Origin of the sequence: Glaciibacter superstes DSM 21135 (assembly GCF_000421145.1) — a bacterium.
In the GTDB taxonomy this organism is placed as follows: Bacteria; Actinomycetota; Actinomycetes; order Actinomycetales; family Microbacteriaceae; genus Cryobacterium; species Cryobacterium superstes.
On sequence record NZ_ATWH01000003.1, the window covers coordinates 287,139 to 344,451 of the forward strand.

The window sequence follows — 57,313 nt, forward strand, 5'->3', positions numbered from 1 at the left end:
TTGCCCGTCCTGGTCGCCGCCTGCGGCACCGCGATCGTTCTTCTTGTCGGCCTTGCCCCAACAACCGACCAGGAGCTGAACGTCGTCGGCGCGTCAGTGATCGGAGTTGTCATCGGCGGCGCAGTCGCGCCGGTCGCCCTGGTTCTCCTCACCACGATTCCACGGCTGGCGATGCTCGGCGTGATCGTCGTGGTGACCGTCGGGAGCGTCGCCGTCGTCACCGTCAGCTCGGGGATCGCGGCGAACGCACTCATCCTCACCGTAGTCGGCTGGGCTGCCGCGATTCTCGGCGGCTGGTGGATCGGCCAGAGCGTGCCACGGGTGATGGATCGTATTGCCGCAATCGGTCGCGCCCACCATGCCGAACGGCACGCCAGCGAACTCGAGGCGAGAAGGAGGCAGGACGCCCGGCTGCTGCACGACACGGTGCTGGCAACGCTCACGCTTCTCGCGCACTCTGGGGTCGGCGTGAACCCAGACGCACTCCGCCAGCAGGCCGGCGACGATGCCAGGCTCCTGCGCCAACTGCGTCTGGGCGGGATGCCCACGCCGCGCACCTCCGGTGTCTTCACCCTCCAGCCGGCCAGCGATTCCAGCCTCGGAACCACCCTCGAGTCAGTCAAGCAACGGTTCGGCCGAATGGGTCTCGAGGTCGACTGGCACGGCAGCGGACAGGTGCTCCTGCCCAGCGATGTGCTCGACTCGTTCCTCCTTGCCCTTGCTGAGTGCCTGGAGAATGTGCGCAGGCATTCCGGCGTAAACCGGGCCGACGTCACGATCACGGATGACGAGACCACGATTCGAGCGATGGTGACGGATGCCGGTGTCGGCTTCGATCTCGGCGGCATCAGCTCCGAACGGCTCGGTTTCGCCGAATCTGTGGTCGCACGTCTGCGCGACGTCGGCGGCAATGCCCGGTTGTTCTCCTCCCCTGGCTCGGGAACAACGGTTGTGCTCGAGGTGCCCAAATGAGCAAGCCGAACGTCGAGGAGAACACCCTCGGAATCCGGGTGGGCCGCGAGGGGCGACACCGCCAAGAGCAGCAGCGCCGCGCCCGTCGAAGCGGGTTCCAGCGCCCGGAGCGCACAGTCAAGACCGCCAGGGCGAACCAGAACGGACTCGGCGGTCGCCATCTCGGCATCGGGCTGAGCCTGTGCGGCGGTGTGATCGCGCTCTTCCTGCTCTTTCGCTTCATCGTGCAGTGGGACGATAATCCATCCTCGTTGCTGGTGCTCGCGGCCTGGATCGTGCTCGCAGCGGTGGCGGCGATCGCGCTCACGCTGATGCAGCGTCGGCTCGCCCGAATCCCCCGCTGGGTATTCCCGGTTGTGCTGGTCCTGGCTGCGCTGGTCGTTGTCCTTGATCTCGCCGGGTGCGCGTACGTACGTGGCGATGGCGTCTTCCCCACTGCGGCGCCGGCTGTCGGCGCACTGCTCACGTCGGTCGTGACGGTGCGGGAGACTCGTGAGGTCATGGCCGCCACCGTCGTACTCGGTCTGGTCATGACGACAGGGGCCGTCTTCGCTCTGCGAACGGACCCGCTCACATTCGCCCCCAGCATCCTCACCATTGGCCTTGGCGTTGTGCCTCCCCTGCTCGGGGTTGCCATCGTGCGGTCCTTCCGGCGCATGGTGCAACTCGAACTCGACCTGGTGCTCGTGCAGAGCACGGTGTCGCAACCGCGGTTCGCGGTCGGCATGCTCGCGTCAGAGCAGCTGGCACGCCTCGACCTCGACGCCGAACGACTTCTGGACGACGTCGCGGAGGGGCGCACGGAACTACCGTTGTCGACGGACATGGCCAACACCGCGGCATCCCTCGCCACGCAGTTGAGGCTGCACCTCATCGAAGGTCGCACCGAAACCTGGTTACACCATGCCGTGACCGAGTCGGAGTTTCTCGCCCCATCGGTGACCGTGACGGATCCTTCTGGCCTGGCCGGCCTCCTGGCACCCGAGCAGCGCGATGCGTTACTCCTGACGATCTGGCTCCTCACCGGGGACGCCAGCCGCACGGTGTCGCTCACGCTTGGACCGATCACGGTCGCGCCCGGAATGCGGCCAGATCGAACGATTAGATTTCCGATCGAATTGTCGACAACCGGTGTGCCCCGACGGAAGGTGGACCCGGAAACGTGGCAAGCTATCCGTGTGGTCGGCCGGCATGTCGATTCGAACCGGGGTGGAAGCATCAGGGTCGAAATCGATTGCAGTGTCGATAACCCGGCAGACGCATAGTCGCTCCGGCACCGTTCGGGCGAACAGCCAGCAGGAGGAAAATAGTGACGAGTACAGGTGGACCGATCCGACTGGCGATCGTTGACGATCATCGGATGCTCCTGGGGGCCCTGACCGAATGGATCCGCAATGCCGCGGACGACATCGATATGGTCGCCGCGGTGGCGACCTGGCCGGGTCTCCTCACGCATCCGAAGTTTCCCGTCGACGTCGTCTTGCTCGATCTCGACCTCAAAGACAGCATCCCGGTGTCACTGAAGATCTCGACGCTGAAGACCACCGGGGTGAAGACCGTGCTGATGAGCACCTATTCTGAACCGGCGGTTGTGCGCGAGGCGCTGGCCGCCGGGGCGCTCGGTTACCTGGTCAAGAGTGAAGAGGCGAGCATGATTGCGGAGGCGATCCGTGCCGCGTATGCCGGTGAATCGTTCATCTCGGCCGAACTCGACCTCGCCCTGACCAATGGCGCCGACGGTGGCTCGCCCAGGCTGAGTGCGCAGGAGCGCCGGGTCATGGCGCTCTATGGTGCAGGCGAGCCGGTCAAGGCCGTGGCCTATCAGCTCGGCATCTCGGAAGAGACCGCCAAGTCGTACCTCAAGCGCATCAGGGAGAAGTACCGTCTGGCCGGGCACGACGTCGGAACCAAGGTCGCGCTGCGCAAGCGCGCCATCCACGACGGCATCCTCCTGGAGACCGACTGATCCGTTCGCAGCACGCCTCCCGTCTCAGCGCATCGGCACCGCGATTGTCGCCGTCCCGTAAGGCACCACTCTGCCACTGCGCCGGCGCGACCGGTCGATGCCGAACGTCACGAAGGCCAGCACCAGTCCGAGCACGCTGAGTCCCAGCCCGATCCAGGCAGGGGCCACGTAACCGAGACCGGCGGCGATGGCTGCTCCGCCGAGCAGCGCGCCGAGACTGTTTCCGATATTGAGGGCGGAGTGATTCAGCGCGGCACCGATCGACTGACTGCCGTGCGCGACATCCATCAGTCTGGTCTGAATCGTCGGTGAGAGAGCGGATGCCGCGGCTCCGATCATGAAGAGGCTCGCCAACAGCCCGACCACGAACTGCGCCGTCAGTGCCAGGGCTAATAGCGAGACGATGAGCACGACGAAGAACACATACATGCTGCGGCGAACGCTGCGGTCGGCGAGTGCGCCGCCCACGAAGTTGCCGACGGTCATCCCGAGCCCGACGACGACCAGCACAATCGGTACCAGGCCGGCGCCGAGCCCGGTCACCTCCGTGACCAGTGGCGCAACGTAGGTGTAGACGGCGAACAGCCCGCCGAATCCGATGGCGCCGATGGAGAGGGCGAACCACACCTGTATGCGGCCGAACGCGCGGAGTTCGTTGCGCATGGTTGCGGCGGGGTCTCCGGCCTGAAGTGGCACGGCGAGGGCTACCGCTACGAAAGTGACGACGAAGATGAGCGCGACGGCCAGATAGGCCGTACGCCAGCCGGCCGCCTGACCCAGCCAGGTGATGGCCGGCACGCCGACGACGTTGGCGATGGTGAGGCCGGAGAGCACGAGTGCCACTCCCCTGGCTCGTTTCCCAGGACCCATCAGGTCAGCGGCGACCAGCGAGGCGATTCCGAAGTAGGCGCCGTGCGGGAGCGCCGCGACGAAGCGTGCGCCGAGCACCAGGTCGAATGTCGGCAGGAGGGCTGAGGCGATGGTGCCGAGCGTGAAGGCGGTGAGGAGAACCAGCAGGAGTTGTTTGCGCGGCCACCGGGCGGCGGCCGCCGCAATGGTCGGCGCTCCGACGACGACGCCCAGCGCATACGCGGAGATCAGCCAGCCCGCCTGCGCGTTGGCGCTTGCCGGTGACACGGCGTAGAGGTTCGGAAGCAGGTCCTCTGCGAGGTTCGGCAGCAGCCCCATGGCCACGAACTCGGTCGAGCCGATGCCGAAGCCGCCCATGGCGAGCGCCAGAAGGGCAAGACGAATACGGGCCGGCGACAACTGCGTCGGCCCGTCGATGGTGGAGGGCATGCCTCCAGCCTAAGCGCCGTTTCAGCGGGTCGCGTGCAACGCGAGCTTGTGCCGCAGGCCGCTCTTCACCGCCGGCCATTCAGATTCGATGATCGAGAACACCACGGTGTCGCGCAGCGTGCCGTCCGGCATCCGCCTGTGGTTGCGCAGGATGCCGTCTTGCTTGGCGCCGAGCCGTGCGATGGCAGCGCGCGACTGCTGGTTCAGCCAGTGCGTACAGAAATCGACAGCAGCGCATCCCAGCACCTCAAACGCGTGCGTAAGCAGCAGGAGCTTGTTCTCGGTATTGATTCCGGTGCACTGGGCGCTCGCGGCGGTCCAGGTCGACCCGATCTCCAGGTGTGGAGTGACCGGGTCTATGTGCATGAAGGTCGTCATGCCACAGACCTGACCGGTGTCGTTCCTGCGCACAGTGAAGGGCAACATGGCTCCCGCCGACTGCAGTGTGAGCCGCCGCTCGATCTCGTCTCGCATTCCCTCCGGCGTGGGCACCGAGGTATACCACAGCTCCCACAACCGACCGTCCTGCACGGCTTCGACCAACCCATCGTGATGGTCTTCCTCGAGCGGTTCGAGTGTGACGAGTTCTCCGGTCAGGGTCACCGGTTTGGCAAAAGTTTCCACCAGACAACGCTACTGTGTGGCGCGGTTCTCCTGTGCATCGAGCGCGGCCTCGAGGCGTTCGACCTTGCCGTCGAGTTCACCGGTGCGTCCGGGGCGGATGTCTGCTTTCAGTACCAGCGAAACCCGCGGACCGAAGGCGCCCACCGCATCCGTCGCCCGCTTGACGACGTCGAAGACCTCATCCCATTCGCCTTCGATCGTGGTGAACATCGAATCGGTATGGTTGGGGAGCCCCGACTCGCGCACCACGCGCACAGCGGCCGCTACGGCATCGTGCACGGATCCTTCGTCGTCACTCGCGCCGGACGGCGCCACCGAGAATGCGACCAGCATGGTTACTCCTTCAGGGTTCGGTTCGAAAGTTCGGGATTCAGGGCCGGGGACTTCATTGTCCACAGTTCGATCACGGCCCAGGCCAGTATGACGAACTCGAGCAGGTTGCGCAGGCTGAGCACCACCAGCATCGTCGGATCGGTGGCCAGCAGCCAGTTGTACAGGTATGGGTAGATGATCTGGGTGAGCCCGGCCGCCACCGCGACCAGCAGCGCCGGGGCCCGCCACGCTGGGCCGCGCATCACCAGTCCGAGAATCACCGGCGCCGCCAGCCAGCCGATGAACTGCGGCGACCCGACCTTGTTGAATGCGATGAACGTCACCACGAGCGCCAGCACCAGGGGCGGGAACAGTGCGGAGAACGACGCTCCGGCCCGAGCCGCGCGCCAGCCGAGCAGCACCACGGCGAGCGCGGCGAGCACCAGCAGCGGTGTCATCACTGCGGCTGCCACGTCGACCCCGGCGCCGGTGACCTGGTAGGTGAGGATCTGCTTGTCGTAGTACACGAATGCGCCGTCGACGCCGACGGCAGCCTGCCACAGCCAGAGGAGACTCACCGGGGACTCGATCTGGATACCGCGCCCCGTCTGCTCGGTGACGAAGCTGAACACGTTCCAACCGCTGCCGAGGATGAGGGCGAGCGCCACGATCAGCGCGCTCGTGCCTGCGGCGGCCGCCAGCATCTGCCACCGGTGTTTCGACGCAACGAACAGCGCCGCGATGATGGCGGCGGGCCACACCTTGACCCAGGTCGCGACAGTCAGAAGGGCGGTACCCCAGAGCGGCCTCGTGCGCAGCCACAGCAGGGCCATGATGACGAGCGGAACCGTCACCGAGTCGATCCTGGCCAGTGCGATCGGGCCGAGCAGGAGCAGGAACCCCAGCCACCACCAGGCCGCCAGCACCCGGCGCAGGGAATCGCGGCGACCAACCAGGCAGGCGAACGCCGCGGCATCCAGCACCGTGACCAGGCCGAGCCAGGCGAGCGGGTACCAGACCGGGCCGAATGCGAGCGGGAGCACAACCGGGATGAACGCGACAATCGGGTACACGAACTCGGTATCGATCCCGACCCGGTACGCGCCGGATTCGGCGGCAACGGCCCAGCTCCGATACACCGTTTCGACGTCGCCGAGCGGCCAGCCCGGCCCGAATATGCACAGCAGAGCCACGAAGACGTGCACAAACGCGAAGACGCCCCAGAGGGCGAACGGATGCCGCACCAGCCAGTCCCACCGCGCCAGCCAGGCGCGCGCCCTGTTGTGCTCGTTGCTGTGCTCACCGCTGTGCTCGTCATGGCGTCGGCCGCGCCGTTTCGCGGCCCGGGGCGCCCGTGACGTCCCCGCGTTAACCATGGCGCAATGCTACCGGCCCGGCGCCGTCCACCCGCTCCGCACACCGCCGCCCCAGCCGCCCACCCCTCACCAAGCGCCGCACACCCACCCTCGCGACCATTCGACGGAGATTTTGAACAAATCAGGCCGATTCGCGTCGATATCGGGGTCGCGAGGCAAAATCTCCGTCGAACGGTAGTGGACGGTGCGCCAGATGGGCGACCTGGTTTGTCATAAACCGTTGTGAACGCACCACTCCTACCCGCCGTGCGGCAAGCTGGAACACCACGTTTCCAGAGGAGTTCGCCGTGTCCAGACATTCCCAGCTCAGCCGCCACCAGCTCAGACGATCCCAGCTCAGTGCGCGCAAGACCAGTACCATCGTCGCCCTGGCCGCCGCGAGCGTCCTCCTGCTGAGCGCTTGTGCGAGCGGCACACCAGCCGATTCGGACAGCGAGAAATCAGCGAGCGGCTACGTCACAGACGGCAAGCTGACGATCGGAACCAGTGAGCCGGCGTACTTCCCCTGGGTGCAGGACGACGCGCCGGAGAGCGGCGAGGGTTTCGAGGCCGCCGTCGCCTACGCCGTCGCAGAACAACTCGGGTTTGCCGAGGACGACGTCGTCTGGGTGCGCAGCACATTCGACGAGGCGATTGCGCCGGGCCCGAAGGACTTCGACTTCAATCTCCAGCAGTTCTCGATAACCGAGGAGCGTGCAGAGCAGGTCGACTTCTCCTCCCCGTACTATGAGACGACGCAGGCGGTGATCACGATCGACGGCTCCCCCGCGGCTTCCGCTGCCTCGATCGCCGACCTGAAAGGCCTGCTGATCGGCGCCCAGACCGGCACGACGAGCTTCCAGGATGCCGAGAGCCAGATCGCACCCAGCGGTGGGGTGCAGGCGTTCAACTCCAACGACGACGCGAAGTTAGCCCTGCAGAACGGCACGGTCGACGCGATCGTCGTCGACCTGCCGACTGCTTTCTACCTCACCGGCGTCGAACTCGACGGCGGCAAGATCATCGGGCAACTGCCGAAGACCGGTGATGCAGCCGACCAGTTCGGGCTTGTCTTGGCCAAAGACAGCGCACTCACCGCGGATGTCACGGCGGCCGTCGATGCCCTGCGCGAGGACGGAACGCTTGACGCGCTGGCCGAGGAGTGGCTCGCCGGCAATGCCGACGCCCCCATCCTCAAGTAGTTTGAGGGCGTGACCACCACAGCAGCCCTGACGCCCCCGGCCCGCCTGCCGAGCACCGTCGAACTCGAACGACGAGCCTTTCGTCGCAGGCAGACCGGTCGGTCGGTGCTGCTCGGTTTCGCGAGCACCCTGGTCTTCGCCGTGCTCGTGTGGATGTTTGTCGTTAACACCCCGGGATGGACGCAGGTACAGCAGACCTTCTTCGATCCGGCCGTCGCGCTGAAGGCATGGCCACGCGTCTTTGACGGGCTGCTGCTGAACATCCGTGTGCTGCTTTTCTCGGCAGTCGGGGTTCTTATCGTGAGCCTCCTAATCGCCACCCTCCGTACTCTTCGTGGGCCGGTGTTTTTCCCGCTGCGTGCGCTCGCCACCGGTTACACCGACCTGTTCCGCGGCATGCCGCTGATCATCGTGCTGTACTTGGTCGGCTTCGGCCTGCCGGGCCTCGATGTGTTTCCCAAGGTGCCGTCGGCGGTATGGGGCACCGTTGCGCTCATTCTCACCTACTCGGCGTATGTCGCCGAAGTCTGGCGCGCGGGCATCGAGGCCGTGCACCCGTCGCAAGTGCTCGCGGCGCGCTCCCTCGGCCTCAGCCACGGCAAGACGATGGTGAAGATCGTGCTTCCGCAGGCGCTCCGCAAGGTCACCCCAGCACTCATGAACGACTTTGTCGCCATGCAGAAAGACGTCGGCCTGATCTCCATTCTCGGCGCGGTTGACGCGGTGAGGGCGGCGCAGATCGAAACGGCGGCCACCTTCAACTTCACCCCGTATGTGCTCGCGGGCCTGCTCTTCGTGCTACTCGCGCTGCCGATGATCCGCCTGACTGACTGGGTCACCGCACGGATGCGCCGGCGCGAGCAGATCGGCGGCGTCGTATGAGCGGGTCGCCTGCTGCCGTGCCGGTGTTGAGATTGGAGGGCGTCTACAAGTCGTTCCAGCAGACGGATGTGTTGCGAGGCATCGATCTGACCGTGAACGAGCACGAGGTGGTGGCCTTGATCGGGGCCAGCGGTTCTGGCAAATCGACGCTGCTGCGCGTGATCAACCTGCTCGAGCGTGTCGACGACGGGCGGGTCTGGCTGCAGGGCGAGGACATCAGCGATCCGCGCACCAAGATCGACGCCGTGCGGGCCCGCATCGGAGTGGTATTCCAGCATTACAACCTGTTTCCGCACTTGAGCGTGCTCGACAACGTGACGCTCGCGAGCCGGTCGGTACATGGCATCCCGCGCCGTGCCGCTGAAAAGCGGGCACTCGAACTGCTTGACGCCATCGGGTTGGCTGACAAGGCGCGCGACTATCCCGATCGTCTCTCCGGTGGGCAACAGCAGCGCGCGGCCATTGTGCGCGCCATCGCCACGGACCCTGAATTACTGTTGCTCGATGAGGTCACGAGCGCCCTCGATCCGGAGCTCGTCGGTGAGGTGCTCGACCTCGTGCGCCAACTCAAGAAGACCGGAACGACAATCGTGATGGCAACACACGAGATGAGCTTTGCGCGCGATGTGGCCGACAGGGTGGCGTTTCTCGATCAGGGGTCTGTGCTGGAACTCGGCACGCCCGCCGAGGTGTTCGGGTCGCCACGCGAGGAGCGCACCCGAGAGTTCCTCGCCCGCATCCCCCGCTGAGGTTTCGCTCCCCACCGGCACGGTGGGCCGTTCTCCGGATCGCCCGGAACCGGCAGAGTGAGCCCCGAATAAAGAGTGAGCCCCGATTAACCAGAGCCGGCGAGCAGCTCGATAATCACGGCAGGCACCGCTTCCGCCACATCGAGGGCCGCAAGCGGGCCGCCGGCAGATGCCCTCTCACCCGCCAGGCCGTGCACAAACGCCGCCGTCGCCGCGAGCGCTGCCAGCGCACCGGCATCCGTCATCGCTTTCTCCGAATGCGTGGCCACCAGGGCGCCCAGGATGCCGCCGAGCACGTCTCCGGTGCCGGCCGTCGCCAGCCATGCTGTGGCGTTCGAAACCGTCAGCCGCTCACCGGACGGCGACGCGATGTGAGTCACTGTGCCCTTGAGCAGCACCGTCACATCGAACTGTTCCGCCGCGCGAATGGCCCACTCGCCGGGGTTCGATGCAATCTGCTCCGCCGTCACCGGGTGCTCGCCGTTTGCCAACAGGCCCGCGAGTTCCCGGTAGTGCGGCGTGATCACCCGCGGCCCGTGGTCGAGCGGTGCGAAGTCGAGCGCACCGGCGTCGAGCACTGTCGGCACCCCCTGGCTGATGGCGTCGCCCAGCGCTGCGGTGGTTGCAGGGTCGCGGTCAATTGCGCTCATTCCCGAGCCGAGCAGCCACGCCTGCACGCGACCGTCGACGGTCACCACCTCCGGACGGCGTGCGAGCACAAGCGCGCTAGGTCGCTCTGGGCCCAGATAACGAATCATCCCGAGACCGGTGCGAATCGCCGCTTCGACGCCGAGCACCGCCGCGCCGGGAAATGCGTCCGATCCGGTGCGCACGCCGAGCACGCCGCGGGAATACTTGTCGTCAGAGCTTCGCGGTACCGCGATCCAGGCGCGGGCATCCGCGGCACGCCATTCCACCCAGTCCCGCGTTTCCGCCATGACCCCACGATAGATTAGTCAGTCGCACAAACTCGAGTAAATTCACCAACGATCGGAATCCGAAAGCCGTATGGCCAACGTCGCACTCTTCGAGCCCCTCACGCTGCGCTCACTCACCGTTCGCAATCGCATCTGGGTCGCCCCCATGTGCCAGTACGCCATCACGAAGAAGGATGGCGTGCCTGAGGATTGGCATTTGGTGCACCTCGGCTCGATGGCGTCGGGGGGTGCAGGTCTTGTTGTCGCTGAAGCGACCGCAGTGAACGCGGCGGGCCGGATCTCCGACGCGGACACCGGCATCTGGAATGACGAACAGGCCGCGGCCTGGCAGCGGATCACGACTTTCATCCATGCCAGAGGCGCCCACGCCGGTATTCAGCTCGCGCACGCTGGCCGCAAGGCGTCGGTCTGGCCAGAGTGGGGCCACGACAGGAACGGCTCGATGTTGCCAGAGGACGGCGGCTGGCAGACGGTCTCGGCATCCCCTGTGCCGTTCATCGGGCTGGAGCCTCCCATCGCGCTGGACGCTGACGGAATCGCGCAGTTGGTCGGTGACTTCGCTGCCGCAGCGCGCCGCGCGGTTGACGCCGGCTTCGACGTGGTGGAGATTCATGCGGCACACGGATACCTGTTGCACCAGTTCCTGTCGCCGCTCAGCAATCTGCGCGATGACGAGTACGGCGGAGATCTCGCCGGCCGGGCCAGGCTCCTGCTCGAGGTGACCACCGCCATCCGCGCAGAAATCGGCGACACAATGCCCCTTCTCGTTCGCTTTTCCGCCACCGATTACGCTCCGGGCGGGTGGGACGAGCAGCAGACCGCGATTGTCGCCAGCTGGGCGCGAGCAGCGGGCGCTGACTTCTTCGACATCTCGAGCGGCGGCAACGTCGCCGGGGTGCGCATCCCCATCGGCCCCGGATACCAGGTTCCGTTCGCACGGTTCGTCAAGGAACAGGCGAATGTCGGCGTCAGCGCCGTCGGGCTCATCACGACCCCGGCTCAGGCTGAGGAGATCGTGGCTTCCGGCAGCGCCGACGCCGTCATGCTGGGGCGGGAAATGATGCGCGACCCGCATTTCGCCTTGCGGGCAGCCCATGAACTGGGCGCGCTCATCGACTATTGGCCGTCACCGTACCTGCGGTCACGCTGGCCGAACTAGACATGCGCTGAGCCTAAAGCCGCTGTAACAGGCAGAGGATGTTGCCTTCAGAGTCGACGAACCAGGCGCTGCGCTCGTTCTCCATTTTTGCGACGCCGTTCTCCGTCTTCAGCCCTGGGAAGTCGAACTCCTCGAACGTGACTCCACGCTGACGTAGCTCGGCCATCTCGGCGTCGAGGTCGGTGGTGTCGAAACACATCGCCGTGTTCTTCGCCGAGCCGGCATTCGCCGTTTCGTAGAGGAGCATCAACGAGCCGCCCGGCATTCGATACATCAACCCGGCTCCGGTCTCCTCTGCGGGTTTCATACCAAGGGTATCCAGGTAAAACGCCCGCGCTCGAGGCAGGTCCGCTGCCGGGAGCACCGTGAATACTTCCTGTTCAGATAACATGAGTTTTCCTCCGATCGCCCCGATCGAAGCTTACGCCCCGCGCGCTCCTCGCGCCCGAATCACTGCGCGAATCACGGCCCGAATCACGGCATGTTCCGCATGCGGTCGCACGGTCAGAGGCGGCGGGTGGCGTCCTGCACTTCTCCGACCAGTTCTTCGATGATGTCCTCGAGGAACAGCACCCCCGTGGTCTCACCTTGGTGATTGAATGCGCGCGCGAGGTGGGCACCAGAGCGACGCATCGTCGCCAGGGCATCTTCGAGATCAGTGTCCTCGAAGATGGTCACTAGCTGACGGATGCGCTTGGTCGGCACCGGCTGCCGGCTGCCGACCTCATCCAGGTCGATGACGTCTTTGAGATGAACGTAGCCGGAGGGCTCACCGCTGGCAGACGCGATGACATAACGGGAGAAACCGTACTTGGCGACGGCCTTCTCGACGTCGATCGGGGTCGCCGTTGCCGGAAGGCTGATCAGCGCGTCCAGGCCCACCGCGACATCCCGCACCGTGCGGTTGGTGAACTCAAAGGCTGCGGTGAGCGCCCCCGTGCTGTCCATCAGCACACCTTCTCGGGTCGACTGGCTGACGATCGTCGCCACCTCGTCGAGGGTGAAGGTGCTGTTCGCCTCGTTCTTCGGGGTGATTCTGAACAGCCGCAGGATGCCGTTTGCCGATCCGTTCAGAACAACGATCACCGGTCGGAAGATGCGGCCGAAGAACACCAGCGGCGGCGCGAGGATCAGCACGGCCCGGTCGGGAATCGAGAACGACAGGTTCTTCGGCACCATCTCACCGAACACCACGTGCAGGTACGAGACCAGCACCAGCGCCACGATAAACGCGATCGTCCCGATGACCTCTTCTGGCCAGCCGGTGAGGCCAAGGGGCGCCTCAAGCAGATGGTGGATCGCGGGCTCGGAGACGTTCAGGATCAGCAGCGAGCAGACCGTGATGCCCAGCTGGCTGGTCGCCAGCATGAGGGTCGCGTGTTCCATCGCATAAAGAGCGGTCTTTGCGCTGCGCCTGCCGCTTTCGGCCAGCGGTTCGATCTGCGAACGGCGCGCAGAGATGACGGCGAACTCGGCAGCCACGAAGAAGGCGTTGGCGACGAGCAGCACAACCAGCCACGCGATTCCCGCCCAGTCGTTCATCGCTTGGTCTTCCTGTCGGCATTTCGCTGGGCATTCCGCTGGGCATTCGGCTGGGCTGCCTTCTGCGCAGTGGTCGGTGCGTCGGCAGGGGCACCCGCTACCGGAGTGAACCGCAGCCGGTCGATCCTGCGTCTGTCGAGACGCTCGACTTTCAGCTCACCGTCGACGGTGAGTACGGTGTCGCCGACCACCGGGAGACGGCCGAGTTCACTCATGACGAAGCCAGCTACGGTCTCGTACGGACCGTCTTCCGGCACGTGGATGCCAGTGCGTTCGAGGAGCTCGTCCGGGCGCAGCATCCCTGGAAACGCCAGCGACCCGCTGGAGCGCACCACACCGGCACGCGCGCGATCGTGTTCGTCCGCGACTTCCCCGACAAGCTCTTCGACGAGGTCTTCGAGCGTGGTCACCCCTGCGGTGCCTCCGTATTCGTCCACAACGACCGCCATCTGGTACCCGCGCCCGCGCAACTCCCCGAGCAGGGTGTCGAGCTTCATGGTCTCCGGCACGCGAAGTGTGGCGGACTGCAGGGCAGAAACCGGCACATCCGCTCGCCTGCTTCTGGGCACCGCGACAGCCTGTTTGAGGTGCACGACCCCGACCACGTCGTCGACGCTCTCGTCGATGACCGGGAATCGCGAGTATCCGGTCTGCCTGGCGAGGTCGATCACGGCCAGGGCAGAGTCGGTGCGCTGGATGCTCGCCACCCGCGGGCGCGGTGTCATGACGTCGGATGCGGTGTGTGCAGAGAAAAGCAGGGTGCGGTGTAGCAGCGTGGCGGTGTCCTTCTCGAGGAAGCCTGCGCTGGCAGACCTCCGCACCAGCGATGAGAGCTCCTCAGCGGTGCGCGCACCAGACAGCTCTTCCTTCGGCTCGATCCCCACCGCGCGCAGGAGGCCGTTCGCGCTGTTGTTGAGGAGCACAACAGCCGGCTTGAACACCGTGGTGAACACGGTCTGGAACGGGATGACCAGCTTGGCCGTCTGCATCGGAAGCGCGAGGGCGAGGTTCTTCGGAACCAGCTCGCCGATGATCATCGACACCAGGGTCGCGACCAGGATGCCGATGGTTGCACCGACCGGTCGCAGCGCCGCTTCCGGCACTCCGATGGCCGCGAGCGGTTCGGCCAGAAGCGCGCTGAGCGCCGGCTCCACGGTGTAGCCGGTGAGCAGGGTGGTGAGGGTGATGCCGAGCTGGGCGCTGGAGAGGTGCGTCGAGGTGATCCTGAGCGCGGCGATGGTCATGCCGAGCCGTGTCTCACCGCGCGCCTGGCGCGCCTCAAGCTCGGAGCGGTCGAGGTTCACCAGGGCGAACTCGCTGGCGACGAAGAAGCCCGTGCCGACGGTCAGGATGAGTCCGACGCCGAGCATGATCCACTCATACATGGCGCGTCACCGACCTGGGCACAGGCGAGGTTCTATGGCTGGGCGATTTCGCAGGAGGGGGGTCGTCCATTATCTGACCAACTATACCGGCACCAGCCCGGGAGGATGCTCATCCAGCCGTCGCCGGTTGAGCGGCGATCTCGTCCAGCTGTGGCGTGCACCATCGCTATATACGGGTCGGTGGTGCCCACAGCTGGATGTTATGCACCACCGCGCGGCAGACCACGGCGCAGCGCAGACCACCGCGCAACCGCTACCAGGAGACCGGCAACGCCTTGCCCTCTTCGTATCCGGCGGCTGACTGAATGCCCACCCGAGCCCGCTCGTGGAACTCGGCGACACTTCCGGCTCCCGCATACGTGAACGAACTGCGCACTCCGGAGGTGATCATGTCGAGCAGGTCCTCGATCGACGGCCGAAGCGGGTCGAGGTAGATCTTCGAACTCGAGATCCCCTCGGCGAACAGCGTCTTCCTGGCCAGATCGTAGGCGTCGAGCCGGTCGAAGCGTTCCTGCACTGCCTTGGTCGACGCCATCCCCCAGCTCTCTTTGTACAGCCGGCCAGAGGCATCAGTGTTCAGCGTGCCAGGCGCTTCGATCGTGCCCGCGAACCAGGAACCGATCATGACGGATGCCGCCCCAGCGGCAAGCGCGAGGGCGACGTCGCGTGGGTAGCGCACTCCGCCGTCTGCCCAGACGTGTGCGCCGAGCTCGCGCGCCGCGGCCGACGTCTCGAGCACCGCGGAGAACTGGGGACGTCCGACCGCGGTCATCATCCTGGTCGTGCACATGGCGCCTGGGCCGACGCCGACCTTGATGATGTTCGCTCCGGCCTCGACAAGATCACCCACGCCGTCTGCCGTCACCACGTTGCCGGCCACGATCGGGATTCCGAGCCCAAGATCGGCCACGATCTTCAGCGCCCTGAGCATGCTCTCCTGGTGCCCGTGCGCCGTGTCGACCACAAGAACATCGACACCGGCCGCCGCGAGCGCCCGCGCCTTGGAGGCGACATCGCCATTGACCCCGATGGCTGCGGCCACGCGGAGGCGGCCGTGCGCGTCGAGCGCTGCATCGTAGAGCGTCGACCGCAGGGCGCTGCGACGACTGAGCGTGCCGGCCACCTGCCCATGGTGCAGCACCGGCGCGAAGTCGAGTCCGGCATCCGTCATCAGGTCGAACGCCCCGCGAGCCGTCTCGATGTCGTCGGCGTCGAGCGAGGCCAGCGCCCCGTGCAGAAGATCGCCGAGTCTGGCGTCTGGCAGAGCGGTCGCCAGCCGCGAGGCGACGATGCAGCCGAGGTACTCGCCCTGCTCTGAATGGATCACGATCCCCTGCCCGTCTACGGCGGGAACCTGCGTCAGTGCCTCCGCCACGGTCTGGTGGGGGCGAAAGTCGAGCGGAGTGTCGAAACGAACCGACTGGGCCTTCACCCAGCGGATGGCCGCATCGAGGTCTTGCAGGTGCATGTCCTGCGGCAACACGCCGAGGCCGCCGCGCCGGGCAAGTGCCGCCGCAAGCCGTGGACCGGTCACCGAATTCATGTTCGCGGACACGATCGGGATGGTCGCGCCGGATCCGTCACCCGGAGCGAGCGAGACATCGAGCCTGCTGGTGACGTTTGACCGGCTCGGCACCAGGAAGACATCTGAGTAGGTCAGATCGTGGCGGGGCGCGGTTTCATAGAACTCCATACAAATAACGCTATCCCCCCGCGCCGCGGGCCGCAGCCCACTCGCATTCGAGTTAGGCTTGATGTCAGACAGGCAGCGGCGATTTTCATGTCGTCACAGGGCAGGAATCAACACGGCGTCTAGTAGCGCAGAGAGTGGGCGATCGGCTGTGTCAAGCCAATTGACCGGTAGTGGATCCGACGAAACGATGTCGGGTGAATTCGGAGCCAATGAATGGCTCGTCGATGAGATGTACGAAAGATACCTCACCGACAAGAACTCGGTCGACCAGTCCTGGTGGCCCGTTCTCGAGAGCTACCACCAGACCGCAATAGCAGAGCAGTCGACAGGGCAGGCGACGGATGCCGCGGCACCGCCAGCTCCGCCCGCCCAAGTGCCGACCGAACAAGCCCCGACGGAACAGTCCCCGCCGGAGCAGGCGTCTACCGAGCAGACGTCTACCGAGCAGGCGCCGACAGCACCGGCAAGTGAAGCCGCTCCCCCCACCGATCAGCCTTCAGAGCCCGCACCGGCTGCACCCGCCGCCGCTCCCGCAGCACCGGCGCCCGAGGCCGCCGCCCCCGCAACTCCGGCACCCGCAGCACCGGCCACCGCGCCGATCCCCGTGATCGGCGCGCAGCCGGCCGCCCGCACCACCTCGGTCGCAGCGAAACCGTCACCGGTCCCGGCAGACGCCCCGATCACCAGCCCGCAGAAGGTCGTCGTTGACCCGGATGTGCCGCAGTCGCAGGCCGTCGTCACACCGCTCCGCGGCATGTCGAAGTCTCTCGCCACCAACATGGCGACGAGCCTCACGGTGCCGACCGCGACATCCGTTCGCACCATTCCGGCCAAGCTGCTGATTGACAACCGCATCGTCCTCAACAACCACATGAAGCGTGCGCGCGGCGGCAAGGTGTCGTTCACCCACATCATCGGCTGGGCGCTGGTGCGCGCGCTGAAGATGTTCCCGAGCCAGAACGTCTACTACGACGAGGTCGACGGCAAGCCGTCGGTGATTGCGCCTGCACACGTCGGAATCGGCCTCGCCATCGACATCCCGAAGCCAGACGGCACCCGCGCCCTGCTGGTGCCGTCGATCAAGCGTGCAGACACGATGACGTTCGGCGAATACCTCGCCGCATATGAAGATGTCGTCTCGCGCGCCCGCAAGAACAAGCTGACGGCCGACGATTTCTCCGGCGCCATCGTCTCGCTGACCAACCCCGGCGGCATCGGCACCGTGCACTCCGTGCCGCGACTGATGAAGGGCCAGGGCTGCATCATCGGCGCCGGCGCCCTCGACTACCCCGCCGAGTTCCAGGGTGCGAGCCTGAAGACGCTCACTGCGCTGGCGATCTCGAAGACCATCACCCTCACCAGCACCTACGACCACCGGGTCATCCAGGGTGCAGGGTCCGGCGAGTTCCTGAAGATCGTGCACGAACTCCTAATCGGCGAGCACCACTTCTACGAAGACATCTTTGCTGCCCTCCGCATCCCGTACGACCCGATCCACTGGGCGCCCGACATCAGCGTCGACCTGGCCAGCGCGATCGACAAGACCGCCCGCGTGCAGGAACTGATCAACTCGTTCCGGGTGCGCGGCCACCTGATGGCCGACATTGACCCGCTCGAGTACGTGCAGCGGTCGCACCCCGACCTCGACATCTCCACGCACGGGCTCACCTTCTGGGACCTCGACCGGGAGTTCGTGACCGGCGGATTCGGCGACAAGCGTGCGATGCTGCTCCGCGACATCCTCGGCGTGCTCCGCGACAGCTACTGCCGCACGACCGGCATCGAGTACATGCACATCCAGGATCCGGCCCAGCGCAAGTGGGTGCAGGAGAAGATCGAGAAGGCCTACGTCAAGCCGACGCACGATGAGCAGATGCGCATCCTCGCCAAGCTCAACGAAGCTGAGGCGTTCGAGACCTTCCTGCAGACCAAGTACGTCGGCCAGAAGCGCTTCAGCCTCGAGGGCGGCGAGTCAACCATCGCGCTCCTCGACGCCATACTGCAGGGCGGCGCAGAACAGGGCCTCGACGAGGTCGCCATCGGCATGGCCCACCGCGGCCGACTCAACGTTCTGACCAACATCGCAGGCAAGACCTACGGCCAGATCTTCCGGGAGTTCGAGGGCACCCAAGACCCGCGCACCGTGCAGGGCTCAGGCGACGTGAAGTATCACCTCGGCACCGAGGGCACCTTCCGCGCCATCAACGGCGCCGAGATCCCCGTCTATCTTGCGGCCAACCCCTCGCACCTGGAGGCCGTCGACGGCGTGCTCGAGGGGATCGTGCGCGCCAAGCAGGACCGCAAGCCCATCGGCACCTTCTCGACGCTCCCCGTGCTGATTCACGGCGACGCGGCGATGGCCGGGCAGGGTGTCGTGCTCGAAACCCTGCAGATGTCGCAGCTGCGCGGTTATCGCACCGGTGGCACCATCCACATCGTGGTCAACAACCAGGTCGGCTTCACGACTCCCCCAGGAGAAGGCCGCACCTCGGTGTACTCGACGGATGTCGCCAAGACCATCCAGGCGCCGATCTTCCACGTCAACGGAGATGACCCCGAAGCCGTTGTGCGGGTGGCGGAGCTCGCTTTCGCGTACCGCCAGGAATTCAAGAAAGATGTCGTCATCGACCTCATTTGCTACCGCCGCCGCGGTCACAACGAGGGCGACGACCCGTCGATGACGCAGCCGCTGATGTACAACCTCATTGAAGCGAAGCGTTCGGTGCGAAAGCTGTACACCGAGGCACTCGTCGGTCGTGGCGATATCACCGAGGAAGAATACGAGGGGTCGCACCGCGACTTCCAGGACCGCCTGGAACGCGCGTTCATGGAGACGCACGCGGCACAGACAGAGTCGATGCCGACGATGACCGCAGACGCGATCGAGTCCGCAGAGAATGAACTCGGCAAGCCAGATAACCAGCGTGGCGACGATACCGTGAGGGAGCTCGAAACCACCGGTGTCTCTGAGAACGTCGTCCAGCTCATCGGCGACGCGTTCAACAATCCGCCTGCCGGCTTCACTGTGCACAACAAGCTCCAGCAACTGCTGCAGAAGCGACTGGACATGAGTCGCAAGGGCAGCATCGACTGGAGTTTCGGCGAACTGCTCGCGCTCGGTTCCCTCCTGCTGGAGGGCACCCCCGTGCGCTTTGCCGGCCAGGATGCCCGCCGCGGCACCTTCGTACAGCGCCATGCCGTGCTGCACGACAGGGAGAACGGCCAGGAGTGGCTGCCCTTGGCGAATCTGAGCGACAACCAGGCCAGGTTCTGGATCTACGACTCGCTGCTCAGCGAGTATGCGGCCATGGGCTTCGAGTACGGTTACTCGGTTGAGCGGGCAGACGCACTCGTGCTCTGGGAGGCACAGTTCGGCGACTTCGCCAACGGCGCTCAGACCATCATCGACGAGTTTGTCTCCAGCGCAGAGCAGAAGTGGGGCCAGCGGTCATCCGTCGTCCTGCTGCTGCCGCACGGCTATGAGGGCCAGGGACCAGACCACTCATCGGCTCGAATTGAGCGCTACCTGCAGATGTGCGCGGAGAACAACATGACGGTCGCCCGTCCGTCGACTCCCGCTTCATACTTCCACCTGCTGCGCCGCCAGGCGTATCAGCTGCCCCGTCGTCCGCTCATCGTGTTCACACCGAAGGCGATGCTCAGGCTCCGCGGAGCGACCAGCAGCGTCGCCGATTTCACCAGCGGCAAGTTCGAGCCGGTGATCGACGATGCCAGGATCACCGACAAGGGCGCGGTCAAGCGCGTGCTGTTCATGGCGGGCAAGCTCTACTACGACCTGCTGAACGAGCTCGAGAAGAACCCGAACCCCGAGATCGCCCTGGTGCGAATGGAGCAGTACTATCCGCTCCCTGGCGCTGAGCTGAAGGCCATCGCCGACCAGTATCCGAACGCCGAACTGGCCTGGACGCAGGATGAGCCGGAGAACCAGGGCGCCTGGCCGTTCTTCTACCTCGAGACGAACAAGCTCGGACCGCGCGCGGTGCGACTGTTCTCGCGGGCAGCGTCGGCTTCCCCCGCCGCCGGCTCGGCGAAGCGTCACGCGGCAGAGCAGGCCGACCTGCTGCGCCGCGCGCTCACTATCTAAGAACCAGCAGGTCCCGCCTAGGAACAGCGGGTCTCGACCCTTCGACGGGCTCAGGGCGGCGCACGCTCGATCAACGCATGGCGGGAAGAGCCGCGCAGTGTCGACCCGTTGCATCGAGCGCTTCAGATCACGTAGAGGACCTAGGTCCCCAATCGGGCCGGATTCAACGCGACCCACTCGACGGGCTGTTAGGTTTTGCGAAACCGAAGAAACGGAGTTACTGCGTGACATTCCGCCGCGTGCCCATCCTTTTTGTTTCGCTTGCCGTCACAGTCGCTCTTGTTGCGACCGGATGCTCGTCGGACTCCGACACCGTTTCGACCACCACCACCACCGCGTCACCGCCGGCGGGCTCCGTCGCCGACGTGACGGTGCCGGATGCGTTCACCGCGCTCGCGCTCGACACGATCGGGAATTCGCCGTTGCCGTTCCGTGGAACGGACGGCAAGTACCACGTCGCCTACGACCTGCAACTCACCAACGCCACCAAGGTGCCGGCGAGCCTGGACAAGATCGATGTGGTCGACGGCACAGATCCGACGAGGATCATCGCCAGCTTCTCCGGTACGGCACTGGTTGATCCGACGTGTACCTTCGGCGACTGCAATCGACTGCGCGACCTGCCCGCGGGCTACGTCGACAGCGCTGAGATCCCGCCTCAGGAGAGTCGGGTCCTGTTCATCGACTTCACCTTGGACTCGCTCGACCAGGCCCCGAAGGCCGTGCTGCACCACCTCTACGGGACCGGTGCTGCATCGCCGGCTTTCGGTGCGCCGGGGCCGATCGACTATCTGACAACGCCGGTCGCCTTCTCGACGCAGACCGTGCCGGTCATCTCGCCACCGGTGCGCGGTGACAACTGGATTGCGCTGAACGGTTGCTGCGAACCGGGTTTCCCGCATCGGAGTTCGGTGATGTCCGTCAACGGCAAGCTGAACAACAGCCAGCGCTTCGCGATCGACTGGAAGCGCACCAACGACCAGGGCGAGTTCTACTCTGGCGACAAGACCAGCAATGAGAGTTACGTCGACTACGGGACCGACATCCTCGCCGTCGCCGACGCCACGGTGGTGTCGATCCTCGACGGCATGGAGGCGAATGCTCCGGGTATCCTACCCGCGAGCGACCCGGCACTGGCAGCAAAATTGACTGTCGAGAATGTCGACGGAAATCATGTCGTGCTCGACCTGGGTGGTGGCGTGTACGCAATGTACGCCCACATGATCTCCGGGTCGATCGCTGTCAAACCCGGCGACAAGGTGACCGAAGGTCAGGTGCTCGGAAGGCTCGGAAACACCGGTAACGCCAATGCTTCACACCTGCATTTCCAGTTGATGGACGGACCGAGCCTGCTCGAGGCGGATTCGTTGCCGTATGAACTCAAGAGTTTCGACTACGACGGGCAGGTCGCGCCGCAGCAGATCGCTGATGCAGACAATTACCTGACGGGCACGTTCCTGCAGGGCAAGCTGTCGAAGCCGGAGTCACGAACCAGCGAATTGCCGCTGAACCTGGCGATTGTGAACTTCCCCTAGCCATGGTCGATCTTCCGGCTCAGAGGGTGGCGCCCCGCCACCGGAACGGTTCAGGTCGGCAGCGGCACAGACGGCCCTGGTGAGCCGGTTCTAAGTGAGTCTCAGATCATTGCTGTCAGGACGCCGCCGTCAGCGCGGAGCGCGGCGCCGTTCGTCGCGGATGAAAGCGGACTTGCCAGGTAGAGCGCCAAGTTGGCGATTTCACCGGGTTCGATGAACCGCTGCAATAGGGATGTCACGTTTCCGGCGACGATGGCAGCTTTCAGCTCGTCCGTCGACATCATCTGGGCCTGCGAAATCTGTCCGACGCTGTCGGCGACCCCGTCGGAGTAGGTCGGACCGCCGAGGATCGTGTTCACCGTCACCGCGGTACCACGCGTGAGCTTTGCCAGGCCGTTGCTGAGGGCGAGCATCGCCGCCTTCGTGACGCCGTAGTGCACCATGTCTACAGGGACGTTCACGCCGGACTCGCTGCCGATGAAGATGATGCGGCCCCATTTTTTGGCCAGCATGTTGTTCAATGCGTACCGTGAAAGTCGCACGCCGCTCATGACGTTGACATCAAAGTAACGCTGCCAGTCGTCGTCGGAAATGTCTCCGAATGGTGTGAGCTCGAACAGCCCGACGTTGTTCACCAGGATGTCGAGTTCCCCCAGGGATTCCACCAGTTGCTCTACCTGTTCAGGGTCTTCGAAGTCTGCAACGATTCCCGAGACGACCGCACCCGCAACCTGAACCGTCAGTTCCTGTACCGCGTTCTGGACCTTGTCCTCGCTTCGTCCGTTGATGACAACCGATACTCCTTCGCCAAGAAGGGCCCTCGCGATCGCGTATCCGATTCCTTGTGTCGAACCGCTCACGAATGCCTTCTTGCCCGCCAACTTCAGATCCATGGTTCCTTTCCTCACTTGCTCAGTCAAGTCAAATACTACCATCTTGACTTACCCAGTCAAGTCAGACAGGCAGCAACGGGCTCCCACTTCGCGTAGTCTGCTGGCATGTCGGATCACAGCATTCCCGCAACTCTCAGCGATGAAGACCTTGAAACTTGGGCCTCTCTGGCGACCGTCCTGGAGTGGTTACCTGCCGCACTCGATGGCCAGTTGCTCCGTGACTCCGAGGTGACGCACTTCGAGTACGGGATCTTGTTCGCGCTCGCCAATGCTCCCGATTTCACGCTCCGCATGAGCGTTCTTGCCGGCTATTCGAACAGCTCGCTGTCCAGACTGTCCCGCGCTGCAACGCGTCTACAAACGCGAGGATGGATGCGACGCGCGCCCGATCCCGCAAACGGCCGGTACACCCTGGCCATTCTCACCGAACAGGGGCGAGAGAAGTTCGACCAAGCCACCCCTGGGCATGTGCACACCGTCAATCGCCTGGTTCTCGAGCCCCTGACGTCGTCACAGACTCGGCAACTCCGTGAAATCAGCCGTCGAATACTGCGCGCGATCCGGGATGAAGAGGGCTGGCAACCACCTTCGCGCCCAGACCTTCCAGAGCGTCCAGAGCACCCGGGATAAACACGCGCACGAAGCCCGACCCCGGCTACCCGGGATCCCATCCGAGCCAGACGACGTGCTCGACGGGTCCTCACTCAGCGAGAAGACGAGATGAGTGGCGGGCGCCCGAAAGGCACCGCGTTCTCGTACGCGGCGGCAGCCCGCAGCACCAGCGCATCAGAGTGGCGAGGCCCGACCAGCTGAAGGCCGATCGGCAGGCCGTCGGCTGTGAGCCCGCACGGCACACTGATGGCCGGCTGCTGCGTCAGGTTGAACGGGTAGGTGAACGGCGTCCACTCCGTCCAACGGGTCATCCCGCTCCCCGTCGGCACCTCCTGGCCGACGTCGAATGCGCCGATCGGCAGCGTCGGCGTGGCGAGCAGATCGTACTTCTCGTGGAACGCCCCCATCTTCAGTCCAAGGTCAGCACGCACCTGGTTGGCGGCGAGGTAGTCCATCGCGCTCGTGCCCCTGCCGATGGTGGCGACCTCGAGCAGTGCGGGATCCAGCTCGTTCCACCTGGCCCTGTCGTAACTCTCGATGACCTTGCCAGCTCCGGCGAACCACAGCACGTGGTAGGCCTCGCGCGGGTCGTCGAACCCCGGATCGACCTCCTCCACGATCGCGCCGAGGCTGGCCAAGACATGCACCGCTGCGTCGACGGATGCCGCAACGTCCGGGTCGACGGCCGCATACCCGAGGTCGCGGCTGTAGGCGATCCGAAGGCCCGCGATGGAATCGTGCAGCCCGCTTGTGAACGACTGCGACGGCGGCTTCATGGCAGACCAGTCCCGAGAATCGAACTCTGTCAAAACATCCATCATCAGCGCGGCATCCTCGACGGTCCGCGTCATGGGGCCGGCGTGGGAGAGGGTGCCGAACGGGCTCGTCGGATAGATCGGAATCGCCCCGTAGGTGGGCTTCAAGCCCACGATTCCACTGAATGCGGCGGGTATCCGAACAGAGCCGCCGCCATCCGTTCCCACCGACAACGCGCCCATGCCGAGTGCGACAGCGCTGGCCGATCCGCCACTGGATCCGCCGCTGGTCTTCGTCTCGTTCCATGCATTTCCGGTGTTGCCCGTCAGCGGGTTGTCCGTGACGCCCTTCCAGCCGAACTCCGGGCTGGTGGTTTTGCCGATCAGCACGGCCCCTGCCTCGCGGAGTCTCGCGACCGACGGGGCGTCTTCATCCCACGCCTGGTCAGCATCTGTCAGCCGCGAACCGCGGAGCGTCGGCCAGCCGCGGGTGAGCAGCAAGTCCTTGATGCTGGTCGGCACGCCGTCGAGCACGCCGATCGGCGAGCCGCTCTGCCAGCGATCCTCCGACTTTCGCGCCTCGGCCAGTGCCAGCTCCTCGTCGACCAGGCAGAAGGCGTTGACCGCGTCATCAAGGCGGGCAATTCGCTCCAGGGCCGCCTTCGTCGCCTCCACCGGAGAAACGGTCTTCGCGCGAAAAGCGTCGAGCAGGGCGGTGGCGGACAGGTCAGCGAGATCATCCATTTCCACAGTGTGGGGTCCTGCGGCTCAGATTGTCAACAATGTGCATTGCTTGCTCAGCCTTCACCACATAGAATGTCTTATTGTTGACAATCTGCAACTCGTTTGGCTTCCACTCGCATTGCTCCGATACGCATTGAGGACACTGTAATGACACTGCTCAGCCCGACCGTGAAGTCCGCCTCCTTGAGCCCGCTCCTGAAGCAGGCAACGCCCGTCGTTGTTGACCGTGCGCTCGGCAGCTGGATCTACGGCACAGATGGCGAGAAGTACCTCGACTTCACCACCGGCATTGGAGTGACCAGCACCGGCCACTGCCACCCCAGGGTGGTCGAGGCGGCCAGGGAGCAGACCGGCGTCATCATCCACGCCCAGTACACGACCGTCATGCATAAGCCGCTGATCGCGCTCACCGAGAAGCTCGGCGAGGTACTCCCAGACGGGCTCGACAGCATCTTCTACGCCAATTCAGGGTCGGAAGCGGTTGAGGCTTCCATCCGTCTGGCCAGAATGGCGACCGGTCGACCGAACATCATCGCCTTCCACGGCGGCTTCCACGGGCGCACCGTCGCCGCCGCATCGCTCACCACCGCCGGCACAAAATTCCGCTCCGGCTTCAGCCCGATCATGGGCGGGGTGCACATCGCTCCGTTCCCGTACGCATTCCGCTACGGATGGGACCTGGATACCGCCATCGACTTCGCCCTGAAAGAACTCGACTACCTGCTCCAGACCGTTTCGTCACCCGCTGACACCGCCGGCTTCATCATCGAACCCGTGCTCGGCGACGGCGGCTACCTGCCGACTCCCCCGCGCTTCCTCGAGGGCATCCGCGAGCGCGCAGACGAGCACGGAATCATCCTCATCCTCGATGAGGTGCAGGCCGGCGTCGGACGCACCGGAAAATTCTGGGGCCACCAGCACAGTTCGATCACACCGGATGTCATCATCACCGCCAAGGGGCTGGCGAGCGGATTCCCGATCTCGGCCATCGCAGCATCCACCGAACTGATGACCAAGGCCTGGCCAGGGTCGCAGGGCGGAACCTACGGAGGCAACGCCGTGGCCGCTGCGGCTGCCGTCGCCACCCTCGACGTCGTGCGTGACGAAGGACTGGTCGAGAACGCGCGAGTGCGCGGCGATCAGCTGCAGCGTGGGCTCATCGAGCTGGCGGGTGACAAGCCGCTGCTCGGCGATGTGCGCGGGCTGGGGCTCATGCAGGCGATCGAGTTCGTGACGGATGCCGGCGAGCCGAACGCCACCCTCGCTGCCGCGGTGCAGCAGGCCGCCATCTCCCAGAACCTGCTCCTGCTCACCTGCGGCGCAGCGGGCAACGTCGTGCGCGTTATTCCGGCTCTCAACGTCACCGGCGCCGAGATCGAGACCGGTCTCGAACGCTTCGCCGCCGCCGTGAACGACGCCCTGCACGCCTGACCGGGCTCGCAGAAGACCTTGCAGGACGCCCCGCTCGAAAGACCAGTCAGGAGTGCCGGTAGATCATGACACCAAAGATCATGACAACAAAGATCGTGACGATCACCGCTGATGCCCCGCTCACCGAGCTGAATGGGCTGGGGATCGACCTCGATACATCGACGAGGCGCCTGTCGGAGTACGCGTACGACGCCTCTAACTACCGAATTGAACCGCTCGGCGTGATCTTCCCGCGCACGGCGAAGGAAGTCGCAGACATCGCCCGGATCTGTCACCGCACCGGCACGCCCGTCGTCAGCCGTGGCGGCGGCACCTCGATGGCCGGCGGAGCGATCGGCCCCGGCGTTGTTCTCGACTTCTCGCGACACATGAACGCTGTGCTGAGCGTCGACGAAGAACGACGACAGGCGCAGGCGGAGCCCGGCATCGTGCTCACGACCCTGCAGGGTGAGGTGCAGAGGGTGACGGATGACGCCCTCACGTTCGCTCCTGATCCCTCGAGCAAATCGCGGGCGACACTCGGCGGTGCCATCGCCAACGACGCCTGCGGAAATCACTCGGTGCGTTACGGTCGCACCTCTGACCATGTCATCGCGCTCGATCTGGTGACGGCCGCCGGGGTGCGGCTCACCGCCACCCAGACTGCAGTCGTGGCGACGGATCCAGACGACCACGCCGCCGTGCAGGCAGCGGCAGAGATCACCTCAGACCTGCGCAGCCTCGCCGGCGACAACCTCAGCGACTTCCGCCTCGAGCTCGGACGCATTCCCCGCCAGGTGTCGGGCTTCCACCTCTCCCACCTTCTGCCCGAGAACGGTTTCGACGTCGCCAGGGCACTCGTCGGCAGTGAAGGAACCTGTGCGATCGTCGTCGGTGCGACTGTTCGCCTGGTGCCCACCCCCGCAGCCGCCCTCCTGGTCAGCCTCGGTTATGACGACGTCGTGGCCGCGGCAGAAGACGTCATGACGATCCTCGAGTTCTCCCCCGCCGCCATCGAGGGAATCGACGAGGCCATCGTCGACACCATGCGCCACCTGCGCGGCGACGACTCAGTGCAGGGATTGCCGGCGGGCAAAGCCTGGCTGTACGTCGATCTCGACGGCGACGATGAAGCCGAGGTTGCTGAGAAGGCCGAAGACCTGCTGGAGCGGCTTCGCCAGAACGGCCGGCTGCGGGCAGGCCGGGTGGTCGCAGACCTCACAGAGCGGGCCTCCCTCTGGCGGGTGCGCGAAGACGGCGCCGGCCTTTCTGCGCGCCTACACACCGGTGGCGAGTCGTGGCCAGGGTGGGAAGACTCCGCAGTCGCCCCGGAGAACCTCGCCGCGTACCTCGCCGAGTTCCGCACACTGCTTGCGCGTTTCCAGTTGCACGGCGTCATGTACGGCCACTTCGGTGCGGGCTGCATGCACGTGCGCATCACCTTCGATCTCCGCACCGACACCGGGCGCTCGGTCATGGCGGACTTCATGCGTGCCGCCGCCGAACTTGTCGTCAGGCACGGCGGATCACTCTCTGGCGAGCACGGTGACGGCCGCGCCAGGAGTGAACTTCTGCCGATCATGTATTCACCGGTGATGCTCGATGCCTTCGCCCGGTTCAAGACGATCTGGGATCCGACGGGCATCCTGAACCCCGGCATCCTGGTGAATCCAGACAGTTTCAGTGACAACCTGGCCCTCGCCGGGGTGCCGGAGCGAGAGTGGCGCACCAGCTTCGATCTGACGCCCCACGCCCCGTCACCGCACCAGAAGACGATCGACCCGTTTGTTCACGCCGTACAGGGGTGCGTGGGGATCGGGCGCTGCCGGTCAGATAGCGGCGGAGTCATGTGCCCCAGCTACCGCGCGACAAAAGACGAGAAGGACTCCACCAGAGGGCGCTCGCGGGTGCTGCAGGACATGGTGCGTGGTGCGAACAGCGTCGAAGAGGGCTGGCGATCTGACGACGTGCGCGAGGCACTCGATCTCTGCCTCTCCTGCAAGGCCTGCTCCACCGATTGCCCGGTGGGCGTCGACATGGCCAGCTACAAGTCGGAGTTCTTCGATCACTATTACGAGGGCCGGCTCCGCCCCCTCTCGCACTACTCGCTCGGCTGGCTGCCGACCTGGTTGAAACTGACCAGGCGGATCGCCCCGCTCGTGAACCTGGTGCTTGCCTCGCCACTCGGAAAGGTCGTCGCCGTCCTGGGCGGCCTGACCACCAGGCGCACTCTTCCGCGTTTTGCCAGCGCCACGCAGCTGCGCCGGGCCCTCGGCACCGGAGCTGCACCGGTGATGTCAGGCGCCAACACCGAAGCCGGCGCCGCGAATGCGCCGGACATCGTGCTGGTCATCGACAGCTTCACCAAGGGCTTCCGCCCAGAGGTCGCCGGAGCCGCCCGGAGAGTCCTGAGCAGCGCCGGCAGCGAGGGTGCAGGCAAAACAGTCCAGTGCAACGAAGAAGTCTGCTGCGGCCTCACCCTGATCTCAACCGGCCAGCTCGACAGGGCAAAGAAGACGCTCGCCAGGGCCGCCGAGACCCTTGACGACGGCAGCGACCGCCCGATCGTGGTGATCGAGCCCAGCTGCGCGGCCGCATTCCGCAAAGACCTGCCAGAGCTCATCCAAACGGATGCCGCCCGCCGCGTCTCCCGGCGCATCCGGAGCTTTGCGGGCATGGTGACCGAACTCGTGGCCGACGGCTGGCAGCCGGAGTGGCCGAACGGCCGCGCGCCGGAACGCGTGACCGTGCAGACGCATTGCCACGAGTACTCGGTGTTCGGCGCGAAGGCGCAGACCAGTGCGCTGCGGGCCGTCGGGGTGAGCCAGGTGCGCGAGGCGACCGGCTGCTGCGGAGTCGCCGGAAACTTCGGGTTCGAACCGTCGCACTACGACATCAGCATGCAGGTCGCCGAACAGGCGCTGCTCCCCGCCCTGCGGGACACCGCAGCGAACACCCCGGTTCTCGCAGACGGCTTCAGCTGCCAGATGCAGCTCATGCAGGTCGCACCGGAGCGCACCGGTCTGCACCTCGCCGAACTCCTCGATCCCCAGAACCCCGCAGCCCAGGCCCAGAACCCACCGAACCACGAAGGACGATCATGACCCTCACTGCACCCAGAACCCCAGCCGGGACCGACGCGCGCACGGTCATCGCCAACCTCAAGACCGGTCTCTTCCTGAGCAATGAATGGGTCGATGCCACAGAAGGCAAGACATTCACCGTTGAGAACCCGGCCACCGGAGAGGTGCTGGCCCAGGTCGCAGACGGTTCGGTCGCCGACGCCGAACGCGCCATCCAGGCGGCAGGCGCCGCCCAGCGCGACTGGGCGAAGACCTCACCGCGTGAACGCAGCGAGATCCTTCGCCGCGCGTACGATCTCATCATCGAACGCACAGAGGAGCTCGCGGCGATCATGACGGCCGAAATGGGCAAGCCACTGGCCGAGGCTCGCGGCGAGGTCGCCTATGGAGCCGAGTTTTTCCGCTGGTTCTCCGAAGAAGCCGTGCGTATCAGCGGCGACTACACGACAACGGGCGACGGCAAGAACCGCATCCTCGTCACCCGTGGCCCGGTCGGCCCCTGCGTGCTGGTCACCCCGTGGAACTTCCCTCTCGCCATGGGCACCCGCAAGATCGGCCCTGCCATCGCGGCCGGCTGCACGATGGTGTTCAAGCCGGCTGCGCAGACCCCGCTGACCTCGCTCGCGCTGGTACAGATCCTCAAGGAAGCCGGGCTGCCGGCCGGTGTGTTGAACGTCGTCACCACCTCGAAGGCCTCAGCGGTGGTCGGTAACTGGATGTCGAGCGGCATCGCCCGCAAGGTGAGCTTCACCGGCTCGACGGAGGTCGGCAAGATCCTGCTGACCCAGGCCGCAGAGAACGTGATGCGCTCGTCGATGGAGCTCGGCGGCAACGCCCCGTTCATCGTCTGCGCCGACGCGAACATCGACCGCGCCGTCGACGGGGCCATGATGGCCAAGCTCCGCAACATGGGGGAGGCCTGCACCGCGGCCAACCGGTTCCTGGTGCACCGTTCGGTGGCGGCAGAGTTCACCGAGAAGCTGGCGAAACGGATGTCGGCGCTCACCGTCGGCGACGGCAGCGAAACCGGCACGGACATCGGTCCGCTGGTCGACCAGGCCGGCCTCGACAAGGTGCAGTCGTTCGTCGATGACGCCGTTGAGCGCGGCGCATCCGTTGTCGTCGGCGGCAACAGGCCAGAGCGGCCCGGCTACTTCTATACCCCGACCGTGCTGTCTGATGTGAGCGCCGATTCCGCCCTCATGAGCGCGGAGATCTTCGGACCGGTGGCGCCCGTCATCCCGTTCGACGACGAAGACGAGGCGATCCGGATCGCCAACGACACCGAGTGGGGCCTGGTCGGCTACCTGTTCACTCAGGACATCGACCGCGCGCTCAGACTTGGCGATGAGCTCGAGGTGGGCATGGTCGGGCTCAACACCGGCCTGGTCTCGAACCCGGCAGCGCCGTTCGGCGGAGTGAAGCAGTCCGGGCTCGGACGCGAGGGCGGAAAAGTCGGCATCGACGAGTTCCTCGAGTACAAGTACCTCGCGATTCCGCGCTGATTCCACGCCTGACCCCACGAAACACTATGGTCTGACTAAGGAGGACACGATGGCTGGTGAAGACGGACTGTCGGCCCTGGAGGGCCGGCCGACCTCGGTGTTGATCGCGAACCAGTTGCGCGAGCGCATCATCGACGGTTCGTTCCGCCCCGGCGAGCAGATCAGAGAGGCGGCACTGGTCGAACGCCTCCAGGTTTCCCGCGGCCCTGTACGAGAGGCGCTGCAGCGGCTCAGCCAGGAAGGATTGCTGGTCAGCCATCGAAACCGTGGAGTCTTTGTTCTCGATCTGACCGTGCGCGACATCGCCGAGATCTACGCCGCCCGTGAGGCAATCGAACTCGGCGCGGCAAAAACAATTCTCGCCCAGGATCCGGAGTCCGTCGCCTCCGTCGCCCGCGCCCTGTCGAAGATCATCGCCAAGATGGCAACGCTGGTGAAGGACAGTGACTGGCGGAGGCTCGCGGAACTCGACCTGAGTTTCCACATGGCGTTCGTGAAGGCGGCGAAGAACTCGCGGCTGTCGCGGATCTACTCGACCCTGGCGGCGGAATCGCGCATCTGCATTGTGAATCTCGAGGGTTCGTATCCACGCGTCGATGCCCTGGTCGAAGAGCACCAGCAGCTGATCGACCTCCTGGCCGCCGGAGACGCCGCTGCCCTGCGGAAAGCGATCAGGGCGCATATGAAGTCGGCCGTCGCAGACCTCACCAAGTCAATGCTCGAGGACCTCGCCAACGCGGACGCGGCGAACACGGTCAGCGCGCACGCAGCCCAGGCAAAACCCGCCTGACCGGCCCCACGGCCCGCGCCCGGCGGCTTGCGTCGCTCCCGGTGTGCCAGATATCCTGATTGTCAACAATCTACAAAGAAGTGGCGACAGTACGATGACCAACGTTGTGAACATCCAAGAGAACGAATACCTCGATCGCCTGCTCGGCGTCAGGGCACGAATGAACGCGCAGGGCCTCTCTGCCCTGCTGGTGTCCGACCCGGCCAACCTCTACTACCTGACCGGCTACAACGCCTGGTCGTTCTATACCCCGCAGTTCCTGTTTGTGCCGGCGTCTGGCGACCTTGTGCTGTTCGCGCGGGCAATGGACGCCAATGGCGCCTTCCGCACCGCGTTGCTGCCGCGGAAGAACATCCACGGCTACCCGGAGGAGTTCGTGCACCGGCCCACCGTGCATCCATTCGACTGGGTGGGCGCCAAACTGCGCGAACTCGGTGTTGTCGCCCCAGCGGCCGGTGGTCAGGTCGGGCTTGAACTCGACTCGCACTTCTTCTCGCCGAAGGCCTACCTGTCGCTCGTGAAGGCACTCCCAGAATGGGACTTCGTCGACAGCTTCGAACTGGTGAACTGGGTTCGGGTGGTCAAATCCCCCGCAGAGATCGACCTCATGCGCGCCGCGGCAACGATCTCAACCGCTGCGATGACGGCCGCCATCAACAACATCAGGGTCGGGGCGAGGCAGTGCGATGTCGCTGCCGAGATCAGCAAGGCCCAGATCTCGGGAACTCCAGAGTTCGGCGGCGACTACCCGGCTATCGTCCCGATGATGCCGACCGGCGAAGCCGCCGACACTCCCCACCTGACCTGGAGCGACGATCGTTTCGTCGCAGACGAGGCCGTCGTCGTCGAACTGGCCGGTGCTCACAAGCGCTACCACGTGCCGCTGGCGCGGACCATCATGCTTGGCACCCCGTCCGCCCAGCTGGAGAAAGTGGTCGGCGCAGTCGGAGAGGGGATCAACGCCGTTCTCGAAATGGTCAAGCCCGGGGTGCATGCACGCGACCTGTCAACCGTCTGGGACAAGACCCTGGCCGCGCACGGCCTGGCAAAACCCTCGCGCATCGGCTACTCGATCGGTATCGGCTATCCGCCCGACTGGGGCGAGCGCACCGTCAGCCTCCGAGGTGAAGACGAAACCGTTCTCGCCGAGAACATGACCTTCCATCTGATCTGCGGTATGTGGATGGACAACTATGGCTACGAGCTGTCCGAACCGTTCCGGGTATCGGCAGACGGCGTCGAGACCTTCACCAGCCTGCCGCGCGATCTGATCCGACCGGAGAGTTGAACCATGAGCACCACATTCCTGCCCTATGCGGAGAGAGCCGCACGTCTGACCGGGTCGGTCATTGACTCAAGCACATCGCTGCTCGCCTCCCAGCCGCATGACATCGTGCGCTTCGCCATGGGCTCTCCGGCCGACGAGGCCGTGCCGCTCGATGAGTTCAGGGAGATCTCGGCGGCGACGCTGGACCACAGCAGCTTCACCTACGGCGCGACAGAGGGCGAGCCAGAACTGCTCACAGGGCTCGTCGACTACCTCGTCACGACGTCAGAGCCGACGTCGCGCGACAGGGTGACCATCACATCCGGTGGCATGCAGGGGCTCGACCTGGCCTGCAAGATCTTCGTTGACCCAGGCGACCTGGTGATCGTCGAGAGTCCGACCTACACCAACGGCAGCGCCACGGCCGCGAGCTACCGCGCCGACCTGCTCGAGGCCCCGATGGACGAGAACGGACTCATCGTCGAAGCGCTGCCAGACCTGGTCGAACGAGCCGGGCGCACGCCCAAGGCGATCTACGTCATCCCGAACTTCCAGAACCCGTCTGGAACCACCCTGTCTGCAGCGCGTCGGGAACTCCTCCTCGACCTGGCGCACCGGTGGAACAGCGTCATCATCGACGACGATCCGTACGGCCTCCTGCGCTTCGCAGGAGAAGACCTCCCCAGCTTCCAGAGCCTCAGCCCCTCTGATCCGCTGTTGTTCTCCGTTCGCACGTTCTCGAAGATCCTCGCACCCGGCCTGCGGGTCGGCTGGGTCGACACCGACCCGTCCATCCGCCAGCTGGTGGTCAACGCCAAGCAGTCGATGGATACCTGTGCCAACGTCCCTGCCCAGCAGCTCGTCGCCGAGTTCATCCGCCGTGGCGGGCTCAGCGATCACCTCACCAGGATCAAGGCCCTCTACCTCGAGCGGAAGATCGCCATGGTCGAGAGTCTGAAGCGCAACCTCGGCGACCGCATCACGATGACGGATCCGGAGGGCGGCTTCTTCTTGTGGGTCACGCTGCAGGGTGACGACGCCGCCACCTCGACCACTGCCCTGTTCGAAACCGCCCTCGCCGAGGGCGTCGCGTTCATTCCGGGGCCGGCCCTGTCGCCCAGCGGCAAGTTCGACGACGCCTTGCGGCTGTGTTTCGCCACCTCTGATCCCGACCGGATCGAAGAGGGCGTTCAGCGGCTCACCCGCGCGCTCGATGCGGCACGGGCGCACCGATGACCGATCTTGCAGACTCCGGCGCAGCGTATGTTAACGAGATGACGATCCCGGACCCCGCCCTGACACCCACGGAACAGGCGGTCGTCGACCGCATCGACGTCACCAGGCTGCAGTCCCTCACCTTCGACTTGATCGAGGCCGCCGGCGAGAACCCGGGTGGGTTCGAAGAGGCGACGGTCGCCGTGCTCGCTGACGCCTGCGAGCGGTTTGGTTTCACTCTCGAGCTGATCGACGTCGCACCGGGAAGGACGAATCTGGTTGCGACCCTGCCCGGTGGTTCGGAGCCGGGCCTGATGTTCCTCGGACACTCCGACGTGGTGCCGGCGGGCGAGGGCTGGCGAACGCCCCCGTTCGAACCGTTCATTGATGCGGGTCGCATCTACGGGCGGGGCTCCACCGACATGAAGGGCGGGCTCGCCTCCGTCCTCGTTGCCATGGCGACCATCGCGAGCATGGAACTCTCGCTGCGCGGCCCGCTCCAGCTGGTCTGCACCGTCGACGAGGAAGACCTCGGAATCGGCATCAGGGCGTACGCGCCCACTGCCCAACGCGGGCAGTTTGCGGGCTGCGTCGTCGCAGAGCCGACCGACCTGACCACGGTGATCGGCTGCCGCGGTGACAGCTATCTGAAGCTCACCGTCAACGGGATGGCAGCGCATTCCGGCCGACCGGATGACGGTCGAAATGCGATCGCCGCCGCGGCCAGGGTGCTCGAGCTGATCCGAGCAGATCACGATGCCCGAAGGGCAGCGCCAGATCCTCTGCTCGGTTCAGGAACCTGGAGCATCGGCTCGATTCTTGGTGGCACAGGCACCTCCATCGTCGCCGCGGAATGTGTCGTCAGCATTGACCGGCGTCTGATGCCAGACGAAGACGCCGGAGCGATCACGCGTGACCTGCTGCGCCTTGTTCATGACGCCGGCATCGACGGCGATGGCATCGTCATCACGATGGATATCGAGATGGAGATGCCGGGATTCCGGACCGACCCGGCGCATCCGCTGGTCACCAGCGCAGTCGATGCCATCAGGGATGCCGGCGGCGGCACCAGTGAGGTCGGCGGCTGGACCGCTGCCTGCGATGGCGGCTTCATCGCCAGGGATGTCGGCGTGCCCTGCATCGTCCTCGGCCCAGGTGGTCTCAACGACCAGGCGCATCAGGCCAACGAATCGGTGGGGCTCGACGAACTGATCGTGGCCGCGCGAGCATATGCTCTACTGGCAATACGAATGGTTGGGCAGGTATGAGCGCCACAAAACCGGTCCTGGTTGTACTCCATAAGGACGACCTGCCCGACTGCATCCCCTTCATCGAGGAACGGGCAGAAGTCAGGTACACGCGTGTCGACGGACTCGCCGAGGCGATCAGGGGCGCAGAGATCCTGCTCCTCTGGGACTACTTCTCCCCCGCTGTGAAAGAAGTCTGGGCGCACGCGGAATCCCTGAAGTGGATCCACGTCGCGGCGGCAGGAGTCGACAAACTGCTCTTCGACGGACTCGTCGAGTCTGGGGTTGTCGTGACCAACTCCCGTGGCATCTTCGACCGCCCGATCGCGGAATTCGTCCTGGCGAGCATCCTCGCCATGGCCAAGGACATCCCCGGCTCCCTGCGCAGGCAGCAGCGCAGCCAGTGGGAACACCGTGAGACCGAGCGCATCGACGGCGCCGGTGCGCTGATCGTCGGCACGGGATCGATCGGCCGGGAGACCGCGCGACTGCTCACCGCGGTCGGGATGCACGTCGAGGGCGTCGGGCGCACCGCTCGAACGGGGGATGCGGACTTCGGCACCATCCACGCCTCGGGTGATCTCGCATCCGTCGTCGGTGATCATGACTTCGTCGTACTGATCGCACCGCTCACGGCCAGCACGCGCGAGATGGTCGATGGGCGCGTGCTCGGCTCAATGAAGCCGACGGCCCGGCTGATCAACGTCGGCAGGGGCGAACTGGTGAACGACGCCGCGCTGGAGGAGGCACTGGCAGCAGGATCGATCGCCGGGGCCGCGCTCGACGTGTTCAGCACGGAGCCGTTGCCGGCCGAGAGCCCCCTGTGGGCGCTCGAGAACGTGCTGATCTCCTCCCACCTCAGCGGCGACGCCGTCGGCTGGCTGCACCGGCTCTCCGTGCTGTTCGCCGAGAACCTCGACCGTTACGTGCACGGCACACAGCTGGAGAACGTCGTCGACAAGAAGCTCGGTTTCGTCACGTCGCCCTGACCTGCTAGCGAAACAGGGTTCCGAGCCCGTCCAGCCTGAGCGGGCGCCCGGCAATGCGAAGCCCTTCCCACACCGTGACCTGGTTGGCCGTCAGCACGATCTTGCCCGCTGCCCTCTCCAGGTCGTCGATCCACCGCAGCGAGTGCATCGCCGTGTCCGGGATCAGGATCGCCTTGGCGTCCGGATGGTCGGCGTCCAGTGCCATCGCGATCACCTCGTCCTTGCCGAGCAGGCCGACTTCGCCCGCGGTCGCGATGTCATTGCTATGGAACGACACCACCTCCACTCCTGCGTCCCCCAGGAAGCGCTTGAAGTGCTGGGCGAGGTCGTCTGGGTAGCTGGCTGCAACAGCCACGGTTCCGACGCCAAGCGCCCGACAGGCCTCCGCGAAAGCGATGGAGGTCGACGATGCAGGGAGACCGGTGGCCTGCGCGACCTCGTCTGCCTGCGTGTGGGCGCCATCCCAGCCGTACACGAAGCTCCCTGACGTACATGCCCACATCACCGAGTCTGGCGAGAATGCGACGAGCTCGCGCGCGCCGTCCAGCAGGTTCTGTGAACCACCGACCGCCAACAGCTCGTCAACGAGGTGGGCGACGTCACCGCCCGCCGTGCGCACCAGCGGCAGCCGGAGTGCACCGTCGCTTGCCCGTTCGAGGAATTCGAAATCGTCGTCTGCGCCGACTCCCGGGTACAGCAGGCCGACACTCGGCGCTTCGGTTCCGGCAGAGGCGAAGGTGTTCGACGTGGCGTTCTTGGACGCGATGTTGTCCGACACGGACCCTCCTCTATACGACGTGCACTGTGCAGATGACGCGCACGGGGCGACTCGAAGTCGTCACACAATTGTAACGGAGGATTGTTGACAATCCTACACGGAGCGAATAAGTTTCTACCCAAGCACCGAGAGCTTACCTGCGGCCCCGCGTCACGCTGAGCCACCACCGCGGCCCCTTCGGCCCGAGAGATCGGAATCAATGATGAACCGAATCCATGTACGACGCACAGTCGTCCTGCGCACGATCGGGGTGGCGGCCGCCGGCCTGCTGCTGGCCGGCACGTTCAGTGCCTGCACAACGGTCGAACCGGGCGGAGGCGGCGCCTCAGCCGGCGGCGCAGGCGACACTCTCGCCAAAGGTGAGGAGCAGGGGTACCTGAGCGTCGGCATCGCGAACGAACCACCATACACAGAGGTCAACGCAGACGGCTCGGTGCACGGTGCAGAGCCTGATGTCTTGCGCGCGGTCCTCAAGACGATGGGAATCGACGAGATCCAGGGCGTTGTCACTCCCTACGAAGCGATGATCCCCGGCCTGAACGCCAACCGCTGGGACGTCATCGCGGCCGGCCTGTTCATGAAACAGTCCCGCTGTGAAGCAGTCGCGTACTCCGAGCCGGTGATCGTGTCGACCGAGTCGTTCGGCACGCTGCCCGGTAACCCGAAGGGTATCGAGACCATCGCCGACGTCAGCGAGAACCCCGATTTCAAGATCGCCGTACTCACCGGCGGGTTCGAAGAGGGAATCCTGAAGACCGCAAAGATCCCCGACGGCCAGCAGGTACTGGTGAAGGACGCCAGGAGTGGCATGGAGGCCGTGACGGCCAACCGCGCTGATGCCTTCTTGCTGCCGACCCTCTCGCTGAAGTCGCTGGTGGAACAGGACCCCAGCATCGAAGTGACCGCGCCGATCGAAGACGCTCCGCGCACCGGCTCGGGAGCCGCCTTCCGCAAGGAAGACACCGAGCTGCTCAAGGCGTACAACAAGGCGCTTGCCGAGTTCAAGAAGACCCCGGAGTTCGCCGAGATCCTGACCCAGTGGGGCTTTGATCCCACCGTCGTCGAGGGCGTCACCGCCGAGGAACTCTGCAAGACCGAGGGCTGATCCGCACCAGTGCACAGACGACGGGGTATGGCGTACCCGTGGCATTAGCGCCATACCCCGTCGTCGCTCTCCCCGCCAAGAAAGGGTGGTAGCGGTTTGCTTTCAGTTCTCGATTTTGTCCCACTGCTGTTGCAGGGACTGGGGGTCACCATCCTGGTCACTGTCCTCGGTGCATTGCTTACCCTCGTCGTGGCATTCACTGCGGGGCTCAGTGGTTTGTCCAAGCGGTGGTATCTCCGATGGCCGTCATCGATCTTCGTCGAGTTCTTTCGCGGGTCGGGGCTGCTGGTGCAGATGTTCTGGTTCTTCTACGCGTTGCCGTTCCTCGGCATCCAGCTCGCTCCGATTCTGGCCGGCGTCCTGGCACTCGGGCTGAACGAGGGCGCGTATGCCGCCGAGATCGTTCGAGGCACCATCCGGTCACGGGCCAAGGGCCAGACAGAGGCGGCAATCGCCCTCGGGATGAGCCCGGGCCTCCGGATGCGACGCATCCTGATCCCCCAGTCGATCCCGGCCATGCTCCCTGCCTTCGGAAACGTCATGGTCGATCTGCTGAAGAACACCTCATTGGTCTCCCTGGTGACCGTCTCCGACCTCACCTGGCGTGCGTTCACAGCACGAACCGTCACCGGTCAGACCGTGACCCTGTTCCTCACGATCCTCGTCATCTACTACCTCCTGTCGCTCCTCATCGGCTGGCTCACGAGGTGGCTGGAGAAGCGCTATGCGCTCGACCGCAAGTCACTGGCGAAGGCGAGACCGCTGAAGAACCTGGTTGGAGGGATCTCAGCATGACCATCTGGGACACCAACTTCGCCATCTCGATCATCCCGATCCTGCTTGAGGGCTTCTGGCTGACCATCCAGATCACCTTCTTCTCGTTCCTGATCAGCCTGGTCGTCGGACTGCTGGTCGCCATCATCCGGTTCCTGAAGATTCCCGTCGTCTCGTTGATCTTCGACTTCTACGTCTCGTTCCTGCGGGGGACCCCACTGCTCGTGCAGGCCTACGTCGCCTACTTCGTGCTCCCCCAGATCGGTCTGACTTTCGACGCACTGCCGACCGGCATCGTGGTACTCGGGCTGAACTACAGCGCATACACGGCCGAGGTCTACCGGGCGGGCATCGAACAGCTGCCGAAGGGCCAGTGGGAAGCCTCGCGGGCTCTCAGCCTCCCGCCGATGCGCACCTGGGTGCGCATCGTCGTGCCGCAGGCGGTCCGACCGATCATTCCCGTGCTCGGCAACTACCTGATCATGATGTTCAAGGACTCCGCGATCCTCTCGTCGATCACCATCATCGAACTGATGGGCACGGCGTTGCAGATCGGCAGCAACTTCTACCGCTACCTTGAGCCGATCACCATCGCCGGGCTGTTGTACCTGATCATCAGCTTCCCCTGCTCGTTACTGATTAGAAGACTGGAGCAACGTTTTGTCCCCACACACTGACATCCTGAAGACCCTCAACCCGAAGGTGTCCGACCGGGACGTCGAGATTTCGTTCACCGGCGTCAGCAAGACCTGGGGCGAGAACCACGTTCTGCGCGGTCTCGACTTCGACGTGCGCGCAGGCGAGAAGGTGTCGATCATCGGCCCTTCCGGCTCCGGAAAGACCACCATTCTTCGCATCCTGATGACTCTGGAGACGCCCGATGTCGGCGTCGTCACCGTCGGCGGGGATGTGCTCTGGGACGCCAAGCCCGGTGTGAAGAACAAGGAGACCAAGCAGACCATCGCCACTCGGCGCAAGGTCGGCATGGTGTTCCAGCAGTTCAACCTATTCCCCCACATGACCGTGCTGGAGAACGTGATCGAAGCTCCGATTCACGTGCTCGGCATCTCTAAAGCAGACGCCATGGAACGGGCCGTCGACCTGCTCGAGCTCGTCGGTCTGCAGGAGCACATGAAGCACACTCCGCCAGAGCTTTCCGGCGGCCAGCAGCAGCGTGTGGCGATTGCCAGGGCGCTGGCCATGCGGCCCCAGGTGATGCTCTTCGACGAGCCGACATCCGCTCTCGACCCTGAGCTCATCGGCGAGGTCCTGAACGTCATCAGGAGGCTCGCGACCACCACGAACATGACCATGCTCATGGTGACCCATGAGATGCGGTTCGCGCAGGAGATTTCAGACCGGGTGGTGATGTTCGACAAGGGAGTGGTCGTCGAGCAGGGGCCGCCTGAGCAACTGTTCAAGAACCCGCAGCAGGAGAGGACTCAGCGGTTCCTGAAGGCCGTCAACCCTTACTGAGCGGTGTAGGGAGAACGCCCGGCTCGAGCCCCCTCGAGCCGGGCGTTCTTTGTGTGCCGGAAGAACCGGTCACCTGGACAGGGAGTGGTCAGGCGCCGAGCAGCCGCTGCCCCGGCCCGACCGCGCCCAGACCGCACTGGGCGAGCGCCGCCCACATCGTTGCCTGGTTGGCGCTGACGATCGGTTTGCCGAGCTCTCGCTCCAGCGGCGCGATCAGGTCGTAGGTCGGCAGGTTGGTGCACGACACGACGATGGCCTCGGCTTCATCGGAGTTCGCTTCCCTGATCAGTTCCGCCGTGCGCACATACGGCACGGTCCACATCCGCGAATCAAGGCCGAGATGACGGATGCCGGTCACCGCGATCCGATTCTCGACCAGGAAGTCCTCGAGCCTGGCGGTGATCGCGGCGTCATAGGGTGTCGCAATGGCGACGCGACTCACGCCGAGGCGCTCCAGCGCCGCGACGATCGCCCAGGACGTGGTGATGCCGGGTGCCCCGCCGGCCTCGGTCAGGGCGGCTGCGGCCGCCCGCTCCCCTGCGCGCCCCTTGACAAAGCTGGCTGCGGTGCAGGCAAACGCGTATGCGGCCGGCTCGATGGTCTTCAGTTGCTCTGCTGCGGCTCGAAGGCCGGCGTCATCGCCGAGCAACTCCACCATCTCGAGGGTGACCGGCAGCGGGTCGTACGGGGTCCTGGCGAAAAAGAGAGCAGCGTCGTCCGGTGTCCACCGCCACAGTTCGGCGTCGAGTGCCATGTCATACGGCGCGACGACCCCGATCGCCAGGCGCTGGCGCGGGCCGGCGGGAATCGCGTCGGTTTTGGTCTCGTCGGTATTCTTCACGTCGGTATTCTTCACGTCGGTATTCGTCGCATCCGTCACCACGTCAGGCCTCCTTGGGCTGTCGATCGGGCGCGCGCACTGCGTCGTGTGCAACAAACTCGGTGCGCCCATGGATCATTATTGTTGACAATCCTACGTTTTTCAACCTACTCTCGGGGATCAGGACTGGAAACGAAAGGACATTCATGGCCCGCCACATCACCGTCACCCTCGAGGCGCGCGGCGTCAGCTGCCTCGCCAGGCTGCTCGACGACGAAGCACCGCGCACAGCTTCCGCCGTGTGGGACGCACTGCCGTTGTCGTCCGCTGTCTTCCACGGCAAGTATGCCCGCAACGAGATCTACAACCTCGTGCCCGCATTCGCTGCCGTCGAGCCCGGCAAAGAGAACACCACGATCACGCCCATCCCCGGCGACCTGTGCTACTTCCAGTTCGATGCAGACGTGCTGGTGACGCCGTCGCACGGATACGGCGGCGGAGAGGTCCCAACCCAGAAGCACGACATCATCGACCTTGCGCTGTTCTACGGGCGCAACAACCTGCTCATCAACGGCGACCAGGGCTGGGTGCCTGGCAACGTGTTCGGCACGGTCGTTGAGGGCCTCGAGGAGATGGCAGCCGCGTGCCAGGACATCTGGATGGGCGGAGCGCGTGGCGAGACCCTCACTTTCGCGAGGTCAGATCGCACCTGAGTTCTCGTTGAGCCCGCGCTCCGGCAACCGCCGGTGAGTGCGGGCCCGTGGTTCCTGGTCATACAGTTGTCGCGTGGACTACGCCATTCTCGGACTACTCGCCATCCTCGTCATCGTCGCGGTGTCAGCAATCGCTCCGAAGCTCGGGGTGGCCGCGCCGCTCTTGCTCGTGGTGATCGGGCTCGCCGCCAGCCTGAATCCCGGCATGCCGGAGTTCGATCCCCCGCCGGAACTGATTCTCGCCGTTGTGCTGCCGCCGATTCTCTACTCAGCGGCCGTCAACGTGCCCCTCGTCGATTTTCGCCGCAACCTGAAGGCGATCACCGCCCTCTCCGTTGTGCTCGTCATCGTGAGCGCACTGGTCAGCGGTTTGCTGCTCTACTGGCTCCTCCCCGAGCTGAATCTCGCCGCTGCGATCGCACTCGGCGCCGTCATCAGCCCGCCGGATGCCGTCGCCGCGACCTCGATCGGCAAGCGACTCGGTCTGCCCCCGCGCCTGGTCACCGTGCTCGAGGGCGAGGGGCTGGTCAATGATGCATCGGCGCTGGTCCTGCTGCGCTCCGCGGTTGCGGCAACGGCGGGAACGCTCTCCCTCTGGGAGGTGATCGGCGACTTCGCGTTCGCCGTCGCCGCGGGGATCGTCGTCGGTGCCGTGATCGGCTATGTCACCGTCTGGGTGCGCTCGAAGCTCACCAATCCGGTTTTGAACACCACGATCTCGTTCGCCGTGCCGTTCCTGGCCTACATCCCCGCGGAGGAGATCAACGCATCCGGGGTTCTGGCCGTCGTCGTCGCCGGGCTCATCACCGGCCATCGGAGCGCGCAGTACTTCACCGCCCAGAACCGCATCAGCGAGCGAATGAACTGGCGAACCGTGCAGTTCGTGCTCGAGAACGGCGTGTTCCTGCTGATGGGACTTGAGCTGAAAGCGCTCGTCGACGAGGTGACCGACGAACACCTCGGCGTTCTCCAAGCGATCGGCTTCGGCCTGCTGGCCACCCTGTTGTTGGTGATCGTGCGCATCCTGTACGTCATACCCCTGATTGCCTCATTGCGCCGCGATGCAAAACGCGCCGAGGCCAGGGCGCCGCGCATGGAAATAGGTCGCCAGCGCCTGACCGACTACGAGGCCGCCGACCTCGGACCGAACAAGCGCGTGAGCGAGAGGCGCTTGGAAAGAATGCGGCTGTTCCTGACGCGAAGGCAGGCGGACCTCGACTTCGTGCGAGACGAAGGACTCGGCTGGCGCGGCGGCGCAGTGCTGGCCTGGTCTGGGATGCGTGGAGTGGTTACGGTGGCCGCAGCACAGTCACTGCCAAGTGATCTCCCCTACCGTCCGCAGCTAATCCTCATCGCCTTCACCGTCGCCATCGTGACATTGCTTGTGCAGGGCGGAACACTTCCGCTGCTGATCCGCAGGCTGAAAATCGTCGGGACCGACGCGAGCGCCGACCGCGCCGAACTGGCCGGGCTGGTCGACGAGATCAGCGCCATCGCCGTCGAGACCCTCGACAACCCAGAGCTCGCACAGGAGAACGGTGAACCGTTCGACCCAGAGGTCATCGAGCGGGTACGCACCGACAGCCTCCTGCTGAGCCTGGCCATGGCAGAGGCCGTCAGCGACGATGCACCCGGCCCACACGAGCAGCACCGCGCACTCCGCCTCAGAGTGCTGAGGGCAGAGCGCGCGGCCATGCTCGATGCCAGGGCCACCGGATCGTACAGTTCCCGGGTGCTGGAGCGAGCCCAGTACCTGCTCGACCTCGAGGAGTCGCGACTCGCGCAACTCGGCGACGAGTAGCCGCCAGGGTCACCGCCGAATCATCCCTCTCGCCAGTTTCGAAGGCCACCAGACCTTCGGCCCGATGTCGTGCGCGAGCGCGGGAACAAGCAGCGATCGCACCAGGAAGGTGTCGAGGAGCACCCCGAATGCGACGATGAAGGAGATCTGCAAGAGGAACAGGATCGGCAGCACTCCCAGCGCGGCGAAAGTGGCGGCGAGAACAATCCCCGCCGACGTGATCACGCCGCCGGTTGCCACCAGCCCTCGCAGGATTCCCTCCCTCGTGCCATGGGCGATCGACTCCTCGCGCACCCGTGTCATCAGGAAGATGTTGTAATCGATTCCGAGCGCCACCAGGAAGACGAACCCGAACATCGGCACAGACGGGTCTGCACCGGAGAAGCCGAACACCCCGTTGAATACCCAGGCGGAGACTCCGAGTGCCGCGCCGAATGACAGTACGACGGTAGCCACCAGCAGAACCGGCGCGAGCACCGAGCGAAGCAGCAGCATCAGGATGATCAGGATCACGCCGAGGATGATCGGGATGATCAGGTTGCGGTCGTGCACGGCCGTGTCGTGGGTGTCGATGGCGATGGCTGTCGTGCCGCCGACCAGAATGCCGTTGTCGAGATCCGCGAGATCGACGCGCAGGTGGCGAACGTTTGCATCGGCCTCGGCGGAATCGCCGGCATCGTCGAGCGTGGCCTGAAGCATGACCTGGCCGTCATGCACTGTCGGTTCGCCGACCGGAGTCCCAGGCGGACCGACTGAAGAGAGTCCGGCATCCGTCACCGTCAGCGTGCCGCTCGGTGAGTCTTCGGAGAGCACGCTGAGCGAATCAACGCCGTTCGCGGCCAGGATGACCTCGGCCATCGCATCGAGTTCCGACTCAGGACCCACGACGAGCGCTGGCGTTCCCGCGCCGCCAGGGAAGTGATCACCGAGCACGGCCTGGCCGTCGCGCGCCTGCGACGACCCGAGAACGAAGTCACTCTGGGGTACGCCGTCTGCCTTCAACTGGAACAGCCCGATCGAGGCAACCGCCAGCAGCAGTGTCGAGGCGATCCAGACCAGTCTCGCCCTCCGGCCGACGAGCCTGGCAATCTTCGGCCAGACGCCCTTCGCCCCGGCGCCGGTCAGCTCTGGATGCGCACTGCCGAACGCCGGCCGCACCGGCCAGAAAGCAACGCGGCCAGCCCAGAGCATCAACGCTGGGAGGAGTGTCAGCGAGGCGAGCAGTGCAAACGCGATGCCGATCGCTGCGACGGGGCCAAGCGCCTTGTTCGAATTCAGGTCGCTGAACAGCAGGCACAGCAGAGCAACGATGACGGTGCCGCCCGACGCCAGGATCGGCTCGAACGAACCACGCAAGGCAGCCATCGTGGCGTCCCACTTGCGCTCGTGATCGCGCAATGCCTCTCGATATCGTGAAACGTAGAGCAGCGAATAGTCCGTTGCGGCTCCGATCACCAGGATGAACAGGATGCCCTGGGTCTGCCCGCTGAGAACGAGAACGTCGGCTCTGGCGAGCGAGATCACGACCAGGACGGCCGCGCACAGGGCCGACAGGCTGGTGCCGAGCACGATGAGAGGCATGAGCGGGGATCGGTACACGATGATCAGGATCACCAGGACGGCCGCGAGCGCGGTCAGCAGCAGGATCCCATCAAGGCCCGCGAAGGCGCCGACGATATCGGCTGACAGGCCCGCAGGGCCGGTGACGTACGCGCTCACGCCGTCGATCTGATTGTCGGCAAGGTAGTCGCGCACGGTCTCAACGGTGTCGGCCGGCGTGATGCTGGTGTCCATCGGCACGATCACCTGCGCGGCCTCGCCGTCCTCTGAGATGATCGGCGGCGAAACGGATGCCGGCACCACCCCGTCGACGTCCTGAATTGCTGAGACCTGGGCCGCGATCTCAGCATCGTCGTCTGCTGTCAGTCCGGAGTCGCGCTGGTAGACCAGCACAGCGGGGATGACGTCGTCGCCCCGGAACAGCGACTGCAGCTCCTGCACCTGGGTCGCGTCTGCGCTGGCGGGAAGCTGCTGCACCTGGTCGTTCTTGGCGACCTCGCTGATTTTGCTGAACGAAGACCCTCCGGCGGCGAAGAGTGCCAGCCAGACCAGGATCAGTACGGAGGGGATGAGGATGCGCAGCCACACGGGCACGCGGGAACGGGAGGAGGAACGAGTCTTGATCACACCATCGACGCTACGTAACGGACACCGGCTTCCGCGTCGTTCGAAAGTTTGAAGTGGGCGTCACGTCAACCAGGTCGCTGGCCCCGGAGGCCGGCGACGCCGGTCAGTGCGCGGACTGCACCGTGCGAATCTTCGCCAGCACGAGGTTTTTCAGGTCTTCCGGCGCGCTCTCCTTGCAGGCACGCTGCATGACTTCGGTGAGCGTCACACCGATCAGGTGCTCGCTGCTGCAGTCCTCGCAGTGCTGGAGGTGCTCACGAATGTCGGTGGCGTCGTCGCCCCGCAGTTCGTTGTGCAGGTATTCCTCGAGTTCGGCCTTGGCCTTCTCGCATCCACAGTCAGTCATGTGCTCGTGCTCCCAGATTTCAGCGGTCGGGATGCCGGCTCGGCGGCACCGTGTCCTCGACCGTTCGCGTAGCCGGCCAATAGTTCGCGGAGGAGTCGTCTGCCACGGTGCAGCCTGCTCATCACGGTTCCGATCGGCGTCTTCATGATTTCGGCGATCTCCTGGTAGGAGAACCCCTCGACGTCGGCGAAGTACACGGCCAGGCGGAAATCCTCCGGAATGGACTGCAGGGCGTCTTTGACCGCGCTGTCCGGAAGATGATCGATGGCCTCTGCCTCTGCCGACCTGCTCGACATCGCGGTCGTCGACTCAGCCCCACCGAGCTGCCAGTCTTCCAGCTCGTCGATGGCGCCCTGATACGGCTCTCGCTGCTTCTTGCGGTAAGTGTTGATGAACGTGTTGGTGAGAATTCTGTACAACCAGGCCTTCAAGTTCGTGCCTTGTTGGAACTGTCCGAAGGCGGCGAACGCCTTCAAGAACGTTTCCTGCACGAGGTCCTGCGCATCCGATGGATTGCGGGTCATGCGCATCGCCGCAGCGTAAAGCTGGTCGATAAACGGCATCGCCTGTTCTTCGAACAGGTCCCGCGCATTGGGCGCGTCTGGAACGTCTGGCGTATCTGTTGTCATCAACGGCAATACTAAGCCGTCGACCGGCAGAGCGCCTGGCCGTTCGAGCACCGGCCGTTCGAGTACTGTCGTGCCTGTCACCAGACCTCCTTGATCTTTCATCACCGACTATCCTGATAACCAATGCTGATCTCGAGATATTCCAAGCCGGAGTTCAATCCGTACGGCGACAACGCGCCAGATGAGTCGACCGCGCTGTGGCCGGCGCCCGTCGCGCCGACGCCGCTGTCTGCGGCGTTCGGCCTGCCGGGCTCGAAGTCGCTCACCAACCGCGAACTGGTGCTGTCGGCGCTGGCGGACTCACCGTCACTGCTCCGATCCCCCCTGCACTCGCGCGACAGCGATCTGATGGTGGATGCCCTCCGCCAGCTCGGCACGACGATCGAGGCGGTCCCAGGCGGCGGCGAGTACGGCGACGACTGGAAGATCACCCCGGCCGATGAACTCCTCGGATCCACCACCATCGACTGCGGTCTGGCCGGAACGGTCATGCGCTTCCTTCCCGTCGTCGCCGCGCTGGCACTGGGACCAACCACCTTCGATGGCGACGCGGGCGCACGTCGTCGCCCCATGGCGACAACCATCACGTCACTGCGCGCCATCGGCGCCGACATCAACGATGACGGCAGACTCGCCCTCCCCTTCACTGTGCACGGTCGTGGAGACCTGGCCGGCGGTGAGGTCACCATCGACTCCGGCTCATCGAGCCAATTCGTCTCCGGCCTGCTGCTGGCCGCTGCCCGGTTCGAGAACGGCCTGCACCTGACCCACAGCGGCGAGCGACTCCCGAGCCTTCCGCACATCGACATGACCATCGCGACACTCGCAGGGCGTGGTGTCACCGTCGCCCGCCCGTCCGAACGGGAATGGGTCGTCGAAGCGGGCCTCATCTCCGGGGCCGAGGTCGACATCGAACCTGACCTCTCGAATGCCGCACCGTTCCTCTGCGCTGCGCTCGTCGCGGGCGGAAGCGTCACGATCACCGGCTGGCCGGAGGCAACCACCCAGGTGGGTGCGAGCCTGGCCGAACTCCTGCCGCGCTTCGGGGCGACCGTCACCCGGGAAGGCGACCGGTTCACGGTCACCGGCGGCGACAGCATCCGTGGCGTGGAGATCGATCTATCCACCGGCGGTGAACTCGCACCGAACCTGGTGGCGCTCGCCGCTCTCGCAGACTCGCCATCCGAAATCACCGGAATCGGCCACATCCGTCACCATGAAACCGACCGCCTCGCGGCGCTGATCGCGGAGATCAACGGCCTCGGCGGTAACGTCACTGAACTCGATGACGGACTGCGGATCGAGCCGGCGCCGCTGACCGGTGGTGTGTGGCGCAGCTACGACGATCACCGCATGGCGACCAGCGGTGCGATCATCGGGCTTGCGGTTCCCGGTGTCGAGATCGAGAACATCCAGACGACGGCGAAGACGCTGCCGCAATTTGCCGCCCTCTGGCAGTCGATGGTCGGGGAAGCGGCGCTGTAGATGACCTGGTGGGCCACCGACGACGAGGACGATGAGCCGGAGTACGACGAGTCCAGCGTTCGGGTGCGGCCGAACCCCAAGGGCAACAAGCCGCGCACCAAGACCAGGCCTGAGCATGAGGATGCCCTGACCGGGCGCATCCTGTCTGTCGACCGTGGTCGGTACACGGTGATGCTGGGCGAGAACACGCCGGATGAGCACCGGGTGACCGCCGCGCGCGCCAGTGAATTGCGCAAGCACGCGGTGGTGACCGGCGACAGGGTCGACATCGTCGGCGACACCACTGGTGCGGATGGCAGCCTTGCACGCATCGTGCGGATCGTTCCGCGAACGACCCTGTTGCGGCGAAGCGCCGATGACACGGATGCCGTCGAACGGGTGATCGTCGCGAACGCAGACCAGATGCTTATCGTCGTGGCAGCGGCGAATCCGGAGCCGCGCATCCGTCTCGTCGACCGCTACCTGGTCGCCGCATATGACGCCGGCGTATCGCCGATCCTGTGCATCACGAAGACCGACCTGGCCGACCCGGCGGAGTTCCTGAGCAACTTTGCCGGGCTCGACCTCCCGGTGTTCCGCAGCCGGGAGGATCACATGCCGCTGGCCGAGATCTCGGCCGCGCTGATCGCACACGACACGGTCTTCGTCGGGCACTCCGGCGTCGGCAAATCGACCCTGGTCAACGCGCTTGTGCCTGCCGCCCACCGCGCAGTGGGCGTGGTGAACACGGTGACCGGCCGTGGCCGACACACGTCGTCGTCGACGATTTCACTCCGGCTCGAAACGGATGCCGGGCGCGGCTGGGTCATCGATACCCCCGGTGTGCGGTCGTTCGGGCTCGGGCACATCAACACCGACAACATCCTGAAGGCGTTCACCGACCTGGCAACGGTTGCCGAGAACTGTCCGCGCGGGTGCACGCACCTGCCGGATTCGCCCGACTGCGCCATGAACGAGGCCGTCGCCCGCGGGGACCTCGGCCCGACCGGCAAAGCCCGCCTGGACTCCCTGCAGCGCCTGCTCACCACCTTCGCAGCCGGCCCGACCTACTGACCGCCACTGCTACCGCCGCCTGCTGCGTGCACCTGCCAGCACCTGCTGCGTGCACCTGCTGTCCGCGTCCGCCCCACCCCCTGCTACCGACCAGGCAGGGGAGGCCAGGGCGGTAGCGTGGATCCATGACCGAATCCACGCGCCTCGAAGCCGGCGACCCGGCTCCCCAGTTCACTCTCACCAACCAGGACGGCGCATCCGTCTCGCTCTCGGACTTCGCCGGCCAGAAGGTCGTCGTCTACTTCTACCCGGCTGCGATGACGCCGGGCTGCACCACAGAGGCGTGCGATTTCCGCGACAACCTCGGATCACTGAAGTCCGCCGGTTACCAGGTGCTCGGTCTCTCGAAAGACGCTCCCGCGAAGCTCAAGGAGTTCCAGCAGCACGACGCCGTGAACTTCCCCCTGCTCAGCGACGAAGACCTAGCCGTTCACCACGCCTACGGTGCGTACGGCGAGAAGAACCTCTACGGAAAGCTCGTCACCGGTGTTCTGCGATCCACTTTTGTGGTCAACGAAGACGGCACGATCCAACTCGCGCTCTACAACGTGAAGGCGACAGGCCACGTCGCGAGCCTGCGCAAAAAGCTCGGTATCGACGCCTGACGGCAGCCGCGCAGCCAGGCTCGCGCGCAGCACACAAGCCGATTTCACCATCGCGGGCGTTTCGTCCGCGCCCGGCGGCGCGTCATGCACCCGGCGCAGCGTCATGCGCCAGTTGCGCGCGTATGCGCCCCGCGCGCAGGGCGCATACGCGCGTAGTTGGCGCATGCGCGCGGGCCCGCGTTGGTATGAGCGCGGGTGTCGGCGTCGGCGTCGGCGTGCTGCCGGCCGAGCGGCAGGTGTCAGGCGGATGCGCCGGGGTCGCGGGTGGTTGCCGCCACAACTCTCGGCGTGAACAGCAGCACAATGACGACGAGCGAGGGCACAAGCAACGCCCACCCAACGTCAGAGCGGGCGTAGATGCCCTGGAAGGCCCCGACGGCGACGGCGATCTGCAGCAGTTGCCACGTCACTGCGGCTGCCCGCACCCACGAGCGACGTCGCAGCACATTCAGGGCGATCGCGCTCACCCAGACGGCCGCGATCACGGCAATCACGAGGATCGCGATCGCGCTCGTGTACGACGCCGGCTCGGCCGTGAGCAGTTCAAAAACCTGCCAGGCCACCAGGGCCCACACCAGCAGCGCCTCGAGGGCAAGGAGGATGGCCACCAGGGTGAGAGCCGGCGGTCTGACTGACGTTTTGGAACCGCCCGCGGGCTCGCCGACGGCATCCGTCGAGGGCTCGTCTCGTTCACTCACAGGCTAATCCCATACAAAACTATTGATTTGACTCCCCCATTATGCGACCATATTTGAGGCGCGGTTGACGCTCACAGGGGCGTGGGCAGATCTCACTGAGTAAATTTTGTAAATTTCGCAGGCAGGTCGTCAAATTTCCTGCAACCGGCCATCATCGCATTTCAGGCCGATCGGCCATGCACTCGGCAACAAAGGAGCACCCCCATGGATTGGCGCGATAAAGCGGCATGCCTCACAGCAGACCCGGAACTGTTCTTCCCGGTCGGCAACACTGGTCCGGCAGTCGACCAGATCGAAAAGGCGAAGTCGGTGTGCGCGCGTTGCCATGTCACGGAGGTCTGCCTCCAGTACGCCCTCGAGACCGGTCAGGACTCCGGAGTCTGGGGCGGCCTGAGTGAAGACGAGCGTCGCGCGCTCAAGCGCCGCGCCGCCCGCGCCCGTCGCGCTTCCTAACGCCACTCGTCCGCCGCCACTCGCGCGTCCCGTTCACCCACGCCGAGCCGTGGCTTAAGCACCTTCACCAGCAATTTTAGGTGCTTCATTCACGGTTCGCGGGTGCCACGGGCACGCGCGGCGTCCGGTGTCACGCTTCCTGCATATAACGCAGTGGGATGTCGATGGTCACCTCTGTGCCGCTGCCCATCATGGTGTGCCAGTCGATGGTGCCGCTCAGCTCACCCTGGATCAGGGTGCGGATGATCTGGGTACCGAGACCGGAACCGACCTTGCCCTCCGGCAGGCCTGACCCGTTATCGCGCACCACGACGGTCAGTCGCTCCTCGTTGCGCTTCGCTTCGATGACGACCTCGCCCTCGCGGCCGGCGAGGCCATGTTCGACGGCGTTGGTGACAAGTTCGGTGAGGGCCAGCGCCAGCGGGGTCGCGTAGGCGCTTGGCAGGGTTCCGAAGCTTCCAGAGAAGCGCGGGTGCGCTGTAGTGTTGTGCGCGGAGGCCACCTCGGCGATCAGCAACAGCACCCGGTCGAACACGGCATCGAAATCGACGATCTGGCTGAGGCCCTCCGACAACGTGTCGTGCACAACGGCAATCGCCCCCACACGACGCATCGCCTGGGTGAGCGCCTCGCGAGCAGTGTCAGAGTGAGTGCGTCTGGCCTGGATCCGCAGCAGCGACGCGACAGTCTGGAGATTGTTCTTCACCCGGTGGTGGATCTCCCGGATGGTCGCATCCTTCGTGATCAGCTCGCGTTCCTGGTGACGCAGCTCGCTGACGTCGCGCGACAGCACGATCGCCCCGATGCGTTCACCGCGGTTGCGCACGGGAATCGCGCGCAACGAAACGGTCACTCCCCGTGCCTCGATATCCGTACGCCATGGCGCCCGCCCGGTGACCACGAGCGGCAGCGATTCGTCGATGACCGCCCGCCCGCTGAGCAGGCGGGTCGTCACCTCGGCGAGGGACTCGCCCTCGAGTTCGTCGGCAAATCCCATGCGGTTGAACGCTGACAGCGCGTTCGGGCTTGCGAACGTCGTCAGGCCGTCGACGTCAAGACGAATCAGGCCATCGGATGCGCGTGGCGCGCCCCTGCGCGGCCCTGTCGGTGCACCAAGATCCGGAAAATCGCCCGAAGCGATCATGCCGAAGAGGTCGTCTGCGCACTCGTTGAATGTCAGCTCCTGGCGGCTCGGCATGCGCGCTTCGCTGAGGTTCGTATGCCGGGTGAGCACGGCGATCGGCGTTTCGGTGATCGCGGCCCCATTGGGTGCGAGACGGCGCATCACCGGGATCGCACGAACCCGAGTTGGAGTCTCCTCGTACCAGTCCGGCGCAGACGTGTCGACGATCTTCGCGGTCTCGAACGCCTCCGTGACCTGCTTTCGCCACTCTCCCTTGATGTTCTGCCCCACGAAGTCGCGGTAGAACAGCGTCGCAGCGCTGGATGGCCTGGCGTGTGCAACGGCGACAAAACTGCCACTGTCGGTCGGCACCCAGACCACGATGTCGGCGAATGCGAGGTCGGCAAGCAGCTGGCCGTCTGACACGAGCATGTGCAGCCAGTCCACATCTTCGGCACTGCTGCTGCCCTGGGCGAGAACAAGATCACTGAGCGTTGACACGATCACCAGCCTAGGTGTTTTCTGGTCGACCGCAGGTCGCCTGTGACCGCAGGTCGCCGCGGTCAGGTCGCCGCCGTCAGGTCGCCGCCGCCGTGCGGCGCCACCGCGAGGTCTTCCGACGGCGCCCGGTGACCGGCGCGGGCTCCGGCAGGAGTACAGAGCGCACAAAGCGACGGATGCCGGCCCTCGCCGGCGACTTCGGCGCGGCATCCCGCAGTGTGCGCCCGGTCAGCACTGCAGCGTCGACGCCCTGCTGGTCGTGCGGCACGAGAACCGGGTCTTCGATGTTGCCGAACCTGCGCAGGGTGGAAACGACCTGTCCATTCGGGTCGAGGCCGATGGCACTGGCGCGCACCCGGTTCATCACCACGCTCACCTTCTCAGTGGTGAGCACCTCTGCCAGCTCCACCCACGAGCGCAGGAACCGCGCCATCCCGACCGGGTCGGCGAGCCCCACCGCTACCACCTGGTCTGCCTGCGCCAGCGCTCCCAGCGTCGCCGCGTTCCGCCGCGGCGCAAACAGGTCGCTGGAGATCTCCTCGTCGCTCTCCAGGCTGAATCCGGTATCGAGCACCACGTAGTCCACCCAGTGTTTCAGCGCCTGGATCGTCGTGGTCACCCGTTCCCCTGAGAGCTCGGGCCAGCGAGACGGCCGGCCGATGCCGGTGAGCACCCAGAACGCACCCTGTGGCGAGTTGTACCGCTGGGCGATTCGTTCCAGTTCCGCCTGGTTCAGGCTGTCGGATCCGGCCAACCGGCAGGCCGCCGCGAAGCCAGGCGCTTCGTCGAGCATGCCGAGGCTGGGTGCCACAGATCCGCTGTAGGTGTCGACGTCTGCCAGTGCGACGGTGTGTCCGGCGGCCGCGATCTCTGCCGCGATGTTGATGGCAAGGGTGGTGCGCCCCGGCGCGCCTGCCGGCCCCCACACGGCAATCACGGAACCGGATTCGAGTGCCGGCGATGAGCGCGCAGTGTCGCCGGCTCGCAGTGGCACAACGATCCCGCCCGAGATCAGCGCGTCGATCTGCGTCCAGTCGGACGCGACGTCCAGCACCTCGTACAATCCGAGCGAAGCCGCGTAGCGGCGTTCGTGATCGGATGCCACAACCGCGATCACACGCACGCCGCGATCATCTGCGGCGCTGATCAGCTCGGCACTGAGCGTGGCGCGCATAGCCTGCACGAGCGCTATCTCCGGCGCCTGAGCGGAGATAGCGGCGACGACATCCGGTGCTGTTTCATAGCGCGCAAGCACCGTGTGCCCGTGATCGACCAGCAGGGTGATCATGCGGTCCTCGAAGCGCCGTTCCAGCGCGAGGACGACGGTGGCCACTACTCCTTCCCCAGCGGCGTGTCGACGGGAACGATGGCCATCGAGTCGTTGTTGGCGATCGCCTCGAGCACCGCGGCGACCTTGCTGCGGGGCACCTGCACTTCGACCGACTCGCCCCCAGAGGCCGCGATCAGGCCGGTCGGCTCGACCAGTCGCACGACGCTCGCCTTTCCCACCAGCACTGCCGGGGGGCCGAACTGGCCGTGTTCCGTCGCTTTTGCCGACCAGACATCGACGCTGGAACCCGGACCGATCGCACCAGAGAGCGTGCCGTTCACCTCGATGACAACGCTGGTAACGGATGCCCCCGCGCGCGATCCGACCGCGGAGACCGGCACAAGTTCGCCTGCCGCGATCCGGCGCGTGACCACCAGCCCATCCTGAGGGATGCGCCCCGGCGTGACATACAGGTCTGGGGCCCCTTCGAGTCGAACCTGGGTGATCGCCAGATCGTCTGCGTCGACACGGTCGCCGACGGTGAGCGCATCGTGCGCCGCGTACACGGTCACCGAGCGGTCCATCCCCTGCACCACGGCCCCCACTCCGACGACGGATGCCACCACAAGGGCCAGCCCGATGGCGAATCGGGGATCGAACCAGAAACGTCTTCGTGTCGGTGCACCTGTGGGAGTGGTCATCCGTCAGCTCGCCTTCCATTCGGTTCGGATACCATCGTGCCGCTTTCGGCGCCATCGTGGGAAAGTTATCCACAGGCGCCCCGCCAGGCCTCGCAACAACGGATAATCGATGCATGAACGATTCCGTGCCGTCCGACTCACTGGGCCGTTTCCTGACCCTCGGTGACACCGCGGAGCTCCTGAACGTCTCAGCGGCAGAGGCACTTGATCTGGTGCGCACCGGGGAACTGCCCGCGATTCGCATCGGAACCGGCCGCGTATGGCGGGTTGAACGCGCGGTTCTCGAGTCGTACATCGAGGCCAAGTACGAGGAGGCCAGGCGGATCGCCCTGTGGGAGCAGTCCGATTTTGCGAATCTCCCTGAGCTGTCTGGCGGCCAAATCATTCGACCGGACGGCCGAACGAGCCGTCCGGCACACTGAGCCGGCCGTCCAGCTCATCCCGTCCGGCTCATCCCGCTCAGCTCATCTTGATGAGGGCGATCTGGCTGAACGGCACCAGCCGGTACTGACGCACGTCGCGCGAACGTCTGAGCGTGCCGGCGTCGTGAACGGCGAGGTCGAGATGATCCCGCCCGACCCTGTCGATCGTTCCGCTCAGTGAGCCGGTTGGCGTGCAGATCTCGACGGTGCGTCGGCGGCGACAGAGATCTCGGACCACGAAGCTGAGCCCGATGCGGTCGACAACCCGTGCCGAAGATGGAGGTTCATCTGCCAGCGACGGTTCGACCTGCTCCCTGGCCAGGATGACGCCGGAGACGGCAGCCAGCGGGAGCACACACTGGGCTCGCCCTGCGCCTTCCACGAGGTCGGCCGCGAGCCAGTCCTTTCCGAATGTTGTCGGGCGCAGGGTGATCGCGTCACCGGTCACGAGTACGATCCGGAGGATTGCCCTTCCACCCGGGCCAGCCGAACTCGACAGGCTGGCGAGCCTGCTGCGAAGCGAGAGTCGGCCGAGGCGCAGCCTCTCCTCTTCCGCGCGCAGGTCGACCTCGTCGGCATTCAGCTCGTTTTCGAGCTGGCTCTCAAGGTCGTCGAACAGGTTGTCCCAGCGCACATCCTCGAAACTAGCCGGAATCGGCGCGCGGCGCCCACGTTATCCACAGGCCATATAAACCCTAGACACCGCGCGGGTGGGACTGGTTGAGTTTCTGCCAACGCTTGGCCCCTGAATGGGGCTACTGTGCGGCTAGCCCGATGCATCCGGCACCTGACGACGTCGACCAGACACCTCGCGCATCGGAGTCGCCATGAACCCTCGCCTCGCCCACGCCGTCGATACCCACGCCGTCGATACCCACGAAGCTGATAGTGACGCACCTGATACCGACGCAGAGGTTGCCGACGCCACTGAAACGCATTCTGTCGACGCGGGTCTCGCCGGCACCGATCTGGTCGCAGCCGGCACCGACTTCTTCGGCCATCAGCCGGCAACCCGCAGCGACCTGCCTGATCCTGAACCGCTGCTGATCAACCTGAGCCGGTGCGTGATCGAGGTGCTGGCCGGAGTACGCGAACTCGACCAGGTGGCCAGGTGGGTCAGCGACGATGTCTATCGGCATCTGCTCAAGCGTGTGGTGCTCTCGGCACGAGCCCGGGCGGTGAAAGGGCAGCGACCCCGGCGCCCCACGATCACGATCGGGCGGATCAGCACCTCAGAGCCGCGTGACGGTGTCATCGAGGCGGTAGTGATGGTGCACGGCAAAGGACGCGCCAGGGCGGTCGCCATCCGATTGGAGGGGCTCGACCACCGCTGGCGCGCCAGCGCCGTCAACGTGCTCTAGACGGTCACCGGGAGACGGCGTCTGTTGCCGACGTGGTGGCCGACGAAGTAGCCGATTGGTCGGCCGACGAGGTGACGGATGCCGCCTGCCGGTTTCCGAAGAGCCGGCTGCGAAGCGCGAGGAACAGCAGGACCATTCCCGCGGTGAGCAGCATGTGCCCGAGTCCGGCGATGCCCGCGATTGCGGAGCTGGACTCCTCGCCGAGCACGGTCAGAGACCCGTGGACAGCGAGCATGGCTGCGGTCAGCACGAGACCGGCGTTGTAGATCCAGAAGAACCAAGAGAACAGTTTGCTCTCGGAGAGCGCAAACAACTTCTCGAGCGCGAGCACGATCAGCAGCACGATGAACCCGAGGGTCAGCAGGTGCGTGTGAACCAGACCGAGCTGGGTGTCGCCGGTGAAGTCGTTCGCCTTGGTGAACTCACGGTAGAACAGCCCAGAGAGCACCCCGACGGCCATGTAAACGAACGAGGAGTAAAAGAGTTTCTTCATACTTCCAGCGTGCCCTGGGCGGGCCCCGTCAGCATCGTCCGAAAGTTTGAACCTACTTCTTCTTGCCCTGTGACCGCCGCTCGGCCCGGTTGGCCGGCGCAGCAGTGCCGCTGCCGGCTCCATCATCCGTGCGCTGGCCGAAGGCACCGCGCTGGGCGCCGGCTGCCGGAGCGGCCGGCGCTTCCTCGTTCTTGCCGGACGCGGCGGCAGCCCTGCGGGCGCGATCGGTCGCCGCCTGCTGGATCTGCCCGCGTTGGTTGCGTACCTCGACTCCGCCGGAGTCGCTCGGTG

At 65.3% G+C, this 57,313-nt stretch carries 53 protein-coding genes (2 of these 53 only partly in view); 30 read left to right on the forward strand and 23 right to left on the reverse strand.

Features of this window, described 5'->3' with window-relative positions; all coding sequences use genetic code 11:
* The 3 genes in view from K323_RS0105685 to K323_RS0105695 are tightly spaced (at most 44 nt apart) and all read left to right on the forward strand, a layout consistent with a single transcriptional unit that may run on beyond the window.
* Positions 1-972, forward strand: partial view of a sensor histidine kinase gene (locus K323_RS0105685; RefSeq protein WP_022884325.1) — the 3' portion only. It extends 207 nt beyond the left edge of the window; the window shows 972 of its 1,179 coding nt (coding positions 208-1,179); its start codon lies beyond the left edge, outside the window; its stop codon occupies positions 970-972.
* Positions 969-2,237: a hypothetical protein gene (locus K323_RS0105690; RefSeq protein WP_022884326.1), complete on the forward strand. Its 1,269-nt coding sequence runs from the start codon at positions 969-971 to the stop codon at positions 2,235-2,237. Before K323_RS0105685 ends, K323_RS0105690 begins: the two co-directional genes overlap by 4 nt.
* Before the next feature lie 44 nt (positions 2,238-2,281).
* Positions 2,282-2,938, forward strand: coding sequence for a response regulator transcription factor (locus K323_RS0105695; RefSeq protein ID WP_022884327.1), 657 nt, complete (start codon positions 2,282-2,284; stop codon positions 2,936-2,938).
* A 24-nt stretch (positions 2,939-2,962) separates the two neighbouring features.
* Here K323_RS0105695 and K323_RS24450 read toward each other — a convergent pair whose 3' ends face one another.
* Genes K323_RS24450 through K323_RS0105715 form a run of 4 tightly spaced genes read right to left on the reverse strand, consistent with a single transcriptional unit; the run spans position 2,963 to position 6,549 of the window.
* Positions 2,963-4,237, reverse strand: a complete 1,275-nt coding sequence (locus tag K323_RS24450) for an MFS transporter (protein ID WP_022884328.1) — start codon at positions 4,235-4,237, stop codon at positions 2,963-2,965.
* A gap of 21 nt (positions 4,238-4,258) precedes the next feature.
* The gene (locus tag K323_RS0105705; protein ID WP_022884329.1) at positions 4,259-4,861 is read right to left on the reverse strand and encodes a GNAT family N-acetyltransferase; all 603 of its coding nucleotides are present in this window, start codon (positions 4,859-4,861) and stop codon (positions 4,259-4,261) included.
* Between the two features lie 9 nt (positions 4,862-4,870).
* The gene (locus K323_RS0105710) at positions 4,871-5,194 is read right to left on the reverse strand and encodes a thiamine-binding protein (RefSeq protein ID WP_022884330.1); all 324 of its coding nucleotides are present in this window, start codon (positions 5,192-5,194) and stop codon (positions 4,871-4,873) included.
* Between the two features lie 2 nt (positions 5,195-5,196).
* Positions 5,197-6,549 (reverse strand): glycosyltransferase family 87 protein, encoded by a 1,353-nt coding sequence (locus K323_RS0105715; RefSeq protein ID WP_022884331.1) that lies wholly within the window; start codon positions 6,547-6,549, stop codon positions 5,197-5,199.
* A 287-nt stretch (positions 6,550-6,836) separates the two neighbouring features.
* Between K323_RS0105715 and K323_RS0105720 the strand changes: the two genes are divergently transcribed.
* Genes K323_RS0105720 through K323_RS0105730 form a run of 3 tightly spaced genes read left to right on the forward strand, consistent with a single transcriptional unit; the run spans position 6,837 to position 9,361 of the window.
* On the forward strand, positions 6,837-7,730 hold the full coding sequence (locus K323_RS0105720; protein WP_022884332.1) for an ABC transporter substrate-binding protein: 894 nt from the start codon (positions 6,837-6,839) through the stop codon (positions 7,728-7,730).
* A 9-nt stretch (positions 7,731-7,739) separates the two neighbouring features.
* The gene (locus tag K323_RS0105725; RefSeq protein ID WP_022884333.1) at positions 7,740-8,612 is read left to right on the forward strand and encodes an amino acid ABC transporter permease; all 873 of its coding nucleotides are present in this window, start codon (positions 7,740-7,742) and stop codon (positions 8,610-8,612) included.
* Positions 8,609-9,361, forward strand: coding sequence for an amino acid ABC transporter ATP-binding protein (locus tag K323_RS0105730; RefSeq protein WP_022884334.1), 753 nt, complete (start codon positions 8,609-8,611; stop codon positions 9,359-9,361). The genes K323_RS0105725 and K323_RS0105730 overlap by 4 nt, the downstream gene beginning before the upstream one ends.
* Before the next feature lie 86 nt (positions 9,362-9,447).
* Here the strand turns inward: K323_RS0105730 and K323_RS0105735 are convergent, their stop codons facing one another.
* Positions 9,448-10,299 (reverse strand): ADP-dependent NAD(P)H-hydrate dehydratase, encoded by an 852-nt coding sequence (locus K323_RS0105735; protein WP_022884335.1) that lies wholly within the window; start codon positions 10,297-10,299, stop codon positions 9,448-9,450.
* Between the two features lie 70 nt (positions 10,300-10,369).
* Here K323_RS0105735 and K323_RS0105740 point away from each other — a divergent pair, with 70 nt between their 5' ends.
* Complete coding sequence (locus K323_RS0105740; protein WP_022884336.1) at positions 10,370-11,458, forward strand: NADH:flavin oxidoreductase/NADH oxidase; 1,089 nt, start codon at positions 10,370-10,372, stop codon at positions 11,456-11,458.
* A 13-nt stretch (positions 11,459-11,471) separates the two neighbouring features.
* On the opposite strand, the gene K323_RS0105745 is transcribed toward K323_RS0105740, so the two are convergent.
* The 4 genes from K323_RS0105745 to guaB1 form a co-directional block, all read right to left on the reverse strand.
* Positions 11,472-11,849, reverse strand: a complete 378-nt coding sequence (locus K323_RS0105745; protein WP_022884337.1) for a VOC family protein — start codon at positions 11,847-11,849, stop codon at positions 11,472-11,474.
* 113 nt (positions 11,850-11,962) lie between these two features.
* A complete protein-coding gene (locus tag K323_RS0105750) occupies positions 11,963-13,000 on the reverse strand; it encodes a hemolysin family protein (protein WP_022884338.1) in 1,038 nt (345 codons plus the stop codon).
* Positions 12,997-14,385, reverse strand: coding sequence for a hemolysin family protein (locus K323_RS0105755; protein ID WP_022884339.1), 1,389 nt, complete (start codon positions 14,383-14,385; stop codon positions 12,997-12,999). The genes K323_RS0105750 and K323_RS0105755 overlap by 4 nt, the downstream gene beginning before the upstream one ends.
* 253 nt (positions 14,386-14,638) lie before the next feature.
* Positions 14,639-16,078 (reverse strand): GMP reductase, encoded by a 1,440-nt coding sequence (gene guaB1 / locus K323_RS0105760; protein ID WP_022884340.1) that lies wholly within the window; start codon positions 16,076-16,078, stop codon positions 14,639-14,641.
* A 187-nt stretch (positions 16,079-16,265) separates the two neighbouring features.
* Between guaB1 and K323_RS0105765 the strand changes: the two genes are divergently transcribed.
* Positions 16,266-20,183, forward strand: coding sequence for a multifunctional oxoglutarate decarboxylase/oxoglutarate dehydrogenase thiamine pyrophosphate-binding subunit/dihydrolipoyllysine-residue succinyltransferase subunit (locus K323_RS0105765; RefSeq protein ID WP_033372457.1), 3,918 nt, complete (start codon positions 16,266-16,268; stop codon positions 20,181-20,183).
* Between the two features lie 239 nt (positions 20,184-20,422).
* A complete protein-coding gene (locus K323_RS0105770; RefSeq protein ID WP_245570926.1) occupies positions 20,423-21,718 on the forward strand; it encodes a M23 family metallopeptidase in 1,296 nt (431 codons plus the stop codon).
* A gap of 101 nt (positions 21,719-21,819) precedes the next feature.
* Here K323_RS0105770 and K323_RS0105775 read toward each other — a convergent pair whose 3' ends face one another.
* On the reverse strand, positions 21,820-22,611 hold the full coding sequence (locus tag K323_RS0105775; RefSeq protein ID WP_022884342.1) for an SDR family NAD(P)-dependent oxidoreductase: 792 nt from the start codon (positions 22,609-22,611) through the stop codon (positions 21,820-21,822).
* Positions 22,612-22,716: 105 nt separating this feature from the next.
* On the opposite strand from K323_RS0105775, the gene K323_RS0105780 reads away from it, so the two are divergent.
* Positions 22,717-23,241 (forward strand): MarR family winged helix-turn-helix transcriptional regulator, encoded by a 525-nt coding sequence (locus K323_RS0105780; RefSeq protein ID WP_022884343.1) that lies wholly within the window; start codon positions 22,717-22,719, stop codon positions 23,239-23,241.
* Between the two features lie 74 nt (positions 23,242-23,315).
* Here K323_RS0105780 and K323_RS0105785 read toward each other — a convergent pair whose 3' ends face one another.
* Positions 23,316-24,722 carry an amidase gene (locus K323_RS0105785; protein ID WP_022884344.1) on the reverse strand — a complete coding sequence of 469 codons (1,407 nt, stop codon included), beginning with the start codon at positions 24,720-24,722 and terminating at the stop codon, positions 23,316-23,318.
* A gap of 147 nt (positions 24,723-24,869) precedes the next feature.
* On the opposite strand from K323_RS0105785, the gene K323_RS0105790 reads away from it, so the two are divergent.
* The 8 genes from K323_RS0105790 (at position 24,870) to K323_RS0105825 (ending at position 36,228) form a co-directional block, all read left to right on the forward strand.
* Positions 24,870-26,153 (forward strand): aspartate aminotransferase family protein, encoded by a 1,284-nt coding sequence (locus tag K323_RS0105790; RefSeq protein ID WP_022884345.1) that lies wholly within the window; start codon positions 24,870-24,872, stop codon positions 26,151-26,153.
* 80 nt (positions 26,154-26,233) lie between these two features.
* Positions 26,234-29,236 (forward strand): FAD-binding and (Fe-S)-binding domain-containing protein, encoded by a 3,003-nt coding sequence (locus tag K323_RS24455; RefSeq protein WP_051147230.1) that lies wholly within the window; start codon positions 26,234-26,236, stop codon positions 29,234-29,236.
* The gene (locus K323_RS0105800; RefSeq protein WP_022884347.1) at positions 29,233-30,720 is read left to right on the forward strand and encodes an NAD-dependent succinate-semialdehyde dehydrogenase; all 1,488 of its coding nucleotides are present in this window, start codon (positions 29,233-29,235) and stop codon (positions 30,718-30,720) included. The genes K323_RS24455 and K323_RS0105800 overlap by 4 nt, the downstream gene beginning before the upstream one ends.
* Before the next feature lie 49 nt (positions 30,721-30,769).
* Positions 30,770-31,510 carry a GntR family transcriptional regulator gene (locus K323_RS24460; RefSeq protein ID WP_022884348.1) on the forward strand — a complete coding sequence of 247 codons (741 nt, stop codon included), beginning with the start codon at positions 30,770-30,772 and terminating at the stop codon, positions 31,508-31,510.
* Positions 31,511-31,604: 94 nt separating this feature from the next.
* Positions 31,605-32,798, forward strand: coding sequence for a M24 family metallopeptidase (locus K323_RS0105810; protein ID WP_022884349.1), 1,194 nt, complete (start codon positions 31,605-31,607; stop codon positions 32,796-32,798).
* 3 nt (positions 32,799-32,801) lie between these two features.
* Positions 32,802-34,013, forward strand: a complete 1,212-nt coding sequence (locus K323_RS0105815) for an aminotransferase-like domain-containing protein (protein WP_022884350.1) — start codon at positions 32,802-32,804, stop codon at positions 34,011-34,013.
* A 38-nt stretch (positions 34,014-34,051) separates the two neighbouring features.
* On the forward strand, positions 34,052-35,260 hold the full coding sequence (locus tag K323_RS0105820; protein ID WP_026851295.1) for a M20 family metallopeptidase: 1,209 nt from the start codon (positions 34,052-34,054) through the stop codon (positions 35,258-35,260).
* Positions 35,257-36,228, forward strand: coding sequence for a D-2-hydroxyacid dehydrogenase (locus K323_RS0105825; RefSeq protein ID WP_022884352.1), 972 nt, complete (start codon positions 35,257-35,259; stop codon positions 36,226-36,228). Before K323_RS0105820 ends, K323_RS0105825 begins: the two co-directional genes overlap by 4 nt.
* A 4-nt stretch (positions 36,229-36,232) precedes the next feature.
* Here K323_RS0105825 and K323_RS0105830 read toward each other — a convergent pair whose 3' ends face one another.
* Positions 36,233-37,006, reverse strand: coding sequence for a maleate cis-trans isomerase family protein (locus K323_RS0105830; RefSeq protein ID WP_022884353.1), 774 nt, complete (start codon positions 37,004-37,006; stop codon positions 36,233-36,235).
* Between the two features lie 199 nt (positions 37,007-37,205).
* On the opposite strand from K323_RS0105830, the gene ehuB reads away from it, so the two are divergent.
* From ehuB to ehuA, 4 genes are all read left to right on the forward strand, one after another.
* Positions 37,206-38,111, forward strand: coding sequence for an ectoine/hydroxyectoine ABC transporter substrate-binding protein EhuB (gene ehuB, locus K323_RS0105835; RefSeq protein WP_051147210.1), 906 nt, complete (start codon positions 37,206-37,208; stop codon positions 38,109-38,111).
* Between the two features lie 96 nt (positions 38,112-38,207).
* A complete protein-coding gene (gene ehuC, locus K323_RS0105840) occupies positions 38,208-38,906 on the forward strand; it encodes an ectoine/hydroxyectoine ABC transporter permease subunit EhuC (protein WP_022884355.1) in 699 nt (232 codons plus the stop codon).
* Positions 38,903-39,562 carry an ectoine/hydroxyectoine ABC transporter permease subunit EhuD gene (gene ehuD, locus K323_RS0105845; protein ID WP_022884356.1) on the forward strand — a complete coding sequence of 220 codons (660 nt, stop codon included), beginning with the start codon at positions 38,903-38,905 and terminating at the stop codon, positions 39,560-39,562. Before ehuC ends, ehuD begins: the two co-directional genes overlap by 4 nt.
* Entirely contained in the window at positions 39,546-40,361 is an 816-nt protein-coding gene (gene ehuA / locus K323_RS0105850; RefSeq protein WP_022884357.1) for an ectoine/hydroxyectoine ABC transporter ATP-binding protein EhuA, read from the forward strand. The genes ehuD and ehuA overlap by 17 nt, the downstream gene beginning before the upstream one ends.
* 88 nt (positions 40,362-40,449) lie before the next feature.
* On the opposite strand, the gene K323_RS0105855 is transcribed toward ehuA, so the two are convergent.
* Positions 40,450-41,202, reverse strand: a complete 753-nt coding sequence (locus K323_RS0105855; protein WP_051147232.1) for a maleate cis-trans isomerase family protein — start codon at positions 41,200-41,202, stop codon at positions 40,450-40,452.
* A 185-nt stretch (positions 41,203-41,387) separates the two neighbouring features.
* Here K323_RS0105855 and K323_RS0105860 point away from each other — a divergent pair, with 185 nt between their 5' ends.
* The gene (locus K323_RS0105860) at positions 41,388-41,894 is read left to right on the forward strand and encodes a DUF3830 family protein (protein ID WP_022884359.1); all 507 of its coding nucleotides are present in this window, start codon (positions 41,388-41,390) and stop codon (positions 41,892-41,894) included.
* A 73-nt stretch (positions 41,895-41,967) separates the two neighbouring features.
* Entirely contained in the window at positions 41,968-43,695 is a 1,728-nt protein-coding gene (locus K323_RS0105865) for a cation:proton antiporter (RefSeq protein ID WP_022884360.1), read from the forward strand.
* A 9-nt stretch (positions 43,696-43,704) separates the two neighbouring features.
* On the opposite strand, the gene K323_RS0105870 is transcribed toward K323_RS0105865, so the two are convergent.
* The 3 genes from K323_RS0105870 to K323_RS0105880 form a co-directional block, all read right to left on the reverse strand.
* On the reverse strand, positions 43,705-45,882 hold the full coding sequence (locus K323_RS0105870) for an MMPL family transporter (protein ID WP_022884361.1): 2,178 nt from the start codon (positions 45,880-45,882) through the stop codon (positions 43,705-43,707).
* Positions 45,883-45,985: 103 nt separating this feature from the next.
* Positions 45,986-46,228: a zf-HC2 domain-containing protein gene (locus K323_RS0105875; protein ID WP_022884362.1), complete on the reverse strand. Its 243-nt coding sequence runs from the start codon at positions 46,226-46,228 to the stop codon at positions 45,986-45,988.
* Positions 46,225-46,857, reverse strand: coding sequence for a sigma-70 family RNA polymerase sigma factor (locus K323_RS0105880; protein WP_051147233.1), 633 nt, complete (start codon positions 46,855-46,857; stop codon positions 46,225-46,227). Before K323_RS0105880 ends, K323_RS0105875 begins: the two co-directional genes overlap by 4 nt.
* A 123-nt stretch (positions 46,858-46,980) precedes the next feature.
* Here K323_RS0105880 and aroA point away from each other — a divergent pair, with 123 nt between their 5' ends.
* The 3 genes from aroA to bcp all read left to right on the forward strand — a co-directional run bounded on the left by aroA (position 46,981) and on the right by bcp (position 50,000).
* The gene (gene aroA, locus K323_RS0105885) at positions 46,981-48,342 is read left to right on the forward strand and encodes a 3-phosphoshikimate 1-carboxyvinyltransferase (RefSeq protein WP_022884364.1); all 1,362 of its coding nucleotides are present in this window, start codon (positions 46,981-46,983) and stop codon (positions 48,340-48,342) included.
* Entirely contained in the window at positions 48,343-49,395 is a 1,053-nt protein-coding gene (gene rsgA, locus K323_RS0105890) for a ribosome small subunit-dependent GTPase A (protein WP_022884365.1), read from the forward strand.
* Between the two features lie 125 nt (positions 49,396-49,520).
* On the forward strand, positions 49,521-50,000 hold the full coding sequence (gene bcp, locus K323_RS0105895; RefSeq protein ID WP_022884366.1) for a thioredoxin-dependent thiol peroxidase: 480 nt from the start codon (positions 49,521-49,523) through the stop codon (positions 49,998-50,000).
* 239 nt (positions 50,001-50,239) lie between these two features.
* On the opposite strand, the gene K323_RS24465 is transcribed toward bcp, so the two are convergent.
* On the reverse strand, positions 50,240-50,698 hold the full coding sequence (locus tag K323_RS24465; protein ID WP_022884367.1) for a hypothetical protein: 459 nt from the start codon (positions 50,696-50,698) through the stop codon (positions 50,240-50,242).
* 204 nt (positions 50,699-50,902) lie between these two features.
* Here K323_RS24465 and K323_RS0105905 point away from each other — a divergent pair, with 204 nt between their 5' ends.
* Complete coding sequence (locus K323_RS0105905) at positions 50,903-51,151, forward strand: WhiB family transcriptional regulator (RefSeq protein WP_022884368.1); 249 nt, start codon at positions 50,903-50,905, stop codon at positions 51,149-51,151.
* A gap of 130 nt (positions 51,152-51,281) precedes the next feature.
* On the opposite strand, the gene K323_RS0105910 is transcribed toward K323_RS0105905, so the two are convergent.
* The 3 genes from K323_RS0105910 to K323_RS0105920 all read right to left on the reverse strand — a co-directional run bounded on the left by K323_RS0105910 (position 51,282) and on the right by K323_RS0105920 (position 54,746).
* A complete protein-coding gene (locus K323_RS0105910) occupies positions 51,282-52,775 on the reverse strand; it encodes a sensor histidine kinase (RefSeq protein WP_026851300.1) in 1,494 nt (497 codons plus the stop codon).
* Between the two features lie 76 nt (positions 52,776-52,851).
* On the reverse strand, positions 52,852-54,108 hold the full coding sequence (locus tag K323_RS0105915) for a CpaE/TadZ family protein (protein ID WP_022884370.1): 1,257 nt from the start codon (positions 54,106-54,108) through the stop codon (positions 52,852-52,854).
* Positions 54,108-54,746 (reverse strand): membrane protein, encoded by a 639-nt coding sequence (locus tag K323_RS0105920; protein WP_022884371.1) that lies wholly within the window; start codon positions 54,744-54,746, stop codon positions 54,108-54,110. The genes K323_RS0105915 and K323_RS0105920 overlap by 1 nt, the downstream gene beginning before the upstream one ends.
* 113 nt (positions 54,747-54,859) lie before the next feature.
* On the opposite strand from K323_RS0105920, the gene K323_RS24470 reads away from it, so the two are divergent.
* The gene (locus tag K323_RS24470; protein ID WP_022884372.1) at positions 54,860-55,168 is read left to right on the forward strand and encodes a helix-turn-helix domain-containing protein; all 309 of its coding nucleotides are present in this window, start codon (positions 54,860-54,862) and stop codon (positions 55,166-55,168) included.
* 37 nt (positions 55,169-55,205) lie between these two features.
* Here the strand turns inward: K323_RS24470 and K323_RS0105930 are convergent, their stop codons facing one another.
* The gene (locus tag K323_RS0105930) at positions 55,206-55,802 is read right to left on the reverse strand and encodes a hypothetical protein (RefSeq protein WP_022884373.1); all 597 of its coding nucleotides are present in this window, start codon (positions 55,800-55,802) and stop codon (positions 55,206-55,208) included.
* A 193-nt stretch (positions 55,803-55,995) separates the two neighbouring features.
* On the opposite strand from K323_RS0105930, the gene K323_RS0105935 reads away from it, so the two are divergent.
* Positions 55,996-56,529, forward strand: coding sequence for an Rv3235 family protein (locus K323_RS0105935; protein WP_022884374.1), 534 nt, complete (start codon positions 55,996-55,998; stop codon positions 56,527-56,529).
* A gap of 4 nt (positions 56,530-56,533) precedes the next feature.
* Here the strand turns inward: K323_RS0105935 and K323_RS24475 are convergent, their stop codons facing one another.
* Both K323_RS24475 and secA read right to left on the reverse strand, forming a co-directional pair.
* Positions 56,534-57,022, reverse strand: a complete 489-nt coding sequence (locus tag K323_RS24475) for a DUF2871 domain-containing protein (RefSeq protein WP_022884375.1) — start codon at positions 57,020-57,022, stop codon at positions 56,534-56,536.
* Positions 57,023-57,074: 52 nt separating this feature from the next.
* A protein-coding gene (gene secA, locus K323_RS0105945; protein WP_022884376.1) for a preprotein translocase subunit SecA crosses the window boundary here: on the reverse strand, positions 57,075-57,313 show its 3' portion. Its footprint extends 2,587 nt past the window's final position; 239 of the gene's 2,826 nt are visible here — the last part of the coding sequence; its start codon lies beyond the right edge, outside the window; the stop codon is at positions 57,075-57,077.

Excerpts from the sequence above, each read along its gene's own strand:
- K323_RS0105690 (WP_022884326.1), top strand. The coding sequence starts at position 969 with ATGAGCAAGCCGAACGTCGAGGAGAACACCCTCGGAATCCGGGTGGGC.
- K323_RS24450 (WP_022884328.1), bottom strand. The coding sequence starts at position 4,237 with ATGCCCTCCACCATCGACGGGCCGACGCAGTTGTCGCCGGCCCGTATT.
- K323_RS0105710 (WP_022884330.1), bottom strand. The coding sequence starts at position 5,194 with ATGCTGGTCGCATTCTCGGTGGCGCCGTCCGGCGCGAGTGACGACGAA.
- K323_RS0105715 (WP_022884331.1), bottom strand. The coding sequence starts at position 6,549 with ATGGTTAACGCGGGGACGTCACGGGCGCCCCGGGCCGCGAAACGGCGC.
- K323_RS0105730 (WP_022884334.1), top strand. The coding sequence starts at position 8,609 with ATGAGCGGGTCGCCTGCTGCCGTGCCGGTGTTGAGATTGGAGGGCGTC.
- K323_RS0105735 (WP_022884335.1), bottom strand. The coding sequence starts at position 10,299 with ATGGCGGAAACGCGGGACTGGGTGGAATGGCGTGCCGCGGATGCCCGC.
- K323_RS0105740 (WP_022884336.1), top strand. The coding sequence starts at position 10,370 with ATGGCCAACGTCGCACTCTTCGAGCCCCTCACGCTGCGCTCACTCACC.
- K323_RS0105745 (WP_022884337.1), bottom strand. The coding sequence starts at position 11,849 with ATGTTATCTGAACAGGAAGTATTCACGGTGCTCCCGGCAGCGGACCTG.
- K323_RS0105750 (WP_022884338.1), bottom strand. The coding sequence starts at position 13,000 with ATGAACGACTGGGCGGGAATCGCGTGGCTGGTTGTGCTGCTCGTCGCC.
- K323_RS0105755 (WP_022884339.1), bottom strand. The coding sequence starts at position 14,385 with ATGTATGAGTGGATCATGCTCGGCGTCGGACTCATCCTGACCGTCGGC.
- guaB1 (WP_022884340.1), bottom strand. The coding sequence starts at position 16,078 with ATGGAGTTCTATGAAACCGCGCCCCGCCACGATCTGACCTACTCAGAT.
- K323_RS0105765 (WP_033372457.1), top strand. The coding sequence starts at position 16,266 with ATGTCGGGTGAATTCGGAGCCAATGAATGGCTCGTCGATGAGATGTAC.
- K323_RS0105775 (WP_022884342.1), bottom strand. The coding sequence starts at position 22,611 with ATGGATCTGAAGTTGGCGGGCAAGAAGGCATTCGTGAGCGGTTCGACA.
- K323_RS0105780 (WP_022884343.1), top strand. The coding sequence starts at position 22,717 with ATGTCGGATCACAGCATTCCCGCAACTCTCAGCGATGAAGACCTTGAA.
- K323_RS0105785 (WP_022884344.1), bottom strand. The coding sequence starts at position 24,722 with ATGGATGATCTCGCTGACCTGTCCGCCACCGCCCTGCTCGACGCTTTT.
- K323_RS0105790 (WP_022884345.1), top strand. The coding sequence starts at position 24,870 with ATGACACTGCTCAGCCCGACCGTGAAGTCCGCCTCCTTGAGCCCGCTC.
- K323_RS24455 (WP_051147230.1), top strand. The coding sequence starts at position 26,234 with ATGACAACAAAGATCGTGACGATCACCGCTGATGCCCCGCTCACCGAG.
- K323_RS0105800 (WP_022884347.1), top strand. The coding sequence starts at position 29,233 with ATGACCCTCACTGCACCCAGAACCCCAGCCGGGACCGACGCGCGCACG.
- K323_RS24460 (WP_022884348.1), top strand. The coding sequence starts at position 30,770 with ATGGCTGGTGAAGACGGACTGTCGGCCCTGGAGGGCCGGCCGACCTCG.
- K323_RS0105810 (WP_022884349.1), top strand. The coding sequence starts at position 31,605 with ATGACCAACGTTGTGAACATCCAAGAGAACGAATACCTCGATCGCCTG.
- K323_RS0105815 (WP_022884350.1), top strand. The coding sequence starts at position 32,802 with ATGAGCACCACATTCCTGCCCTATGCGGAGAGAGCCGCACGTCTGACC.
- K323_RS0105820 (WP_026851295.1), top strand. The coding sequence starts at position 34,052 with ATGACGATCCCGGACCCCGCCCTGACACCCACGGAACAGGCGGTCGTC.
- K323_RS0105825 (WP_022884352.1), top strand. The coding sequence starts at position 35,257 with ATGAGCGCCACAAAACCGGTCCTGGTTGTACTCCATAAGGACGACCTG.
- ehuB (WP_051147210.1), top strand. The coding sequence starts at position 37,206 with ATGATGAACCGAATCCATGTACGACGCACAGTCGTCCTGCGCACGATC.
- ehuD (WP_022884356.1), top strand. The coding sequence starts at position 38,903 with ATGACCATCTGGGACACCAACTTCGCCATCTCGATCATCCCGATCCTG.
- K323_RS0105860 (WP_022884359.1), top strand. The coding sequence starts at position 41,388 with ATGGCCCGCCACATCACCGTCACCCTCGAGGCGCGCGGCGTCAGCTGC.
- K323_RS0105875 (WP_022884362.1), bottom strand. The coding sequence starts at position 46,228 with ATGACTGACTGTGGATGCGAGAAGGCCAAGGCCGAACTCGAGGAATAC.
- K323_RS0105880 (WP_051147233.1), bottom strand. The coding sequence starts at position 46,857 with ATGACAACAGATACGCCAGACGTTCCAGACGCGCCCAATGCGCGGGAC.
- aroA (WP_022884364.1), top strand. The coding sequence starts at position 46,981 with ATGCTGATCTCGAGATATTCCAAGCCGGAGTTCAATCCGTACGGCGAC.
- rsgA (WP_022884365.1), top strand. The coding sequence starts at position 48,343 with ATGACCTGGTGGGCCACCGACGACGAGGACGATGAGCCGGAGTACGAC.
- bcp (WP_022884366.1), top strand. The coding sequence starts at position 49,521 with ATGACCGAATCCACGCGCCTCGAAGCCGGCGACCCGGCTCCCCAGTTC.
- K323_RS0105905 (WP_022884368.1), top strand. The coding sequence starts at position 50,903 with ATGGATTGGCGCGATAAAGCGGCATGCCTCACAGCAGACCCGGAACTG.
- K323_RS0105920 (WP_022884371.1), bottom strand. The coding sequence starts at position 54,746 with ATGACCACTCCCACAGGTGCACCGACACGAAGACGTTTCTGGTTCGAT.
- K323_RS24470 (WP_022884372.1), top strand. The coding sequence starts at position 54,860 with ATGAACGATTCCGTGCCGTCCGACTCACTGGGCCGTTTCCTGACCCTC.
- K323_RS0105935 (WP_022884374.1), top strand. The coding sequence starts at position 55,996 with ATGAACCCTCGCCTCGCCCACGCCGTCGATACCCACGCCGTCGATACC.
- K323_RS24475 (WP_022884375.1), bottom strand. The coding sequence starts at position 57,022 with ATGAAGAAACTCTTTTACTCCTCGTTCGTTTACATGGCCGTCGGGGTG.